Below are 56,181 nucleotides of genomic sequence, written 5' to 3'. Positions count from 1 at the left end.
AGAAGGTTGATGAACGCGGTGACGACGTCGACCTGTTCGCGCAGGCCAAGGCGGCGCAGCATCAACGTGAACACCGGCCGCTGCACCACTGCCCAGATGCGGGCGACGCGCAGGAAGGCGAAATTGAACAGCCACTGCGGAAACAGCAGCGTCCCGAGAACGAAGATATCGACCCAGGTCATCGGCTTGCTCGCAAAGCGCCGCGTGCTGGAAGAGGCCGACCATTGGGCGGCAAGTTCCAGGGCAATCCAGATGGCGATGCCGTAGTCGAGAATCAGATAGGTCGGCCGATCGCGCAGATAGGGGCCGGCGAGAAAAAAGCCGATGATCGCGAGATCGATGACCATCAGCGCCACCTGGAAGCGGATCGCTGCGGTATGATGGCCGAAATAGAGGCTGGCAAGGCGCTGGCGGAGATTGGTGAAGGTTTTCGAACTCAGATCAGCGGTCATCAAGCTCTTCTCAATAGTGATAGCGACATTGCGCAATGACGACCATCTGGTCGTCGCCGTTTCCGATTATCTGATAGACCAGCCGGTGTTCCTGCGTAACGCGGCGCGACCAAAAGCCCTTCAGTATCCCTTTCAGCGGCTCTGGCTTTCCTTTGCCGTCAAAAGGCTGGCGAAGGGTGTCGCGAATGAGATCGTTGATCCGCTCCAGCGTTTTCCGATCCGTCTGCTGCCAATAGAGATAGTCCCGCCAGCCATCACCGGTAAAGGCGAGCCGCATCGTCAGGCTCCCAGCAGCGTCTTCATTTCGATCGGTTCATAGCGGCCTTGGCGGATCTCCTCACCGGCGCGTAGGAGGCGTTCCGCATTCGCAGGGGATGATAGAAGATGGATCGTCTCCATCAGGCTGTCATATTCATCTTTGCCCATCAATACGGCCGATGGTTTGTCGCGGCGCAGGATTTCTATTGCTGCAGCGTCATCGTTGACCTTGTCGAGAAGGCCTGCCAGTTCCGCGCGTGCTTTTGAAAAGAAGATCGTGTCCATGGCCGCCTCCAGACTTGTCCCCAATATGGTACAAGTTGGACCTTTTGCCAATGCTCATCCAATCAGGCAGAACTTGTCGACATCGACCATGCCCTTGTCGGAGATCTTCAGGTGCGGGATGACCGGCAGCGGCAGGAAGGCGACCTGGAGGAAAGGCTCCTGCAGGGTCGTGCCGAGCGCATAAGCCGCCTTGCGCAGTTCGTGCAGCGTGTCGCGGACGCTTTCATAAGGCTCGAGGCTCATCAGGCCGGCGACGGGTAGCGGGATTTCGCCGGTCACCTTGCCCTCCTCGACTACGACGAAGCCGCCCTTGATTTCGCCCAGTCGATTGGCAGCAATGGCCATGTCGTCTTCCGAGACGCCAACGACGCAGATGTTGTGGCTGTCATGGCCGACGGTTGAGGCGATCGCGCCTTTCTTCAGACCAAAACCCTGGACGAAGCCGTTGGCGTGGTTGCCGTTCTTGCCGTGGCGTTCGATGACGGCGACCTTGATGATATCGTTTGCGAGATCGACGGTCGTCTGGTTACCGGAGGAGGGCAGGCGGTAGCGGCGGTATTCGGTGATGATCTTGCCGGGAAGCACACCCATGACTGGGGTCTCGCCTTCCGTAACCGGCACACCGAAATCGGCCGATTTGACAATGCGCGCCCTGACGCTGTCGAGGCCGACGGGCACGACGGGCTTTCGGGTGGCAAAGAGTTCTGCGGTAACACGTCGGCCGCCGGCAAAGACGATCTCGGCCTTGCAGTTTTCCAGGCTGTCGACCACGACCAGATCGGCACGCCAGCCGGGCGCAACAAGGCCACGGTCACGGAGCCCGAAGGCACGGGCGGCCGAGATCGAGGCGGCGCGGTAGATGGCGAGCGGATCGACGCCATGGGCGATTGCCGTGCGGATCATGTAGTCGAGATGGCCTTCCTCGGCGATGTCGAGCGGGTTGCGGTCGTCGGTGCACAACGCGAGAAACGGTGAGAGGCGCTCGGTGATGATCGGCATCAGCGCATGCAGATCCTTAGATACGGAGCCCTCGCGCACAAGGATGTGCATGCCCTTGCGGATCTTCTCCATCGCCTCTTCGGCTGTGGTGCATTCGTGCTCGGTGCGGATGCCGGCTGCGAGATAACCGTTCAGGTCGAGCCCACGCAACAGTGGGGCATGACCGTCGATATGGCCGCCCTGGAAGGCTTCGAGCTTGGCCATGCAGATCGGATCCTTGTGGATCACGCCGGGGAAATTCATGAATTCGGCAAGGCCGATGACTTTCTGATGATCACGGAACGGCAGCAGGCGCTCGATCGGCAAGTCGGCGCCTGCAGTCTCCAGATGTGTGGCCGGCACGCAGGACGAGAGCTGGACGCGGATGTCCATGATCGTCTGTTCGGCACTGTCGAGGAAGAACTGGATGCCTTCGGTGCCAAGAACATTGGCAATCTCGTGCGGGTCGCAGATCACGGTGGTGACCCCATAGGGCAGGACACAGCGGTCGAACTCGTGCGGCGTCACCAGCGAGCTTTCGATGTGCAGGTGGGTGTCGATGAAACCGGGGACGACGATGCGGCCGGTGATGTCGACTTCCTCGCGCCCGACATAGGTGCCACAGGTGCCGACGACGGTATCGCCGCAGATGGCGATGTCGGAAGAAACGAGTTCGCCGGTGACCAGATCGAAGAAGCGTCCGCCTTTCAGGACGATGTCGGCGGGTTCGCGGCCGACACCCTGGTCAATGCGGTGTTCGAGATTGCTCATGGGCGTTCACTCCGATTCCTGGCGTTTGGCCGACTGTAGCGGCTCGCGAAACCGAGGGGAATGGTGCGCAGGCGTCAGTCGATGATCTCGACGGTGAATGCAAAGCGCATGCTGTCACCGGCGGCAAGGGCCACCGTGAACGGGCGCTCGACCAGTTCGGCCGTGCCGCCGGCATGGGCTGCCATGCCATGCCATGGCTCGACGCAAAGGAAGGGCGCGCCGGGTTTCTGCCAGAGCGCGATATTGGGCAGGTTGTCGAAGGTGAAATGCAGGGAGGGACCACCTTCCGCCGCAAAGGTCAGGCCGGTGCCGGCGCCTTCGGGGAAGATCAGGGCGTCGTTGTCGAACAGCGCATGTTCCAGTGCCAGCCTGCCGCCTTTGAAGGGCGATGTGTCGAGCGTCTTGCCGATCAGGCCGTCTTCCAGCTGGATGACCGGCGGTTCCGCACCATTGTCGAGGATGACTGTATGCGGCCGTCCGTCCGCTCCGGGCAAGGGCCAGAGAAAGGCGGGATGGAAGCCGATGGCAAAGGGAAGTGGCGCGTCCCCCATGTTGTGCACCGTCGCGGTGACACAGAGGCTGCGGGCCTCCAGCCGATGCTCAAGCATCAGGCGGAAATCGAAGGGATAGACTTTGCGTGTCGCCGTCGAGGAGACGAGTTCGTGCGTGCAGGCGGCTGGGCCTTTGGAAACCAACGAAAATTCCAGCCGCCGCGCTATGCCGTGCTGGGCCATCGGGTAGGGGGTGCCGTTGACTGCCAGGATGTCTCCCGGTGCCTTGCCGACGATCGGGAAGAGGATCGGCGAGCGTCCGGTCCACCAAGCCGCATCGCCATTCCACAGCCAGTCGCGCCCGTCCACCGTCTTCAGCGACTGCATTTCCGCGCCGAGCGATGATACTTCGACGGCGAGGTCGTCATTGCTGATGCGAATCGTCTCGGACATGGCGGCTCCTTTGGTCTTTGCACATATCCTAGGCGGATTGACCGGCGAGCGCGATGGGAAAAGGCGACCATCTCCGGCCGCCTTTTCCATCTCTTCGGTCTGTATTCCGGTTGCGGGCTTATTCAGCCGCGACCGTCTTGCCGCCTTCCCACTTGTAGACGGCGAAGCTCTGCGAGCTGAGATCGCCGGTTTCGCCATAGGTCAGCTTGCCGATGGCGGTCGGGATTTCCGAACCGTCCTTCAGGGCTGCAGAAACGGCTTCAGCATCGTCGGCACTGCCCGCCTTGGTGATGCCGGCGGCGATCACTTCAACCGCGGCATAGGCGTTCAGCGTGAAGGCTTCCGCCGGAATGTTCTTGGCCGTCAGCGCGTCGGCCGCTGCCTTGCTGTCGGCATTCTTGAGGGCATCGGCGGCATTGGTGTAGATCGTGCCTTCCGCTGCCGGACCACCGACATTGATATATTCATTGTTCGACAGGCCATCACCGGCAATCATCTGGGCCTTGAGCCCGACATCCTGCATCTGGCGGACCAGCAGGCCGGCTTCCGGATGATAACCGCCGAAATAGATGACTTCCACGCCTTCGGCCTTCAGGCGCGAGATAAGGGCGCTGAAATCCTTATCACCCGCTGTCAGCGCGTCGTTGAAGACTTCCGTGACGCCACCGGCGTTCAACGCGGTCTTGAAGGCATCCGCGAGACCCTTGCCGTATTGTCCCTTGTCATTGAGGATGGCGATCTTCTTGTCCTTGAAATTGGCAAGGACAAAGCGGGCGGCGACTTCTGCCTGCTGGTCGTCGCGGCCGCAGGTACGCAAGACCGTCGTCAGGCCGCGGGCGGTGAGGTCCGGCGCCGTTGCGGTCGGGGTGACCATGAGGGTGCCGTTTTCGGCAAAGACGCTGGAGGCAGGAACAGCCACGCCTGACGTAACCGGGCCGACGACAAAACGGATATCTTCGCCGATCAGCTGGTTTGCCGCCGAAACGCCCTGCTTGGGTTCGCCGGCGTCGTCAGCAATCTTCAGGACGAGCTGTTCGCCGTTGACGCCGCCCTTCTTGTTGATTTCCTCGATCGCGGTTTCGGCGCCATTTTTGATCTGCGCTCCAATCGCCGCCAGCGGACCGGTGAGCGGTGCCATCAGGCCGATGGTGATGTCGGCGCGAGCGGCGGGTGCGGCTGCGAGAAGGGCGGCAAGGGCCGCTCCGGCGAGAAGTTGAAACTTCATGTCTGTCTCCTTGGGGCGGCGCGCCGATCTGCGTCGGTTTTCACGCCATTCGGGTTATTTTGTTTCGTCCCAGCGCTCTGCGGCTTAGCGAAAAATAGCGCCGGATAAAAGCCCGGATGCGATCACTTCCATCCTTGGCGAGCGTGGGCAGATGCTGTATTTTTTGCAGATGTGTTGGCTCCACTTGACTGACCGCTGCCAGCGAAGAGGCCAAAAAAAGGTGACGCTTCCGACCAGCGCTTAACCGGCGAGCGTTTGACCGGGGCGAACTCGCCTGAAAAGCACCAGTCGGTCAGAGGATGGCGACGCGCTCTCCGAACGGAGTGTCGTCGTCGAAGTTCTGGGTGCCGATCCGGTCGCTTTCGCCGGACAATTTCGGCGGCTGCTCGCTTTGCTCCGTCTCTTCGGACGGGTCGACAGGTTCGAACCATTGGCGGCTGTGCGGATGCTGCTCGTCGGGATCGACTGTCGCCTCCTGCTCCTTGCGGCGGGCAAGCTCTGCAATTGCAATTTTCTGCAGTTCGAGCAGGTCGTCGTTGATCTGCGACTGTCGTGCGGCAATCCAGGCGTTGTTGGCATCCGATCGCACGTTCAACGTGTGGTCGATCTGGCTCGGCATGGAAGCTTCTGATCTGGATATGCGATTGACCGGGTCGACCATGGACTTCTCCTAATGGGACCTGTGTCCGCTGGCATGCTGCCGATGACCTGATGTCAACGGCGAAGCGGCCTTGGACTGCTGCGCTTCAACGACCGAACTGCGACACGTCCATCCGCATCAAGAGCGGCCGTGCGGCTCTTGTCATGAAAGATAAGGCGCATGGCGGTGTTGTGCAAGGCTGGGCCGCTCCTGTCCGCACTTCTCCTGCGCAAACGTGCTGTCGGCAACAAAAAAAGAGCGGCCAGTGGTGGCCGCTCTTTCGGATCCGATGAGTGAATGGGTCAGATGTTCTTCATCAGCACCTTGCGCAGCTTGTCGAACAATTCGTCGATTTCCGCCTTGGAAATGATCAGCGGCGGCGAGAGTGCGATGATGTCGCCGGTGGTGCGGATCAGCAGGCCATCATTGTAGGCCTGCAGGAAGGCGTTGAAGGCGCGCTTGGTCGGTTCGCCATCGATGGGCTTCAGCTCGATCGCGCCGATGAGGCCAATATTGCGGATGTCGATGACATTCGGGCAATCACGCAGTGCGTGCAACTGCTCTTCCCAATAAGGCGCCAGCTCATTGGCGCGGGTGAGCAGGCCTTCTTCCTTGTAGGTGTCGAGCGTGCCGAGGGCGGCTGCCGATGCGATCGGGTTGCCGGAATAGGTGTAGCCGTGGAAAAATTCGATCAGGTGTTCCGGGCCGTTCATGAAGGCGTCGTGAATTTCGCCGGTGACAAAGACGGCACCCATCGGGATGACGCCATTGGTCAGGCCCTTGGCGGTGGTGATGATGTCCGGCTTGACGTCGAAATACTGGGCGGCAAACGGTGCGCCGAGGCGGCCGAACCCGGTGATGACTTCATCGAAGATCAACAGGATGCCATGCTTGGTGCAGATCTCGCGCAGGCGCTGCAGGTAACCCTTCGGCGGGATCAGAACGCCGGTGGAGCCTGCAACCGGCTCGACGATGACGGCGGCGATGGTCGAGGCGTCATGCAGGGTGACAATGCGCTCCAGTTCGTCGGCGAGGTCGCCGCCATGCTCGGGCATTCCCTTGGAGAAGGCGTTCTTGGCCGGCAGATGGGTATGCGGCATATGGTCGACGCCGGTCAGAAGCGTGCCGAACATCTTGCGGTTGGTGACGATGCCGCCGACCGAGATGCCGCCGAAATTGACACCGTGATAACCGCGCTCGCGGCCAATCAGGCGGGTGCGCGATCCGTGGCCTTTGACGCGCTGGTAGGCGAGCGCCACCTTCAATGCCGTCTCGACGGATTCGGAGCCGGAATTGGTGTAGAGAACGTGATCCATGCCTTCCGGCGCCAGATCAACCAGGCGGTTGGCGAGCTCGAAGGCCTTGGGGTGGCCGAGCTGGAAAGCGGGGGCGTAGTCAAGTTCGCCAGCCTGTTCGCGGATCGCCTCGGTAATCTTCGGACGGCAGTGACCGGCATTGACGCACCATAGGCCGGCTGTGCCGTCGAGAACCTGGCGACCGTCATGGGTGGTGTAGTACATATCCTTGGCGCCGACGAACATGCGCGGCTCTTTCTTGAACTGGCGGTTCGCGGTGAACGGCATCCAGAAGGCGCGCATGTCGTTGGGCGTTGCGTTGAGGCGGTTGGACATTCTGATCTCCGAGGCGAAGTGTCTGTGGGGCCATATCCCAGCGGGCGAAGCAAGCGCTCTGATAAATTGATCGCGCGGTCAAATTATCAGGGCGCCAAGAGGCGTCAAGGCGCCATCACGAAAGGTCATCAGTCCTGCTGGTTTTGGTGATGAATGCGGGCTTGGGGCCGCTTTCATCCAGATGCTGCCGTCCGCAAACTGCCCAAGAGGCGATTGGCACCAAACAAAAGAATACCCCGGCCAGGGCTGAGCCTTGACCGGGGTTTCTGGACGCTGCGCTGGCATGGTGCGGCAAGGGATTTGTCGCTCCGTGTCTGATTTCAGGTGCCTTAGACGCTTTTCATGCCTCAGCAATTCCTCCCCAGGTGCCAAGGCATGGCGTTCATGGCAGCGCTGTCATCAAGCGGCGGATTTGCTTGCGGCGGGCGCGCAGTAGATGCTTTCGAGCGTCGACAGGATCTTGATGACCGATTCCGACGTGCTCGAATAGTAGATGGTCTGCGCGTCACGACGGGTCTTGACGAGTTTCTGGGCGCGCAGCTTCGAGAGATGCTGCGACAATGCGGACTGGCTCAGGCCAACCTGCGATGCCAGAACACCGACCGGAACCTCACCTTCGACAAGGCTGCAGAGGATCATCAGACGCTTCGGATTGGCCATAGCGGACAGCAAACCGGCGGCAACAGTCGATTGTTCGGACAATGCTTTCGTTTTCATATGTTTAACTTTCCTTTTCGAGCGCCTGGGGGAAGGGCAGTCGTTGAAAATCCGTCATTTGGCTTATCCGCGAACTTTATCAGTACCGATCAAATTGTATATGCCTAAATTTAAGGTACGGCGTATGCTGAATTAGGTAACTCTAAAAACAGTTGTTCTTGTGTTCGGATCGGTGCGGAGAATTCGTGACGAACTAGCAAGTCTTTGTAAATTATATCAATTCCCTGCGAATCAAAGCCGCAAAACGCCCATTTTCCTGAGGGAGCCTTGTGCAATTCCATGGCAATACGAGAGGCGAGATTTGGGAAGCGCTCCCCTAAATCTAGTAGTGTCTTTTGCTCATTTTTGAACAAGTTTCCGCTGGGGTTGCCAATGATAAAATCATCTTCGCTCAGAAGATAGGCACGCCCGAAGCCGCCATTCAGACTGGCGCTGCGCGGTACAAGGCGAAAGAAACGAAAATCCGGAAAATCGATATACAGCGCCGATTTCGGATGGCGGGCGAGGAATCGCGTGCGCAGGCGAAGATGGGTTTCGCTGTCGCGTTCGACCGGTTCGGCCGTGCATTGAACGCTCAGCCGCGGATAGGCGAGCGGGTCGCCCTTGCCGGGTTCTCCGGCCAGAAGCGACGTGCGGCCGTCTGCGGTCAGGGCCTTGGTATGGGCGGAAAGTCCCGAGACCAGAATGACGGCTGCGCCGTCGATGTCGCTGCCGAGCAGCACCCGGCTGACGGACGGAAATCGGGTTTCGGGGTCGATCACGCCGATGGCGGCAAAACGCGCACCGCGCAGCAAAATGCGCGCCTGGCGGCGCGCATCATTGTCGGTTTCCCGAATCACCGATGGTTTGTCTGGCATCTCGTCCTCTTGCGCGCCGAATGTCCTGACGGCGTGGCGCGCAAGGGGTCAGGTTCTTCGGCGATGTTTGGTCAGTCCGCTCACCACATCCTGGGCGCTGATCGTGCCGATCACTGTGCCGTTGTCAACCACGCCGATCGTGCCGGGTTGACGTGCCAGCGCGTCGAGGATCTCGACGAGAGGTGTCTGTGGCTTGGCTGTTGCGGTGACGGCATCCGCGCCGTCAGCGATGCCGGTATGCATCACGTCGGCGGCGGTCAGCATGTTGATCGGGTTCATGTTCTGCACGAAATCGGCAACATACTGGTCGGCGGGGTTTTGAACGATCTGCTGTGGCGTGCCACACTGGATGATCCGGCCGCTCTCCATGATGGCGATGCGGTTGCCGATGCGGAAGGCTTCGTCGAGATCGTGGCTGACGAAGAGGATGGTCTTCTTCAGGCGGGACTGGAACTCCAGCAACTCGTCCTGCAGTCGGGTCCGGATCAGCGGGTCGAGTGCCGAGAATGGCTCGTCCATCAACAGGATCGGGGCGCCGGTGGCAAAGGCGCGGGCAAGACCGACGCGCTGCTGCATGCCGCCCGACAACTCGTTGACCTTGCGATCGGCCCATTTGGTCAGGTTGACCAGTTCCAGCTGCTCGGCGACCATCGCCTTGCGCTCGGCATCGGGAACACCGGCGAGTTCGAGGCCGAAGCCGACATTGTCGGCGACGGTGCGCCAGGGCAGCAATGCGAACTGCTGGAAGACCATCGAGACCGTGTGCATGCGCAGATCGCGCAGCGATTTGGCCGAGGCCTTGTAGGGATCGACCTGTCCGGTCTCAGTGCGGACGCTGACATTGCCGCGCACGACCGGCGCAAGGCCGTTGACGGCACGCAGAAGCGTTGATTTGCCGGACCCGGAAAGACCCATCAGGACGAGGATCTCGCCCTCTTTGACGGCCAGGGATGCGCCGGCGACGCCGAGCACCAGGCCGGTTTCCGCACCGATTTCATCGCGGGTCTTGCCCTGATCCACCAAGGCGAGCGCCTTGTGCGGCTGGTCGCCGAAGACAATATCGACATTGCCGAAGATCACTGCGTCGGTCATGCGCCATCCTCTGCGTTTTCAGTTCGGAACATCCGGTCGAGGATGATGGCGAGGATGACGATGCACAGGCCGGCCTCGAAACCTCTGGCGATGTTGACGGTATTCAGCGCACGAACGACCGGGACGCCGAGGCCGCTGGCGCCAACCAGGGCCGCGATGACGACCATAGATAGGGACAGCATGATGGTCTGGGTTAGGCCTGCCATGATCTGCGGCATGGCAAACGGCAGTTCGACCTTGCGCAATACCTGGGTCGGCGTGGCACCGAAGGCTTGTGCTGCCTCGACCAGCGAGGGGGGCGTGGAGATCACGCCAAGGCGCGTCAGGCGGATCGGGGCGGGGATGGCGAAGATCACCGTTGCAATCAGGCCCGGCACCATGCCGAGGCCGAACAGGATCAGCGCCGGGATCAGGTAAACGAAGGTCGGGATCGTCTGCATCAGGTCGAGAACGGGCCGCATGAAGGCATAGATCCACGGGCGGCGGGCGGCCGTGATGCCGAGAGGAACCCCGATCAGCATGCTGACGCCGGCAGAGGCGAGCACAAGCGCTAGCGTTTCCGTCGTCTCTTTCCAGTAGCCCTGGTTGTAGATCAGCAGCAGCCCAAGACAGGTGAACGCGGCAATGCCGATTGAACGCCTGAGAAACCAGGAAAACGCCGTGAACAGGAAGATGAGCACAAAGGCGTTCGGCCATTGCAGCACAAACAGAAGCGCGTCGATCGCTGAGGACAAGACGGTGGAAAGCCAGTCGAAAAACCAGTCGGCATTTGCCGTCAGCCAGTCGACGAAGTCTTTCGCCCAGTTGCCCAGCCGCAACTTGCCGCTGGAATCAATAAGCCATTCGGGGAGCCAATTCACGTTCTGACACCTGCCTGATCACACAGAAATAGGGGCGGAAATGAAAGCGGGCCGGAGTGACCGGCCCGCAGTTTCATTAGAGGCCGAGGGCGGCCTTGACAGCCGGCAGCGCTTCGCCACCGTCCCGGGTGGTGACACCGGCGAGCCAAGGTTCGATCGCAGCACCGTTGGCCTTGAGCCAGGTGGTTGCGGCAACCTGCGGATCCTCACCATCGTTGAGGATCTTGCCCATGATCTGGTTTTCCATGTCGAGCGAGAATTTCAGGTTCGAGACGAACTTGCCGACATTCGGGCACTCGGCAACAAAGCCGGCGCGCGTGTTGGTGTAGACGGTCGCGCCACCGAAGTTCGGGCCGAAGGTCGAGTCACCACCGGTGAGGTAGGTGAGTTCGAACGACGAGTTCATCGGATGCGGAGCCCAGCCGAGGAAGACGACCGGTTCGCCGGCCTTTTCGGCGCGGGCAACCTGCGCCAGCATGCCCTGCTCGGACGATTCGACGACTTCCAGGCCGCCCATGCCCATTTCATTCTTTTCGATCAGGGTCATGACCAGGCGATTGCCGTCATTGCCCGGCTCGATGCCGTAGATCTTGCCGTCCAGGGCATCCTTGTGCTTGCCGATGTCGGAGAAATCCTTGATGCCGAGTTCGGCGCCCTTGGCATTGGTGGCGAGCGTGTATTTCGCGCCTTCCAGGTTTGCGCCGAGCGATTCAACGGACTTGTCGTCGAGATAGGGCTTCACGTCCTTTTCCTGGGCCGGCATCCAGTTGCCGAGGAAGACGTCGATGTCCTTGTTCTTCAGCGATTGATAGGTGACCGGAACGGACAGAACGGTGATTTCGGGCTCGTAGCCAATGGCTTTCAGCACGACGGCTGCGGTTGCTGTGGTCGCCGTGATATCGGTCCAGCCGACATCCGAGAAGCGGACCTTTGTACAGCTATCCGGATCGGCGGCATTGGCGGGCGTCAGGCCGAAGGCCATGACCGACACGGTCGCGGCAAGAGCGGTGCGGTAGAAATTGAGTTTGGTCATGATCAGGCTCCCGTTTTTTATTAAGTTCCCAAGTCAACAGTTATTAAACCACAATTGCAAGCGGGCCCGTTGCATTTGCGCCGCAGTGCCCTCCCTGTTTGCGACGCAAGAGGTTTTTCTGGATGGTTGCATGCCAAGGGGACTTTGGGATCGGTAAAATTCGGCAGTCTGATTGATTGCAATCAGCGTGCTTTCGGCATTTCAATGCAGCTTCATGTGGGTCGGCCAGACGGTGGCCATGTCGATGACGAAGGGGATGAATTCTTATGAAGATGGCTTTCAATCTGCTGCTGGGTTTCGGGCTCGTGATGCCTTTTTCGGCCTTGGCGGATGGCGACCCCGTTGCCGGCGCCACTGCGTTCAAGGCCTGTCAGGCCTGTCACACCGCGACGGAGGCAAAAAACAAGGTTGGTCCGAGCCTTCAAGGCATTGTCGGACATCCGGTAGCCACCGTCGCGGGCTACAAATATTCGAAGGCGATGACCGATTTCGGCGCCGGCAAGGTCTGGGACGAGGCTTTGCTGGCCGAATATCTGAAAGCACCGAAGGTGTTGATCAAAGGCACGAAAATGGCGTTTGCCGGCGTCAAGGCAGACGCTGATGTCGCCAACATCATCGCTTATCTGAAGGATCCGGCCGCAGCTGGACAATAGCGCCTATCACGAGGTCTCAGGCCCGGCCGATCAAATTCCCGCACTGTCAGGGGTTCGCCCCTTGTTCGGTGCGGGCCGCCATCCATATCCAGTTGGAAACTTAGCGCCGATGTGCAGTGCGATACTTCCGCAACCTGTGAATTGCGTTATGGTCGCGACACATTGGGACGGCATAAGCCGTCGGGGTCGAAATGGGAGATGACATGGCTACGTTGCAATCGTTTGATAGCGAGATCGAGAAAACCCGCACGATTGTCGCGGATATGCGCGGCAAGATCGACCAGTCGGGGGCTCTGCTCGACAGCTTCGCCAAAAGCGATGCCAAGATCTCCGACCAGAATTTCGATATCGAAAATGCCCGGATCGAAGACGTGATCAAGCAGCAGAAGACCATGGAGGCGAATATCGCCGACCTGATCATCGGCCTTGAAGATGCAACCAATGTCTTCGGCAGCGAATTCGAGAGCATGAAGAGCTTTACCGGCTTCGAGAAGTTCGTCGGAATCTTTTCCCGCCAGCGTTCGCAGCGGATGCGCACCGAACGGGTGCGCAACATGTCGCTGGCCGGCAACCTGCAGGACCTGTTGTCGAAGTCGGACAGCATTGTCGGCATCCTGAAGGAGCAGCGCGCGGTGCTTGATACGCGCTACAAGAGTTCCGAGACGAGCCTGATCGAGGTGATCGAACGCCGCAAGGTAACGATCGACAATCTGGAACAGACCCAGAAGCGCATCGAGACGCTCAACCCGATGTTGCTCGACATTGAAAACAAGATCGCCGCCTCGACCGAGCAGTCGCAGCGGACCGATCTGGAGGCGGAACGCTCGAAGCTTGCGACCGAATACAATCAGGCGCAGGCGCGCGAGCAGGAGCTGCTCGCCGAAAGCCAGACGCTGGAGCGTTACACCTCGATGTTCCAGACCTTCGTCGATTCACTCAACAATCAGATCGCGGCACAGAACACGCTGATCAACAAGCTGACCATCGATACCGAGCAGCGCATCGTGCTTTACAAGGCGCTGGAGGATTCGCTGAAAACGGCAGCCCAGCAGGAGGTCGCCCACCGGATCAACACGCTCGGCAGCCAGGTGGACACGGCGGCGGAAGAGACCATGGCCGGGATTGGCGCCGCCGCCCAGCGCCATATCGGCGACCTTCTGGAACTGCACGAAAAGAACATGCTGTCGACGCAGGACATCCAGCGCCGCAAGAAGCTGGCCGACGAGGCTTTTGCCCGGCGTTTCCAGAGCGTGCTCGACAAGCACAATTCGGCCAACTACGTGAAGCCGTGATGCCTGCGGTTTGGGTCTATTGTACCTGCGGGCGGGCGTGCTTCGGAGCAATGCCTGAGGCGCGTGGATGAACGACGTGGCGAACAACACGGCGGTTGCGCAGTATTTCTCCACCATGGCGGCAGCGCTTGGCGGCCTGGATATCCATTTTGGCAATCCGGACGCCCGGCTGGCCGACAACGGCCCTTCAGCGTCGGTCCTGCTGCCTTACATTGACCGCCTGCGCAATTCGTTTGCCTGCTGGCAGAACCGCATCGGTTTTACCGAACAATTCCGTGTGTCACGAGCCGAAAGCGGCTTTCCGGTTTTCCAGAATGTGCTGGAACTGGAAAACGACCGGGCCGGCGCCGCCAAGCGACTTGCGACCATTCCGGCTGCGCGCTCGCTGCGCGAAGAGATGGTCGATTTCATTCTGCGCCAGAAGGAATTTCCCTCGGCTCTCCAGACGCAGATTGCCGAGCGTCTTTATCTGGAGCAGATCGGCAAGGGGGAGATTTTTTCACCCCTGATCCTGCCGGAGACGATCGGCGTGACCGTCAATCCGACAAGTCGCAGGCCGAGCTATCTGGTCACCTGGGCGGCTTTCGATGGCACCAGTACCTTGCCCATGGTCTATGTGGCGACGATCGAGGATTCGTCCGACAATGTCGTCAAGCTGCTGGTGACCGACGAGGGCGGGTTGAACAGCGATATGGACATTCCGCTGCCGGTCGGTGGGTTGCTTAATCCGGAGCTGGCACGGCTGTTCGATGACTTTGTCGCCAGGAATTCCTCCTATTCGCTGACGCCGGCCACCATTGCCACCAATATGGACAGGGATTTCCCGACGCTGCATCCGAAGTCGGTGCGGCGCATCGTGCTGGGTCCATTTTATTCCGCCGGCATCACCGAGAATGCCGGGCGGGTGAACGAGATCCTGTCCAGGGTGCGCAAGCCGGAAAACGCCTGGGTGATGACCTGGACGGTGCAGGAAGTGTTTTCGAAGCGCGAACAACCGGCCCAGAAGGGCTTCTTTTCCTCCACGCCCGCTGTTCAGGAATTCCATATCGAAACCCATGACCTGGAAGCGGCGCGCATGGGGGTTTCGTCCTATGAAAAGCACGTGCTTGTGCCGCATGACGCCTATCAGGCGCTCTATGCGTCTGGCGAGGCGAAGACGATTTTCGGCAATTTCAAGGTGCATGTGATTTCTGGCAACCAGATTGTGAGCGAGGTCTGACCGATGAGCGAATTGAACGCTGGACTGACGACGCTGCATGAAGCCGATATCGCCAAATATCAGGTGGTGGCGCAGGGTCTGATCACCCGCATCATCGTTCTGGATGCCGGCGAAGGCGGGTCCGGTGCGCCCATTGCCGGCACGGGTCGGCGTTTCGTCTCGACCGTTTCAACCGGTTCGGTCCGCAAGACCCGAGAGATCGAACTGATCAAGACAATCCAGGCAAGCGGGGGGAATGATCCGCTCCTGACGCCGGCCCGGCACACCGTGCTCTACCGAGTGCGGCGCGGCGCGCAGATCGCGCTGGCGATTGCCGATGTCTTTGCCCGGCAGACGGAGCTGGAAGGCCTGCAGGCCCGCAATCTGACGTCGCCGCTGCAGGGCGAGGAAGCCGCGCGTTTCAAGGCGCTGCTCGGTTCTTCTGCCTATGTTGCGGCCTTTGCCTTCGCAGCCTATCTCTTGTCGACCGTGGTCGGTGAGGGGGAACAGCTGGAGGGGATCCGCGAACCGGAATTTCTCTTCGATACGGCGCAAGATGGCCTGAAAAGCATGGTCGCCGGTCTCGATGTCGCGCTGACCGGTGCGGGTGACGATGCGACCGTCATCGGGCGATGCCGCGCTTTTGCCGAAGTGGCGCTCGCCGGCCTCCTGTCGCGCAAGGCGCGCTTCGCCCATCTCGGCGTGTTCGAAAACAGCCATATCCGAGTCGATCAGGACGATTTCACGCTCGATGGCTTCGATGCCACGCCGAGCGCCAAATCCAAGCCCCTGTCGATGACCTTCAAGAAGCCAGACGAGATCATCGGCAACCACATCGCGAAATACCAGGCGCTGAAGCTGGCCAAGATGCTGATGGCCTATGATTTCGACCGGCAGATGAACCCGTTCGTCGAGCTCGGTGGCTTCCTCTTCACCTTCATTGGCGACGGCATGCCGGGCACCGGCAAGACGATCCTGATCCAGATGCTGGCGGGGCTCCTGAACGACTATTGCCAGGTGGCGGGTTACGCCTTTCACTACGAGAATTTCGGCGTCGACCAGATCTCGTCCTATCAGGGCAAGTCCGGTCAGAATGCCAAGAGCTTCGTCAACAATGTGCTCAACCCGCGCGTCATCGGCTTCGGCACCGTCGATGATGTCGACCAGGTGACCGCCAAGCGCTCGGATGACCGGGCATCGTCTGGCCAGCACGAGGTCACGGCGGTGTTGATGGAGAGCTTCGCCGGTGCCTCGACGGTGGTGCGCGGAAATTCCACCTTCGGCATGTTCTCCAACTATCCGGAAAATGTCGATGACGCGCTACGCCAGCGAGCCGGCGCCCGCTGGCTGGTCGATGGGCCGCAGTCGCGCGAAGACTATATCGACATCTTCTCCCTGCTGATCGGCAAGAACCATGACATCGCGCTTGGCGAGCACGCGCTGTTCGCCGGCCAGGAAATCACCAAGGCGGTGTCGCGTTCGTATGGCGAACACGACCGGCCGAAGGAAGACGGGCTGGTCGCCGTTTGGGAGCGTTACGAGAAGGCGCATGGCCGGATCACGACGCTTGCCGATGTCGGCGCCTATCTGCACGAGATCAAGCTGGCCGAACCGCGTTTCACCGGCCGGGCGATCAAGAACATTACCGATGCAGTGAAGATGCGGGCGATGGATGTCGACCTGCCGGACGACTGGTTCGCCACGCCGGAGGTGTTCATGCACAAGCCCTATGACGAGAAGAAAGCGATGATCGCCGAACTGCGCGGTCCCGTCACCATGGAAATGATCCTGCAGGAGATCAACCGCTACGCCGACAGCGAGTTCCGCTACGCCGACAAGTCGGACGAGGCCGCGGTCAGCGAGATCGTGCGGCGGGAGCGGCAGCGCGAGCGGGCGATCGGGGAGATCGAGCGGATGAAGCGGGAAGGGCGCTGGGATACATGAACCGCCTTCTCGAAGCTGAACTGATCTATGGTCGCCTGCTGCCGATTGCCGAGCCGCATCTGATTGCGCGCTACAACAAGGCGCTTTCCGGCTTCGGGTTGCCGGAAACCAAACTCAGCGAATTCGATATCGACATCACCGGGTTTTCGCCGCAGGTCGCCGCCGAACTCAATGATTCCGACTATCTCGATCCGGGCAAGGTCAATCGGCGGTTCATCATCATGACGCCGGAGCAGGACAGCCTGCCGGTGGTGCATACCAGCTTTTCCAATACCGCCGGCCTGATGCACGAGTTCTATGCGGCCAATGCCAAGGCGATCAATGCGGTGACGATCCGCGATGCGATCTATGGCGAGATCGAGGACAGCGTTGCCGAGGTGCGCACGCTCGAAGACCTGCTGTCGATCAACGAGGTGCGCTTTCGAGTTATGTCGGCGGAAGATCTGCTCGGCAAGGCCGGCGAGTTGCGTCAACTGTGCGACCAGCTGACCACGAGCAACGATGCCTGGCGTGATGACGCGATGCTCAGCCGCATGGTGGATCTTGCCAAGCAGACCGGTGATATCCGGCAGAACGTGCTGGTGCCGGACAAGGTGATCTTTCGCCACGATGCCTTCTGGGCCAATCATTTCGGCGGTGTCTTCGTCTTTGTCGACGACAAGATCACAACCGTGATCTGTGATCCTTCGGCGCCTGGCTTTCGCCGGTCGCGGCCGTGGCAGGTGAGCTATATCCCGACCAGCGACACGGCGCAGATTTTCGATTTTCTGGCCAAGACCGGACGTATCGAGCTGCCGCGGGCAAGCTGGGTGGAGACATCCGGGCTTCTGGCACATCGGGCCGAGATGGCGGTGCTTGCCGTTGCCGCACGTCAATCACCGGTGCCGGATCTTGCCCGTGTCGATGCCGTATGGTTGCAGACGTTCCTGCACCGCAATGCCCGTGCGGTTGCTGAAGACGGGGTTTATCCGTTCCTGCAGGAGGCCTTGAGAAATCTGGCCAAGAGCGGCAATCTGCGCATGGCCGATGTCGCACCCGAGCATCGGCTCTGGCTGGTGCGTGCCGATCCCACCCATGCCGACCAATGGCTGACCAATCGGCTGATTTCCCGCCTGACCCCGGCTGATTTCGTGTCGCGGTTTGTCTTTGACAAGCAGGGCTTCTACGAGGCCTATGATGGTTTTTCCGAGAGCTTGCGCGATTACGTTGTATCCCGGCTGACGGAAACCTATCTGCGGGACAAGGCCGCCTTTCGAAAACGCCTTTATGGCATAGGAGACGACAACAATGCTTGATCCGATCATCGCGTTTTTCCAGCGCGTCTTTGCCGCCATCGGTCGCGGTATCGGCATCGGGGTTGCCGGTATCCTGTGGCCGTTTATGGCAGCACATGGCTGGTACCAACGTCGTAGCTGGCTGATCCGGGGGCCGGTACTTCTGGTCGTTCTGTTGTTTGTCGTGTTCTACGGACTTCTGATCTGGCGCACGCAGGTCTGGTACGGCTTCGATCCCGGTTTCGTTCAGGCCTACAAGCTCGAAGAGCGCACCGTTGCCGCGGGTGTGGCGCTGCCCGACCAGCCGAACCGTTGCCAGAATTCGTCGCTTGTGACGATCGCGGCCGATCTGACCGACATGAACGTCAACCAGAATGTCTGGATCTCCTCGACGCTGCTCTACAAGACCGGTCTGTTCGGGGTCGACTGGGACAATACCCCGTTCTTCGACAACAAGGCGTCGTTCCAGCGCGGCGTCAACCAGGTGGTCCGTCGCACTGCTATCCAACTTGCCGACAATCTCGGTCGCGTGCGCGGGACGTCGGGCATCAACAGCGATCTGCAGGATGCACGCGGCAACATCCAGTTCGACGAAAGCACCTGGTATTTCGGCACCGATCCGTTCGGCTTCAAGACGCCAACGCCGAGCTATTACCGTGCGGCCGTGCAAAGCTTCCGCCGGTTCAATGCGTCGCTGGAGAACTGCGAAGCGGTGTTCGACGCCCGCGCCGACAATCTGTTGCAGCTGCTCGACGGAATGGCGAGCGATCTCGGCAACACGTCCGACATCCTGCGCCGTCGTTCGGAAGAGTTCAATGCGGGCTGGTTCGATACCCGCGCCGATGACCGCTTCTGGTTCTCCTTCGGCCAGCTCTACGCGCAAAATGCGCTTCTGCAGGCTGCGCGTGCCGATTTCGGCAATGTCATCCGCGAGCGCAATCTGGGCACCGTATGGGCCGAGATGGAGCGCCAGCTTCAGGCATCGCTCAGGATCCAGCCGGCGATCATTTCCAATGGCCGCGAGGACGGCTGGATCATGCCGACCCATCTGGCAACCATGGGCTTCTACATCCTGCGGGTACGCTCGAACATGGTCGAGATTCGCGCCATTCTCGACCGGTAAACGGTCGAGCGTTCAGCAAAAAGACGAAAGGCCCGGTCGCAATGCCGGGCCTTTTCCGTTTTCGGTGGTTTTGCTGCGTGTTAGCTGATGATCTTCATGCGAATTGCCTTGGCGACCAATTGAGTACGGTTGACACAGTCGAGCTTGCGGATGGCATTCGTCATGTAGGCATTGACCGTATGATCCGACAGCGACAGGATCTGGCCAATCTCCAGCGACGTCTTTCCCTGGGCGGTCCAGCGGACCACTTCCAGCTCGCGGGCGGAGAGAACATTGGTGGTGCTGGCGGTGCGGCGCAGGCGGTCGAAGACATCGAATGCCTGGATGCTGATCATCGACAGTTCGTTCAGTTCCGACTGCGTGAGCGGCCCGCGGCGTCCGTCGTAACGAACCATCTGGCGGCTGCCATCGATCGAGGTGGTCTGGAACATCACACCCATCAACAGGCCGTAGCGATACATCAGTTCGGCCATGTCCGGCGGACAGTCGAAATCCGGCGACTTGCCGTCCGATCCGATCGTCCAGGTCTTGTGCATGATGGTCCGCGAGACATGCGACGTCAGCGGACAAAACTTGAGATAGCCCTTCCGGTCGAATTCGCGGACAAACTCCGACGGGATGGTGCTTTCGTGGACGAGATTGCCGAGGAGCTTGTCCTGGAACGTCGGGGCATTGGTGATCGTGACATGGTCAAGTTCGTACTCGCCGGCGGCCCGGATCCAACGCTGCATGAGCTCGGCACGGCTCTGACAGCTCCCGATTTCGTCACCCAAGAGCATCTGTCGTTCTGGCAGCATTTTGATATTTTCGAAAGTTGATATCTATTCGTAAGTTATCCCACAAATATATCAGTCTTGCCGAAAAGCTAGCACTTTTTGGGGTGGTATTGCCATTAATATGACTAATTCCTCACCGCTGCCGGTTGAATTGGCAGAACTCTGTTTCCTTAGGTTTTACACGGGCAGAGCTGATCCGGCTTTCACTTCTTCCATGACCGCATAGGTATGGGTCTCGCGGACCCCGGGCAGCGGGAGAATCACCTCCGAGAGGAATTGCCGATAGGCTTCCATGCCGGCAACGCGGGCTTTGACGAGGTAGTCGAAGCCGCCGGCAACCATGTGGCATTCCATGACATCATCGGAGCGTTTGACGGCGGCAGCAAACGTATCGAAGACGTCCGCCGTCGTGCGGTCCAGTTTCACCTCGATGAATACCAGCAGGTTGCGCCCCAGTTTTTGCGGCGACAGCACGGCCATGTATCCGATAATGTAGCCGTCGCGGGTGAGGCGGCGCACGCGTTCGGCACAGATCACCACCGACATCGTTCATGTCATCGACGAGAAGCAGAAAGCGATGCTGGAAGACCATATCGGCGAGATGAAGCGAAGCCAGAAGGTTCGCTATGCCGGCACCATTCCGTTGAGCGGCAATGTCTACATCAACCGCAACATGATCGGTGCGGTCGTCGGCACTCAGCCGTTCGGTGGTTCCGACATGTCGGGGACTGGCTTCAAGGCAGGCGGCCCCGCCTATCTGCTGCGCTTTGCCGTCGAGCAGGTGATTTCGGTCAATACTGCCGCTGCTGGCGGCAATGCCAGCCTGATCGCAATCGGCGAAGGCTAAAAATCGGCCTCCGGAGGATCTGAACAAGCAGACTTGTCCAGATCCTCCGGATTTGCTGTCATGGCCGATGAGAAGGGCGCGCCCAGCCCAGAAATCCTTTTGTCAATTTGAGCAAACCGCCGCCCGCGTGCCTCGCCTCATGCGGTCGCCTTGGTCTGTCGCCGCACCGTCTCGGCGTCACGTGCCGGCGGCATTCCGAACATGCGGCTGTATTCCCGATTGAACTGCGACACGCTCTCGTAACCGACAGCAAATGCGGCACTGCTCGCGGTCACGCCTTCCGACATCATCAGGCGACGCGCCTCGATCAGGCGCATTTGCTTCTGGAACTGCAGAGGCGACAGCGAGGTGACCGCGCGAAAGTGATGGTGGAAGGATGACGGGCTCATGCCCGCCGTTGCCGCCAACTGTTGGACGCGCAAGGGCCTGGCATATTCGGCCCGCAACAGGGCCACCGTACGTGCCACCCTCTGACTGTGGCTGTCGGGCCAGCCGAGACGGCGGATCTCGGCGCCATGGCGCCCGGACAGGAGCCAATAATGGAACTCGCGCACCATTTGCGGCAGGAGCACGGGCATGGACGTGGGACGGTCGAGCAGGCGCATCAGCCGTAGCGCGGCATCGGCCACATCGGTTTCGGTCGGATCGACGCGGACGGGCGGCGCGGAGACGGGCACCTGGCGCATCTCTACCGATAGCTCGGCAATTACTGCAGGATCGAGCTCTACGACGATGGAGACATACGGTTCTTCGGCACTGGCTCCGGTGATCTGGCTCACTGTCGGCACGTCCGCGGTGATCAGCAACGAGTCGCCGGCGCCGAAGGCGAAGATTTGGGTTCCCATCGTCACTTGCTTGCGGCCCTGCAAAACGAGGCAGACGAGCGGTCGCGAAACGGCGCAGTCGAGACCGCTCGGCGCAGTCGCACGCACGATGGACAAGCCAGGGACGGTGGTTTCCGTTTGATCGGAAAAGTCTGGGCCAGGGCGGTTCGCGACCTGACGCAGGGCGGCGTCGAGCAGGGCTTGGTAAAGCAGCGTGTCAGTCATTGCCTCATGCTAGCCGAGATCCGGCTGCGGTGGAACTGCCTTGGAGGAATAGGCAAAGATCGCGCCGGTTTCGGCAACGACGTCCTGCGGCTCTGGCGGCTATCAACGGCACATGCAGACAACAGGAGTATCCGCATGACCAAAATCGCCCTCGTCACCGGAGGCAGCCGTGGCCTCGGCCGCAACACCGCACTTCACATCGCCCGCCGCGGTGGCGATGTCGTCATTACCTATCACAGCCGCAGCGATGCCGCGGACGCTGTCGTCGCCGAGATCGCGGCACTCGGTCACAAGGCTATCGCCTTGCGGCTTGATACCTCTGATGTTGGCAGCTTCGCCGGTTTTACCGATCGGCTGCGGGAGGGACTGCAGACGACGTGGAAGCGCGACAGTTTCGACCATCTGGTCAACAATGCCGGCCATGGCGACTGCGCCCCAATCGCCGAGACCACCGAGGCGCAGTTCGATGCGCTGGTCAACGTGCATTTCAAGGGCGTTTTCTTCCTCACCCAGGCACTCTTGCCGCTGATCACCGATGGCGGACGGATCGTCAACCTGTCTTCAGGTCTGACACGCGTGTCCGCTCCTGGCTGGGGCGCTTATGCGGCGGTGAAGGGCGCGGTCGAAGTGCTGACGCTCTATATGGCCAAGGAATTGGGCGCGCGCGGCATTGCCGTGAACACTGTCGCGCCGGGCGCGGTCGAGACGGATTTCTTCGGCGGTGCCGTGCGGGACACGCCGGACTTCAACGCCTTCTTTGCAGCCATCACCGCGCTCGGCCGGGTCGGCCTTCCGGACGACATCGGTCCGATGATCGCCAGCCTGCTGTCTGAAGACAATCGCTGGGTGAACGCTCAGAGGATCGAAGTGTCCGGCGGCCAGGGTATTTAGGCCGAGTTACAAGGTGTTTCGGGCGGCGGGCGGCTTCGCCCGGAGCACGTATTTCCAGTGAAGCGGGATGGCAACATGACCGGGTTTCAAGTCCTGTCGAGATCGCTGCCCTTCTTCTTGCCATTCATCAGCACTTCCAGAAAGCCCAGCATCAGCGCGGAGACGACGAAGGTCAGGTGGATAATGGTGAACCACATCAACTGGCCGTCGGTATATTTCGTCGCATTGAGGAAGATCTGCAGCAGGTGGATCGACGAGATCGCGACGATCGAGGAGGCGACCTTGATCTTCAGACTGCCGGCATCGAGCTTGCCGAGGAAGGACACTTCGTCATCGGCATTGTCGAACCGGCTGACGAAGTTCTCGTAACCCGAGATCATCACCATGACGATCAGGCTGGCGACAAGGGCAGCATCGATCAGGCTCAGCATGGCGAGGATCATCTCGAACTCTTCGTAGGCGAAGACGTTCTTGGCTATCTTGAGGAACTTGTAGCCGAAGGACAGCGCGTAGACGGCCAGCGCCGCAACGAGGCCCAGATAAAACACGACCAGAATCCAGCGGCTCGAGAGAATGATTTTTTCGATGATCAGTTCCAGCGATTTCATTGCAACCTCGGTCAAGCTTCGATTTCATTCGACATAACCGATGCAAAGCTTGGCGGGCAAGGGTGATTGTCAAACCCGGGCGTTCGGGCAATCAATCTTGCTGCCCTTTCGGTGATGATGCGTGCCGAGCGCGCTGTCGTGTATCCGGCTGGCTGCGCCAAAATAGTCTGTGCGCGGGCTTGCAACTGTTGCGTGGCCAGCCGATCTTCGGCCGCAAAACAGATGTGAGGAGACGGAAACGTGACGATCTTGTCCGATATCGAAATTGCCCGTGCGGCTAAGAAACTTCCGATCCAGTCTATCGGTGCGAAGATCGGCATCTCGCCCGATGACCTCATTCCCTATGGCCATGACAAGGCGAAGATCTCGGCCACGTTCATCGATGGACTTGCGGGTCGGCCCGACGGCAAGCTGATCCTGGTGACAGCGATCAATCCGACACCGGCAGGCGAGGGCAAGACGACAACGACGGTCGGGCTTGGCGACGGACTGAACAGGATCGGCAAGCGCGCGATCACCTGCATTCGCGAGGCCTCGCTCGGCCCCTGCTTCGGCGTCAAGGGTGGGGCGGCGGGCGGCGGCTATGCGCAGGTTGTGCCGATGGAAGAGATCAATCTGCATTTCACCGGCGATTTCCATGCGATCACCTCGGCCCACAATCTGCTGTCGGCATTGATCGACAACCACATCTACTGGGGCAATGACCTCGGGATCGACACACGGCGCATCACCTGGCGGCGGGTGATGGACATGAACGACCGGGCGCTGCGCCAGATCGTGTCCTCGCTGGGCGGTGCGGCCAACGGCTATCCGCGCGAGACCGGCTTCGACATCACGGTGGCGTCGGAAGTGATGGCCATACTCTGCCTTGCCACCGATCTCGACGATCTGGAACAGCGGCTCGGCAATATCATCATCGGTTATCGCCGTGACAGGACGCCGGTCTTTGCCCGCGACCTGAAGGCGGATGGGGCGATGACGGTTCTGCTCAAGGAGGCGATGCAGCCCAATCTGGTGCAGACGCTGGAAAACAATCCGGCCTTCGTGCATGGCGGACCGTTTGCCAATATCGCGCATGGCTGCAATTCGGTGATTGCCACGAAGACGGCGCTGAAGCTGGCCGACTATGTGGTGACCGAGGCGGGTTTCGGGGCCGATCTCGGGGCGGAAAAGTTTTTCGACATCAAATGTCGCAAGGCGGGCCTGGAGCCGGCCGCAGCCGTGATCGTGGCGACCGTTCGCGCGCTTAAGATGAACGGCGGTGTTGCGAAAGACGATCTCGGTCGCGAAGACGTGCATTCCGTGACCCGCGGCTGTGCCAATCTGGGTCGGCATGTGGCAAACGTGCGCAAATTCGGCGTGCCGGTCGTGGTTGCGATCAACCATTTCGTCTCGGATACCGATGCCGAGATCGAGGCAGTGAAGGACTATGTCTCGCATCTCGGCGCCGATGCGATCGTCTGCCGCCATTGGGCCGACGGATCGGCCGGCATCGAGGCGCTGGCGCGGCGCGTGGCGGAAATGGCCGATAGCGGACAATCGCAGTTCAAGCCGCTTTATCCGGATGCGCTTTCGCTGATGGAAAAGATCGAGACGGTGGCGTCGAAGATCTACCATGCAGGGGAGGTGACGAGCGACAAGGCGGTGCGCGATCAGCTGAAAAGCTGGGAAGACCAGGGCTATGGACATTTGCCGGTGTGCATGGCGAAGACGCAATATTCCTTCTCGACGGATCCGACACTGCGTGGTGCTCCCGAAGGGCATGTCGTGCACGTACGTGAAGTAAGGCTATCGGCCGGCGCCGGCTTCGTCGTGGCGATCACCGGCGAGATCATGACCATGCCGGGCCTGCCGCGTGTGCCGTCCTCGGAGCGGATCTTCCTCAATGACCAGGGCTATATCGAAGGCCTGTTCTGAGCAGATGGCGCGGGATAAACTGTGGCATTTTTGCCATGGGCTGCGCCGGCTAAATACATGAGTCAAAGAATCATGTATTATTTGTTGACATAAACAATCATGTTTTATACGGCGTAAATGAGGCGACCGGTTCTGGTCGTCACGTTTTTGACGCAATCCCATTTGGCCAGCCTGCGCATGTGTCTTGCGCGGGAACGATCCGTCTCGGCCGCTGAAAGGAATATCGCATGGGCTCCCGGTCCTTCCGACCCACTTTGCTCGCTTGCACCGCACTCGCGCTGATCGCCATTTCCAATTCTGCCTTTTCCCAGGAGGTTGCAGATAGCGCTGCCGCAAACGGTGATACGCAGCTGAACACGATCGTCGTCAAAGGGAAGCGTGTCGCGACTGGGACCGTTATTTCCAACAGTCCGCAGGTCAGCCAGAGAACCGCGGAGGATCTGCGACGGAACCAGATCAACAGCTTCAGGGATCTCGGCCGCTCGCTCGAGCCGGGCGTCGATTTCGTCAAGTCCGAAGGTGGCGTGACAATCCGTGGCCTGGGCGGGCCACGTGTCCTGACAACAATCGACGGTATCCCGTTGCCCTACCTCGACAATTTTGCGCGCCGCGGTGGCCCCGCGACTACCACCAACGTTGCCGGCGGCAGCGACAGTTTCGATTTTTCGTCGATCTCGACCCTTGACGTTCTACGTGGCTCCGACTCGAGCCGCCTGGGTTCCGGGGCGCTCGCGGGCGGTATCGCGCTTCGCACGCTCGAGCCGGAAGACCTGATCGGCGAGGGCCGGGACTGGGGCGGCATGGCCAAGGCGTCCTTCGACAGCGAGGACATGAGCTTTGGCGGGTCGGCTGCGGTCGCAAAGCGTATCGACGATACCTCCGTTCTGTTCCAGGGCACCTACAGGCGGGGGCAGGAGCGCCAGAACCAGGGATCGGTGGATACGATCGGTGCCACGCGGACCGAGGCAAATCCTGGCGACTTCAATCAGAACAACCTGCTGTTCAAGCTGCGGCAGGAACTGGAAGGCGGCCATACGGTCGGTCTGACGGCGGAGCGATATCGCTACAATTCCGATACAGAATTGAAAACATTGACGGGTGCGACGACAGGTTCAAGCCGTATCTGGGCTGTCGGCGAATATGATGGGTTCGATGACACTGCGCGTGATCGCGTCTCCCTGGACTACAGCTTCCTCAATCCCGCGGAAGATGCTGTCATCCAGTCGGCGCGCCTGTCGGTTTATTGGCAGGACACAACGAAGAATGCCGGCGCGACCGGACGTCGCGTCGGGGCTGTTGCCGGGCCATGGCTGCGTGACAATGAGCTGCAGGAAAGCGCGATCGGTTTCACCGGCAATGTGGTCAGCGAATTCGACACGGGCAATCTGACGCACGAATTGACCATCGGCGCCGACGGCGCACTGCTGGATACAAGCCAGTTCGTGGCGGGTATCGACGCCTGCACGCTCGGTACCGTCACAGCAGGTTGCACCAGCCTGAAGTCGAACCAGTCGGATATGCCGGACATCGACGGCAAGAAATTCGGCATCTACATCGATGACAAGATCTCGATGGAAAACAGCGCCTTTTCGATCACGCCTGGCATTCGTTTCGACTGGTACGACTATGACCCGAAGCTGACGGATGCCTATGCCATCAACAATGGGTATCTCAAGGCGGGTCTTCCGGACAGCAGCGATGGCAGCCGACTGAGCCCGAAACTGCTCGCCAGCTATGATCTGACCGATGAGGTGCAGGTTTATGCGCAGTGGTCGATGGCCTATCGTGCCCCGACGGTGAACGAACTCTATCTCGACTTCGTCAACACCGGCTATGCGGTCGTTGGAAATCCCGAGCTTGAGGCAGAGACGTCGAACTCATTTGAAATCGGCAGCAAAGTCGAATTCACCGATTTCGTTGCCCGTTTTGCCGCGTATCACAGCCGCTACAAGAACTTCATCGAGCAGACGACTACATTCGGCGATCCGACCTACGGCATGCTGACTCAGTACAACAACCTGAAGCATGTGGATATTTCCGGCTTCGAATTCAGCCTGCGCAAGGACTTCGAAAATGGTCTTTTCGTTCATGCCGGCGGCGCCTATGCCTATGGCAAGGACAAGGATGCCGACAAGTATCTTCGCTCGGTCGCGCCGTTCAAGGGCGTGGTGGGCGTCGGCTTCGAACAGGACAGCTGGGGAACGGACCTGAGCCTGATTGCGGCTGCAGGCATGCGTGACGATGGCCTGGCATCCACTTTCGATGCTCCGGGATACGGCGTTGTCGATCTGACCGCATGGTGGGAGCCCGAGCAGACCAAGGGCCTACGCATTCAGGCCGGCATCTACAACATGCTCGACAAGACCTATTACAATGCGGTCAGTATGAAGGATTTCAATGCGACCACCGTCCCCGGCACCGGCAACACCAACCAGCCGATTGAATATTACTCCGAACCGGGCCGGACGTTTAAAATCTCGCTTACGCAGAAATTCTGATTTCGGACCATCGTCTGTTGGTCAGGAAAGGCGGCGTCCTTGGGGCGCCGCTTTTTCGTTGTTCACCTGCAATAACGAAAGCCGCTCTTGCGCTTGATGACGTCAAGATGGAGGTGGTCCTGATGGGCCGCGTCGCTTCCGGGGGACAGCACGGTGGTAAAGTAGAGGCAGGCAAAGGCATTCAGGCTGCGCTGGAAGGCGGCGGGAAGTGTGCCGTCATCCTGCTTGGCAATCACCATCGGCACGGCGCCACCTTCGAAGGTGAGAGCGGCGATATCGACGGCATTGCCGCGAGCATGTTCGGACATCTTGCCGGTCTCGGCGCTGTTGCGGTTGCGGCAGACATAGCCGGAGGCGTGGTTGACCGCTTTCAGCACGCCCATATCGGGCAGGCTGAGGTTTGCGGTGGGGACGATCATGTCGCGGGTCATGCGTGCCAGCTGCAGAGCCGTCTCGCAGCGGAATGTACCTTCTGGCTGCAAGGCAACGGATGGTGAAAGGCGGGTGACGGTAATCGGGCGGTCCATGCCGCAGCCACTGCCATCGTCGACCCGCCTGTCCTCCTGGAATGTCGCGCCCATCGCCGTCAGGGCTGCCGTACAGGCCTTGTAGGTTGCGTCATCCTCGTTCTCGATGGGGATGACTGGAGGGGGAACGGGCTTAGGCGGCACAGCATCTTCGGCAGGTGTCTGCGGGGGTGCCGGCGTTGGCTTCTCTAGCGGTTTGGGGGCCCCTGTCTCCGGCGTGCCGACCGGCGATTCCGCTGGGGACGGCTTGTCGTCGGGCTTTGGGATCTCTGTCGCCGGCGGTGTCTCTGCTTCAGGCTCCACGTCAGGCTTGTCCGCAGGCGTTGGCACAGGCTCTGCAGCCGGCGCTTCGCCAGGTTCTTCCGCAGGTGCCTCGATGGCAGCCTCTGATTGCGGTTTTTCCTCAGGGAGGGGGCCTTGTGCCGGCAGGGCTGCGCCAAGAAGCCAGAAGATGGCCAGACATGCACCAGATATGTTCCGCATTCCGCTCGTCGTCTCCCGTTTCAGCGGGTCAACGGTTTCGCGCGGCATAAGTTCAGTTTGCGTGCGCTTATCCGTGCCGAATCCGGCTTGCGCAGGCGCAAAGAGCAGGTTATCAAAATCGCCATGAAGATCGTTTCGAACAACAATGTTTGGTGGTGGGCACGCTAACGCGGCCTTGACCAATCATGTCTTGAGACGATTGAACCCAAAGCCGCCCGGAGAACCTGAGGCGGCTTTTTTGTATTCAGGCGCCTTCCAACCGGGCCATGAAAGACGGAGAGAGACTGGAATGTCGACGATCATGCGGGAAGACGGGAGCGAGGCCTATGTGACGCGCGGCGGTGTGACCGTGACGCGGCGGCGGCGGCCGACACCTTATGCCGACGCGGTCAGCACCTATGTCGACAAGCTCGATGAGCGGCGCGGCGCGGTGTTTTCGTCGAACTACGAATATCCGGGCCGCTATACCCGCTGGGACACCGCCATCGTCGATCCGCCACTCGGCGTCTCCTGCTTCGGGCGCAAGGTCTGGATCGAGGCCTATAATGGCCGCGGCGAAGCGCTTTTGTCGCTGATCGCCGGCAAGCTGGCAACGGTCTCGGATCTCGATCTCGGCGCCCGCACGGATCGCCGCCTCGACCTTGAGGTCAGGGTACCGGACCGCGTGTTCACCGAGGAAGAGCGTTCGAAGATCCCGACGGTCTTCACCGTTCTCAGAGCGATCACCGATCTCTTCCATTCCGAGGAAGATGCCGCCATCGGCCTTTTCGGCGCTTTCGGCTACGATCTCGCCTTCCAGTTCGATGCCATCGACCTCAAATTGATCCGTCCGGAAGACCAGCGCGACATGGTGCTGTTCCTGCCGGATGAAATCCTGGTCGTCGATCACTATTCTGCCAAGGCGTGGATCGATCGCTATGACTTCACCAAGGGTGAGGTGACGACGGAGGGCAAGTCGGAGGAGATTGCGCCGGAGCCGTTCCAGCACACCGACACCATTCCGCCGCGTGGCGACCATCGTCCGGGCGAATATGCCGAACTGGTCACCAAGGCGAAGGAAAGCTTCCGTCGCGGCGACCTGTTCGAGGTCGTGCCGGGGCAGAAATTCATGGAACGCTGCGACAGCAAGCCGTCGCAGATCTCCAAGCGGCTGAAGGAAATCAATCCGTCGCCCTATTCCTTCTTCATCAATCTCGGCAACCAGGAATATCTGGTCGGGGCCTCGCCTGAAATGTTCGTGCGGGTCAATGGTCGGCGCATCGAGACCTGCCCGATCTCGGGTACGATCAAGCGTGGCGACGATCCGATCGCCGATTCGGAGCAGATCCTCAAGCTGCTCAACTCGAAGAAGGACGAGAGCGAGCTTACGATGTGCTCGGACGTCGACCGCAACGACAAGTCTCGCGTCTGCGAGCCGGGTTCGGTCAAGGTCATCGGCCGTCGGCAGATCGAGATGTATTCGCGCCTGATCCACACGGTCGACCATATCGAGGGTCGGTTGCGCGACGACATGGACGCCTTCGACGGCTTCCTCTCCCACGCCTGGGCCGTGACCGTGACCGGTGCACCGAAGCTCTGGGCGATGCGGTTCATCGAGGCGCATGAAAAGAGCCCGCGCGCCTGGTATGGTGGCGCAATCGGCATGGTCGGCTTCAATGGCGACATGAATACCGGACTGACGCTGCGCACCGTGCGCATCAAGGACGGTATTGCCGAAGTGCGCGCCGGGGCGACGCTCTTGAATGACAGCATTCCGGAAGAGGAAGAGGCCGAAACCGAACTGAAGGCATCCGCCATGATCGCAGCCATTCGTGACGCCAAGACCGGCAATGACGGCAAGAATAAGCGCGGCGTGGCCGCTGTCGGGCAAGGGGTCAATATCCTGCTCGTCGATCACGAAGATTCCTTCGTGCATACGCTGGCGAATTATTTCCGCCAGACCGGTGCGACGGTGAACACCGTGCGTTCGCCGGTGGCCGACGAGGTTTTCGACAGGCTCAATCCTGATCTGGTCGTCCTGTCGCCGGGTCCTGGTTCCCCGAAGGATTTCGACTGCAAGGCGACAATCAAGAAGGCGCGGGCTCGGCAATTGCCGATTTTCGGCGTCTGCCTCGGCCTGCAGGCTTTGGCCGAAGCCTATGGCGGGGAATTGCGCCAGCTGGCGGTTCCGATGCACGGCAAGCCGTCACGCATCCGCATCCTCGAGCCAGGCCTGGTGTTTTCCGGTCTTGCCAAGGAAGTGACCGTTGGTCGCTATCATTCGATCTTTGCCGATCCGGCGACGCTGCCGCGGGAGTTCATGATCACGGCCGAAAGCGAAGACGGCACGATCATGGGCATCGAACACACCAAGGAGCCGGTGGCTGCCGTGCAGTTCCATCCGGAATCGATCATGACGCTCGGCCAGGATGCCGGCATGCGGATGATCGAGAACGTGGTGGAGAAACTGGCGAAACGGGCGAAGGTGAAAGCCGCGTGATATCGGTTTCAGCGGGTTGACCCGCCGTTAAACTCTGTGCTTTAGACTGCGCCAACTGAAAACCGCCTGCGCTTCGTCGCGGGCGGTTTTGCATTTGGGGATTGCGCATTGCAATTCGCTCGCATCTGCACGGATAGAGATGATGGTCGAACAACGAGACAATCTGGTTCAGCGGCTCGCCTTCTGGGGCATTCCGCTGGCATTCGGCGTCATGGGGCTGAAGCTCTTGGCCTGGTGGCTGACCGGTTCCGTGGCGCTGCTGTCGGATGGTCTGGAATCGACTGTCAATGTGATCGCGGCCTTCATTGCCTATTTCGTCATTCGTTATGCGCAGAAGCCGGCGGACGACGACCATCCCTACGGCCATCACAAGGCGGAATATCTGTCGGCGGTCGTCGAGGGCGTGCTGATCGTCGTCGCGGCGCTGCTGATCATCAACGAGGCCGTGGCGGCGCTTGGCGACCCGCAGGTGCTCAATGCGCCAGCGCTTGGCCTTGCGATCAATTTCGTCGCCGGCCTGATCAATCTAGTCTGGGCACGCACGCTGATCCGGGTCGGCAAGTCGCACCGCTCGCCGGCGCTTGCGGCCGACGGTCATCACATCATGTCGGACGTGGTGACCTCGATCGGCGTTCTGGTCGGTCTCGTTCTGGTGGTCGTGACCGGCTATGCGATCCTTGATCCTCTTCTCGCCATCCTGGTTGCCTGCAACATCATCTTCCAGGGTTGGAAGGTGATCAGCACGTCTGTCGACGGATTGATGGACAAGGCTGTCGATGTGAGCGATGTCGAGGCGCTGAAGAGGGCGATTGCCGAGAATGCGGACGGCTCGCTGGGGGTGCATTACCTGCGCACCCGGCGCGGCGGTTCGGTGACCTTCGTCGCCTTCGATCTCGTCGTGCCGGCCGATATGAAGGTGGTTGATGCGCACAGGATCTGCGATCGGCTTGAGGCGGCGGTTCAGGCGGTTCTGCCCGGTGGTCGCGTGACCATTCATGTCGAACCGGAAAGTGAAGAGGCCCACGGTGTGGGTGTAGCGGTAAAAGGATAAGACGATGAGCATGACCGATGTATCGGGACTGTCGCAGCTCGGCCAGGCGGTCGAGGCGCCGACCAGCCCGGAGACTGCCATGATGGAACGGGTGCCGAACGGCAATGCCGGAACGGATTACGTGGTGCGGTTTACCGCGCCGGAATTCACCTCGCTCTGCCCGATGACCGGCCAGCCGGATTTCGCCCATATCGTCATCGACTACATTCCGGGCGACTGGCTGGTTGAATCGAAGTCGCTGAAGCTGTTCCTGTTTTCCTTCCGCAATCACGGCGCTTTCCATGAGGACTGCTCGATCTATATCGCCAAGCGCATCGTCGAGCTGCTGGATCCGAAGTGGCTGCGGATCGGGGCCTATTGGTATCCGCGTGGCGGCATCCCGATCGACGTCTTCTGGCAGACCGGAGAAGCGCCAAAGGGCGTCTGGTTGCCGGAACAGGGGGTAGCGACCTATCGCGGCCGCGGCTGACCGCGTCTTCAAGCACAGTCTGAACCGGACTGGAAACATGAGTCCGGACAGTCGCTTGGCGGCTTCTTTGATGACCTTGATTCAAATAAAAAACGGCGGCCTTTGGGCCGCCGTTTGCATTTCGACAGTGTGGCTTCGATCAGCCGAACGCGATCGCTGCGCCGCCGAACACGGTTGCGACACCCACCAGGCGGGCGACAACAGGGCCGAAGCGGTTGAGCGCAAGGCCGAGGCCGAGGCCGGCCAGATGCAGACCCGCGGTGGCCAAGACAAAGCCGAGGCCGAACTGCAGGGCACCGGCCGTGCCGAGTTCGCCGCCATGGGCATGGCCGTGGAACAGGGCGAAGGCGGCAACGACGGCAGCCGATGCTGCAACCGGCAGACGGACGGCAGCGGCGACCAGCAGGCCGAGACCGATGACGGAAGCCAGGATTGCCGGCTCGACGAAGGGCAGGTCAATGCCGGACACAGCGAGCGCAAAGCCGATCGCCATCATGCCGACGAATGCGGCCGGAACGGCCCAGAGCGCGCGGCCGCCAATCTGCGAAGCCCAGATGCCGACGGCAACCATCGCCAGAATATGGTCGGCGCCGAACAGCGGGTGCGACAGGCCGGCCATCATCGAGCCGTGCTCTTCCTGATTCAGGTGGGCGAAAGCAGGCGCGGCGGCTGCGGCGAAGATGGCTGCGGTCAAGGAAATGCGTTTCAACATAATTGGTCCCTCTATTTGGTCGACTCAAGGCGGCCGTATTCGGTCCCGCCACCTCGTCTCTCTATGTCATCTGCGACAGTAACGTAAGCCGTTCGGCAGTGTCCATGGCAAAGTCTGCTGTGAAACTACGTCGAATGCCGGGGAAGGGCGAGGCATGATGCGGCGAGCCATGGCGCAGATTGGATGGGATGTTTCGAATGGTGGGCCTCGGGTTATTGGCATGAGCGACCTGAAGGGTCTGTGCTACCCGATCGGCGCAAGCTCCGCCCGCATTGCATCCGGACTCGACGGTTTTCACTTTAAAGATGACTTCGTTGCGAGAAATTCATCCGGGCGGCCACTTGCCAAGGGTAATGTGGCTTGATCGGATCCAGACCATTCGCTAACGGCGGGTTAAATTTCGGTTCTGGTTCGCGGCGCCAGAGACCTGCTGTCCGGCAGGCGATGCGCCCTACTACAGTGAGGGTACATGCCCTATATAGACTACGGTGCAACCGTATCGGCGAATGGGAATAAGGCTATGCGGCCAATGATTGTGACGTGCGGAAAATCCTATCTTGTGTATTTGCTGATGCTTGCGGGCAGCGTCGGGCTTTTTGCGCCAAACGCCGAGGCCGCCGATGATTGCCGCGCGTCGCCCGCTCCCGGGATCAATTGGGAGGATTGCGACAAGAAGCTGATCATGCTGGATAGCAGCGACCTCAGCGGCGCAAACCTCGCGCGCACCGACTTTACGTCGACCGATCTCAGAGGCAGCAATCTGACAAAGGCCAACTTCGAGAAGGCGGTCCTTGTGCGCGCTTCCTTTGCCGGCTCGACGGCCACAGGCACGCGCTTTGAACGGATCGAAGCCTACAGAACGGATTTCAGCCAGCTCGATGCCCTCGGCGCCGTTTTCAGTGGTGCCGAATTGCAGCGATCCATCTTCACCCAGGCGAAGCTTGGCGATGCGGACTTTACCAAGGCTGACCTGGGGCGCTCGCAATTCGATGGGGCCGATGTCGGCGGCAGCCGTTTTTCGCTGGCGAACCTCGCGCGGGCGGATTTTCGTGGGGCGGCATTCGGAAAGCCGGTCGATTTCGACCGCGCCTTCTTCTTCCTCACGCGGATCGAAGGTGTCGATCTGACGGGTGCGACGGGGCTCACCCAGTGGCAGGTGGACATGGCTTGCGGCGATGCGCAGACAATGCTGCCGGCCGGCTTGAACAAACCGGCCAGCTGGCCCTGCCAGTTTCAGCAGGAATAGCGGAGGCAAAGATCGGGCATTTGGCGCATTTTCCGCCCCCCTGCTTCGATCAGGCCTGCTCGGCTACCGTGGCCTGGGCCTGCCCAACCACCATAGCCTCTATCGACCGGGCCTCGATCACAGCCAGATCCGCCATGGCGAGTGCCGCCTCGCGCGTCTTCGCCGCAGCGACGAAGCGCCCGTTGTGACAGAAGCTCGCGCCCGCGATGCCGCAGACAGCTTCCAGATCGCCATTGGTCAGCCCGGCCCAGGCAGCAGGCAGATCGGCGCGGACCTCGAAGCCTTCGTCGGCCCGGCGGATGGTTGTGAGGCACCAGTCCTTGTCGCGCGGGTGCACGACAAACAGCAGGTGATCGGCGCCGGCTTTCAAGATGGCCGGGCGGAACGGCATGCCCATCGGCAGTTCCAGCACGCGGTTCGCGCCGGCATCGACGATCGCCTGATGCACAAGCGCCTCGGCGCGCAGTTTTGCGGCACTTGCGGCAATTCGGGCCTCGACAAAGCTGCGGGCAATCGCCAGCGCCACATGGAAACAGCGATCGATGGCCTCAGGGTCGGTTTCATCAAAGACCGGTTTCAAGGTTTCCAGCAGGGTGGGTAGGGTCAGTCCTGCCAGCGGCCCCGCGATCGACGGGCTGAGGGCGCCGTTGTCGACCAGGTCGATTGGCAGCACGAAGCCTGCGTCGAAGGAGGCATGGATCTTCTCGACATGCGCCTCGGGGACGCCCGAAGCGATGAGATAGTCCTCGCCATAGTGCTTCCAGATCAATCCGAACGAGCTGTAGGGCTGGCCGTCGTCGCGCAGCGGTGCGCCGCGCTGATGGTGATCGAAGATCTGCGTTTGCGCATCATAGGCGCCACCGACGTCGTAGATGATCCGGTCTGTGCTCGGCGTGATCCATTCCGGCGCCCGGCTGCGGACGATCCGAGCCTGCGGGAAAAGGCGGGTGAGGATGACGCTGGACATCAACTCGTCGGCATGGAAGCCACCGGAATGGGTGACGAGGAAGTCTGGGGTCATGCCGGGAGGTGCCTTGTCGTTTGTGGAGGGTCTGCGAGTGGTTGGCACCAGATAGCCTTTGCCTGATGCCATCTCAACCCGTCTTTTGATGTCTTGTGTCGCCTTGGCGCAACAAGTGGCCCTATTCTCTAATGCCGCAATCAGTCGTTGGGGGAGGCGTAAGGCGTGCGCGCTAGGAAATTGCGGTGATCTCAAGTTCGTGGCCACCGGCCTCGACGACGTCTCCGACAGCCTTGCCGATCAGCATCGTCGCCACTGGCGATACGAAGGAAATCGATCCGGCCTTCGGATCCGCCTCATCTTCACCGACAATTCGATACGTCTGCACACGGCCATCGTCGCGGCTGAAGGTCACGGTGCTGCCGAAGGCAACGGTGTCCGTCGATGTTGGCTGGGGGATCAGCTGTGCGCTGTGAAGCCGGGCTGCAAAGTAGCGGGTATCACGCAAAGGGGTCGCCGCCTGCCGGCGTCGCTCATTGACGTCTTCGATCGTGCTCGTTGCCTCATAGGCGTCACGCGCCTGGCGCAGTTGCAGTTCGAGCGCCTTCAAGCCCGCTTCCGTCACAAGGTTGGGATGGGGTGAGATCGGCCGATCGGGCAACAGGGTTTCCGCGGCCGTTTCGGAACTCTCTTCCTTGGTGAAGGCAACGCTCAATTTTAAACTCCGGCTAAATGCAGCGCTTTTGCGGCGCTTGGGGTACGTGGGTTTGGCAGAGATGGGTGCGGTACCGTGATTGACCTGCCTCACACTTGCTCTGAGCTGGCCGTGTGTTACGTCTGCGGATGGGCATCCAGAACTTCGGCACATCGCGACAGGCTCAGACCTTCGCCATCGGTGTCGTTGGAGGCGCGGATTGTCATGATAGTTCGCGACTTGCCGGCAGTAATCTGCAACTCGCAGAAAAGTTCCTGATACTGCGGCGGCGAGATCATTTCTGGGCCCCAACCCGGATCGCGGGCAATGACGCGGGTTTCGGTCACGGTTTGCCCTGAGCCGGTCTGTCGCGTTTCGGTTCGCACCACGGTGCGGGCCGGTTCCGCCATGGTGTAGGTTGGCGGGATATAGCGGGTCTTGTCGCCGCCGCGCCAGGTGTAGATGACCGTACCATTCGGCAGAGGGTATTCGCTGATCGGTGGACCATATTGCGTGAAGAAGGCGTCGATAGGCTGCCCGACCCAGCGAGACTGGATCACCTGCTGGGCTTCTTCGGTCGTGGTGCAGCCGGCGAGCGCCAAGACTGCGGCGAAGATGGCGTGGCGAAACTTCATGAACCTGTCCCCCGGAAGGCATGTGGACGCATTTTCCTGGCAGGCTACTGGATGGCAGCCATGCCGATTTTAGCGGGCGGCCAGGCAACCCGCGTCGCCGTGATGTTTGCGCCGGGTTTTTGTGCCAGACAAGATGCGACGTCGGCCTTGCCCCCTATTTGGCCCGATCCATCCCCCATTAATATGCCCCGTTTTTTGCTTGTCTGCTCAGGTGCGATCCCCATATTGCCGATAGAACAAACAGCCCCGGCTCCTTGCCGGGCAAGGAGTTGCCTTTGATCGCGTTTGACAACAGCTACAGCCGCCTGCCGGAACGCTTCTATCGGCCAGCCAAGCCCGCTGCCGCCGCACAGCCACAGCTGATCCGCTACAATGAGGCGCTGGCCGATCAGCTTGGCATTGCACTCGATGCCGGCGGTGAAGCGCGTCTGGCGCAGATCTTTTCCGGCCAGATCCTGCCGGTTGGTGCCGAGCCGATCGCCATGGCCTATTCCGGCCATCAGTTCGGTCATTTCAATCCGCAACTCGGCGATGGCCGGGCGCTTTTGCTCGGCGAGGTCATCGATCGCGAGGGTCGCCGGCGCGACATCCAGCTGAAGGGGGCCGGTCCTACGGCCTTTTCCCGCAATGGCGACGGCCTGGCCGCGCTTGGCCCGGTGCTGCGCGAATATATTGTCTCCGAGGCGATGGCAGCCCTTGGTATTCCGACGACACGGGCGCTGGCGGCCGTCCTGACCGGCGAACCGGTTATCCGCGAGACCGTGCTGCCGGGGGCCGTGTTCACCCGGGTGGCGGCCAGCCATATCCGCGTCGGGACGTTCCAGTATTTTGCCGCGCGCGGCGATACCGATGGCGTAAAGACGCTCGCGGATCATGTCATCGCGCGGCATTATCCGGAGGTCGCCATCGCTGAGAACCCGTATGCGGCGCTGCTATCCGCCATTTCGACGCGCCAGGCCGAACTGATTGCCCGATGGTTGTCGATTGGCTTCATCCACGGGGTGATGAACACCGACAATATGGCGGTCTCCGGCGAGACGATCGATTTCGGACCTTGCGCCTTTCTCGACGAATATGATCCGAAGAAGGTGTTTTCCTCGATCGACCAGCGTGGCCGCTATGCCTATGCCAACCAGCCGGGCATCGGCCAGTGGAACATCGCGCGACTGGCGGAATGCCTGCTGCCGTTGCTGGATGAGGACGAGGAGAAGGCCGTCGCGGTGGCGAATGGCGTTTTGTCCGGCTTTGGCGACATTTTCCAGGCGGCGTGGCTTGCTGCCTTCCGGGCCAAGCTTGGTCTCGCCGGTGAAGACGATAGTGACCGGGCCCTGATCAGCGATTTCCTCGATCTGATGCATCAGGGAGAGGCAGATTTCACCTTGGCATTCCGGGCGCTCGGCAAGGTCGCCGGTGGCGCGGAGGAAGCGTTGCTGGCAACGCAGTTTGCCAATGCGAATGGGCTGACCGATTGGCTGGTTCGTTGGCGCGGGCGTCTGGATGACGGTCGTTCAGCGGCTGCTATCCAGGCCCGGATGGATGCGGTCAATCCGGCATTGATCGCGCGCAATCATCGGATCGAGGAAGCGATACAGGCCGCCAACTATGGCGACCATTCTTTCTTCCACCGACTGACAGAGGCACTGCAGAGCCCGTTTGCGGAGGCTTTTGATGTGGCGGATCTGTGCCAGCCACCGAAGGCGGAAGAACGGGTGACACGCACATTCTGCGGCACGTAAGGAAACGGCGGGGTCGCTGATTGTGCCCCCGCCGTCTGGCTGGTGATCAGAATTCCTGCCAGTCATCCTGCTTCAACGCGGTGTTGCCAACTGTTGCTGGCATGCGGCTCGGCATTGTCCCGTTGGCGGGACGCGCGACCGGGCGGGCTGCGGTGGCCTGCGGCTTCGTCGCGTTCACGGCCTGGCGCATGGGGGCAGAAGCTGTGGCACGGTCCTGTGCGCTTCTTGCTGCCGCTTCAGAGCCGGGTTCACGGCGCTGCCTGCGGCGATCGAGCTTGAAGCTCTGCACCAGCGTCACCAGATGGCTGGCACCGCTCGACAGAATTTCGCTGACGCTGCTGATGCCGGAGACCATCGCGGCATTCTGCTGGGTCATCTGATCGAGCGAGGAGACCGTCGAATTGATCTCCTGCAGGCTGGTCGCCTGGTCCGATGCGGCCGTGGCGATCGCCTCGACATTGCCGTTGATCGATTCGACAAAATTCTCGATCCGGGTCAGCGCCGCGCCGGTTTCACCGACCAGTCGCACCCCTTCCTGGACCTCGGTTGTCGATTTGGCGATCAGGCCGGAGATTTCCTTGGCGGCCTTGGCCGAACGTTGCGCCAGTTCGCGCACTTCCTGGGCAACCACGGCAAAACCCTTGCCGCTTTCGCCAGCGCGCGCGGCCTCGACGCCGGCATTGAGGGCGAGGAGGTTGGTCTGGAAGGCAATCTCATCGATGACACTGATGATGTTGGTGATTTCCCTCGATGCGCCTTCGATGCGGCCCATGGCATTTACCGTTGCCTTGACCACGTCGACCGATTCGGTCGCAGCCTGGCGGGCATTGCTGACCAGCTTGCGGGTGTCGATCGCGCGGGCACTCGAGACTTTCACCGTTTCGGTGATCTGCTGCAGGGCTGCCGACGTCTGTTCCAGTGCTGTTGCCTGCTGCTCCGAACGCTGCGCGAGACCTGCGGCGTTATCATGCATTTCCAGGCTTTTCGTGGATACCATCGTGGTTTCCGACAGCACATCTTCCAGCGTTTCCTGGAATTTGCCCAGTGCGACATTGAAATGCGTGCGCAGGTGTTCGAATTCCGGCGTGAACGGCTCGTCGATGGTCATGCGGATATTGCAATCGGCCAGACGGCCAAGGCCGGCGCCGACCTGCTTCAGCGCGGTCACGCGCCCAGTGATGTCGGTGGCGAACTTGACGACCTTGAACACCTTGCCGTCGTCGTCGAGGATCGGATTATAGGTGGCCTGGATATAGATCGGCTGGCCACCCTTGCGAATTCGGGTGAACTCGTCTGTGACGAACTGGCCGGCTGCCAGACGTGGCCAGAACGTTGCATAGTCGCTCGATGCGGCATAGCCGGGTTCGCAGAACATGCGGTGATGCTGGCCTGCGATCTCGGCCAGGGAATAGCCGAGCGCCGAGAGGAAATTCGCGTTCGCGGTAAGGATCTGGCCATCCGGTGCGAATTCGATCACGGCCTGTGCCCGTGACAGGGCCTCAAGCTTGCCGTTGCTGTCGAGCGACCGCATCTTGCTTTCGGTGATGTCGCTGGCGATCTTGACGATCTTGTAGGCCTTGCCGCGGCGCATGACCGGGTTGTAGGAGGCCTCGATCCAGATCGGCTTGCCACTCTTGCCAAAACGCTTGTACTGGCCGCGCTCGAACTTGCCCGAGGCCAGGCGTTGCCAGAATGCGGCGTAGTCAGGCGAGGTGACATCCGTCGGATCGACGAAAATACGGTGGTGCTTGCCGACGATGTCTTCGAGGCGGTAGCCGAGCGCCTTGCAGAAGTTCTCATTGGCGGTCAGGATCGTTCCGTCCGTGTTGAATTCGATGATTGCCTGGGAACGGCTGAAAGCATCCAGAACGGATTTTGTGTCTTGGAAATCGATAGAAGGAAAAGGCATGGGAGGCTCCAAATGAACTCCCTGAATTGTAGTAGTTTAAAATTAAATCTTACTTAAAACTTGCATACAAAGTGTATTAGTGAATCGCGATATCATGGTATTGCGGAGGTGCAGTGAATCCGTCGATGCGTGGCTGCGCCTTTCCGGTTGCGACCGTGCGTCTCTGTCGATGCGTCTGTCGTGCGGGCGACATCGGCTGTTGTCATTTTGCCGCTGGCTGGCAGATTGTCTGCGGATAAGTGGTCGTGCAACACTTGGAGAATGTCGCAGACAGGCTGCAATTGTGCGACTGCTCCCCCTAAAATCGAACGCAACATCAATCATTCTCGCAGGCAGGATTGCAGGCTATGGCAGAGTTTCCGTCCAAGGCAAAAGTCGTCATCATCGGTCTCGGAGGGATCGTCGGCGCCTCCATCGCCCATCATCTCATCGAGCGCGGCTGGGATGACATCGTCGGTATCGACAAGTCGGGCATCCCCACCGACATCGGCTCGACGGCACATGCCTCGGACTTCTGTTACACCACCAGCCATGACTACCTGTCGGTCTGGACGACCCAGTATTCCATCGATTTCTTCGAGAAGATGGGCCACTACGCCCGCATCGGCGGCCTGGAAGTGGCGCGCACCGGCGACGACACCTGGATGGAAGAGATCAAGCGCAAGCTGTCGTCCGCCAAGGCCTTCGGCACCCGGGCGCATTATGTCTCGCCAGCCGAAATCAAAAAACTCTTCCCGCTGATCGAGGAAGACCAGGTGATGGGCGGCATGTTCGATCCCGACGCCGGCCTTGTCGTTCCCCGCAGCCAGACCGTTGCCGGCAAGCTGGTCGATGCGGCTGAAAAGTCCGGCAAGCTCACCGCGTTTGCCAATACCCCGGCCAAATCGCTGATCGTCGAGGGCGGCCGCATCAAGGGTGTCGTCACCCATCGCGGCACGATCATGGCGGACCACGTCATCGTCTGCGCCGGCCTTTGGGGCCGCCTGATCGCCGAAATGGTCGGCGAAGACCTGCCGGTCATGCCGGTCGATCATCCGCTGACCTTCTTCGGCCCGTATAACGAGTTCGAAGGCACCGGCAAGGATATCGGTTTTCCGCTTTTGCGCGACCAGGGCAATTCGGCCTATATGCGCGACACCGGCGACCCGAAGACATCCGAGGGCGGCCAGATCGAATGGGGCTATTACGAGCAGCACAATCCGCGCATGTGCCATCCGCGCGAACTCCTGGAAAAGCACGAGGCACGGCTCTCGCCCTCGCAGCGCGATCTCGACATGGAGCAGATCCTCGAGCCGCTCGAACGCGCCATGGAGCTCACCCCGATCCTCGGCGAGCTCGGCTATAACGAAGGCCATTCGTTCAACGGCCTTCTCCAGGTCTCCGCTGCCGGCGGACCTTCGTGTGGTGAAAGCCAGAAGGTACGTGGCCTCTGGTACTGCGTCGCGATCTGGGTCAAGGACGGTCCCGGCTATGGCAAGCTGATCGCCGACTGGATGACGGACGGCCGCACCGAAATCGACCACAACTCGATCGACTATGCCCGTTTCTATCCGCACCAGCTGACCGAAGAGTTCATCGCCAATCGCTGCTTCGAGGCGGCGCAGAAGATCTATTTCCCGGCCGTGCACACACGCGAGCCTTACGCCTCGAGCCGTGGCGCCAAGCGTTCGCCGATGTATGAGCGCGAAGTCGAGCTTGGCGGCCACTTCATGGAACTGGGCGGCTGGGAGCGGGCGCATGGCTACAAGGCCAACGAGCACCTTCTGGAAAAATACGGCGCCCGCGTGCCGGTGCGCGAAAACGAGTGGGATAACAGACACTTCTGGCGGGTCTCGAATGCCGAACATCTGGCGATGAGCGAGGATTGCGGCATCGTCAACCTTTCCCACTTCCACATGGTCGACATCGAAGGTCCCGACCATGTCGAGCTTCTGGAATGGCTGTGCGCTGCCAAGATCGGCGGCGACGGCAACATCGGCAAGGGCATCTACACCCACTTCCTCGACGACGAGGGCATGGTGCGGGCCGACTTCACCGTCATCCGCATGGCCGACCGCTGCCGGTTGATCAACGGGGCGGATGCCGGCCCGCGCGACTTCCACTATATGAAGCGGGTGGCGCAGGATCGCGGCCTCGACGTCACGATCACCGATGTGTCGGAAAAGTTCATCACCATCGGCATCTGGGGCCCGAATGCCCGCGACACGCTGAAAAAGGTGGTTTCCGAGCCGGCGGGCCTTGATCCGGAAAATTTCGCCTTCGCCCAGATCAAGCAGATCGAGATCGGCGGCAAGCCGGTCACCGCCTTCCGCATCTCCTATGTCGGCGAGCAGGGCTGGGAACTGCATATGAAATACGAGGACGGCCTTGCCGTCTGGGATGCCCTGCGCGCCACCGGCGTCATGGCGTTTGGCGTCGAGACCTATGCCAATTCGCGCCGCATGGAAAAGAGCCTGCGCCTGCAGAATGCCGATCTCCTGACCCAGTACAACCTGATCGAAGCCGATCTGGCGCGTCCGAAGGTCAAGGAAGCCGATTTCCGCGGCAAGGCCAAACATCTCGAATACAAGGCACGGGAACACCAGCCGGCCATGCTCTGCACGCTTGTGATGACCGAAAACACCGATGCCAAGGGCGTCAAGCGTTACCCGGTCGGCTCCATGCCGGTCATGGACCCGGCGACCGGCGAGGTGCTCATCGACGCACTCGGCCGCCGCTCCTACACCACTTCGGTGGCTTATGGTCCGACGGTGGGCAAGAACATCGCGCTCGCCTATCTGCCCTGGGACTATTGCCAGGTCGGGCGCAGGCTGAATGTCGAGTATTTCGGCGAGACCTATCCGGTGGAGGTTGCCGGCGTTGGTTACAAGCCGCTGTATGATGCGGAGAACTTGAAGCCGCGGAGCTGAGGCGAGGGGGCGGGGATTAAAAGGGCATTGCCATTAATATGAGGGCGGGCGGGCAAGAAATGGTCCCCGCCCTCAAGCGGCTCGCGCCGTATCACGAGAACATCGTTATTATAGTCGCGATACCTGCTCCCAATGTGCTGATGATTTTTTGCACGTCTTCGCCGGTCTCCCAAACTTCGCAGACTCCTTTGACTTTTGCCCAAGCGTTTCGAATCTTTGTTTTTTCGGGATTATTGCTCCGCAATATTTGTACCAGGTTTTTCAGCTCACCCTCTAGGTCGGTATTCCTGCTCGCTTCGGCGGCCTTTCCAAGTTCCCTTAGGGTGTTGTTGAATTCTCCATTCAAAAATTGCAATTGCTCGTCCGATATTCCTTCGTTCTTTGTAAATCGTATCGAGTAATCATAGATGTTTGTGGTTGATTTTTCCGTTATGTTTAATGAATTGTCAAATATCTTCTTGTTGTCTATGTTGACATTGTAGTGCAGTGTTGTGCTGCTCGTTGTTAAAGCTTTGAATATAACGTCTCTCACCTGTGTCATGAATTCCAGGTCGCGGGACCAAAACAGCGTCATGGTGCCAGAGTTACTTAATAGTTCTATCCCATATTGTTTGGCATCAAAAAACTTTCTCTTCCAAGTGAAAAATATAAAATACGCGCCACAAATCAATCCCACTAGGGATATGGCTTGATTGTCCTCATGATCTTTGTTTGCGATGCCTACCAGCATTAATATCACGCCGATAGCGAGGTTTCTGACCATTCGTTTTGTGTAATCTTTGTCGCTTTCAGGAACCTTGATGTCTTTTTCGACCATGCGTGCTGATGAGATGTTCTTTGTAGGAAAAATCTGATTGTCGAGTCTGATCGCTTCGCCAGTGATCTCCATAAAAAATCCCCCTGATCTAAGGCGAGTATAAGTAAATTATATCCAGTTTATTAAATCAACTACAGCAAGAATGTGTAACGCATGCCGCAACGCTACCGAGGCTGTGATGTTGTATCTTGCTGTGGCCAATATGTCGGAAAAGTCATCTCGATGTTAAGCGCAGTCGTCGATTACTTCGGCATGTTGATGCTGGCCTGGGCCGCCTCGTTTACCAAAGCCGCTAGAAGGCACCGGGCTGGCCCGCGAAGATTTGTCTCAAAGGATCCAAGGGAAACCTTCCACGTTTGCTGACAAAATCCGGCCTCGAATGGCGGGCACGCGCGGGTCCTTCCCATGCCTATGTGTTTCGTAAGGCTGTTTCAGGATGAGGGGGCGGCGGTGCGATCGGATCGTAGGGAATTTATCTCCCGTAACGTGGCACCTAGCCCGCGTGTACCCTGGGCGACGGGGCTTGATCCCCTGACTTCGACCGAGGTGGACGGGGCGGTCCTTCGTTTTTGTTTTATACCGCCCCGTCCGGGGACCTTGCGGTCCGCTCCTCCCCCCGGAGGCGTTTAGCCGGCCTTGGCGACGCGCATGACTTCGGGATCGTAGACGCGACCGAAGCGGTTGGCGAGGAAGGCGGGCAGGGCGATTTCTTCCTGGCGGACGAAGCCCTTTTGCGGCAGCGTGCCGTCGGCGAGCAGGTCGAGAACGGTGCAGATTCCGGCCGCCGTGGTGATCTGGATGGCGCTCATCTTCTTGCCCGCGACGACGCCGGCATAGACCTTGTTGGCATAGGTTTCCTGCAGGTAGCGGCCGTCCTTCCAGCCGCAGACGGTGACGAAGATGACGACGACATCCTGCATGGTGGCGGGAAGTGCGTTTTCGAACAGATCCTTCAGCACATCGCGGCGGTTCTTCAGGTTGAAGTCGTTGAGCAGCGCCTTGATGATCGCCTGGTGGCCGGGATAGCGGATGGTGCGGTAGTTCATCGTGCGCACACGACCTTCGAGCGTCTTGGCCAGCGTGCCGAGACCGCCCGAGGTGTTGAAGGCCTCGTAGGTGACGCCGTCAAGCGAGAATTCCTCGCGCTCTTCCATGGCCGGCACCACGGTCAGCTTGCCTTCGACCACCGCCTCGCAGGGCTCGATATATTCGTTGATCAACCCGTCGGTCGACCAGGTCAGATTGTAGTTCAGCGCGTTGGACGGATATTGCGGCAGCGCGCCGACGCGCATGCGCACGCTGTCGAGCGTGTCGAAGTGTTTGGTCAGGTCCTGGGCGACGATCGAGATGAAGCCGGGGGCAAGACCGCATTGTGGGATGAAGGCGGAGCGGGCATTCGTCGCCAGTTGCTCGACCTTTCGGGTGGTGGCGACGTCTTCGGTGAGGTCGAGATAGTGGGTGCCGGTGCGGGCGGCGCTCTCGGCGATGGCACCGGTCAGGTGGAAAGGGGCGGCCGAAAGAACGGCAAATTTTCCGGCGAGCAGGGCATCGAGTGCGGCACTGTCGGCGATGTCGACCACGGTGGTCGAGACCGAGGCATGGGCGTCAAGCTTGGCCAATTGCTCGGCGCTGCGGTCGGCCACGGTCACCTGATAGTCGCCGGTTTCAGCCAGCATGCGGGCAATTGCGCCGCCGATCTTGCCGGCTCCGATGATGACGATGTTTTTCATGGCTGTGCCCCTCGATACTGAATTCGGCCGGGGCTGATCCTCCGGCCCACTGCGTTAGCGTGGGCAAAGTGTGATCGCGTGTGCTGTCGATTCCAAGTGACGGAATGTCAGTTATGCCGTAGCATATTAGGCAATCAGACGAAGAGATTGAGCAATATGCAAATCAACGAGAAAGATCGCGAGCTTCTGGCACTGTTGTCGGAGAATGCCCGCATGCCGGTGGTGGAACTCGCGCGCCGGCTCGGGCTGTCACGCACCACGGTGCAGGCGCGGCTCGAACGGCTGGAAGGGCAGGGCGTGATCGCCGGTTACGCCGTACGGCTGTCTGATGCCTATGAACGCGGGCTGGTCCGGGCGCATGTGATGATCACCATCGCACCGAAGGCATTGAGTCAGGTTACCGCGGAGCTCAATGCGATCCGCGAGGTGACGGCGCTCTATTCGGTCAACGGCCCTTATGACCTGATCGCCATCATTGCCGCTCCGTCGATTGCCGAACTCGACCGGCTGATCGACCGGATCGGAGAGTTGTCCGGCGTCGAGCGCACGCTGTCGTCGATCATCCTGTCGACGCGCATTGCGCGGTAGGCCTGCCTGTTGATACGGGGGCTGGTGTCGTTGGCGGTTGGCCAGCGGCCAGCGCCAGCGCCAAGAGGAAACCGTTGCCGTGTCAGGCGGCTGCCAGTTCCGCTCGTGTGAGTGCCCGTTCCAGCGCTTCGATACAGGCCGGGTCGTGGCTTTTGCCGGCGCCCTCCCAGAGGATGGCCAGCGCCTTGGCGACCGGCATGGCTGCGCGGTAGGGGCGGTCTGCGGTCAGGGCGTCGAAGACGTCGGCGGTCGAGACGATGCGGGTTTCGAAGCTGATCTGGTCGCCCTTCAGGCCACGCGGATAGCCGGTGCCGTCAAGCTTTTCATGATGGGCGCCACCGATCAGGGCAAGATCGGAAAAGACCGCAATGCGCGACAGGATCACTTCCGAAAACTCGGCATGGCGCTTCATCTGCTCCCATTCCTCACCTTCCAGCCGACCCGGTTTGTCGAGCACGCTGTTGGAGACACCGAGCTTGCCGATGTCATGCAAAAGGGCGGCGCGTTTCAGCCGTCGGCGCTCAGGCGCTGCCATACCCATCTCTTCGGCGATCAGGTCGGTGAACAGGGCGACGCGGTCGCTGTGACCGGACGTATAGGGGCTCTTGGCATCGATGACCCGGGCGAAACCGGCGGCGATGTCGTCGAGATAGTCCTCGTCGGCCATGATCGCCTTGCGGCCGGGTTCACGGGCGAGAACGAAGCGTTCCAGGTTGTCCGCGCCGAGTTCGGCCCAAAAGACCGGCGTCGCCACGGTTTTGAATGTATCGACGAGATGCGGATCGAACCAGCCGCCGGCGCGCTTGCTGACTTCGGCAAGGGCAGCCACCGGGCCTTCGTTGATGAAGAATACGTCGGCGACCTGGGCAAGGAGCGCTATGCGGGCGAAGAGATGGATCTCATCTCCCTTGAGGCCGGCGGGCTGGCCGCCGCCATCGAAATGTTCGTCGAGATCGAGAATGCCCTGCGCGACTTCCTCGGAAAACCGCATCTGCCGGGCGATTTCGGCGCCGCGCTGGCAGCGGGTGCGGATCAGGCTCTGGGAGATTTCCGCGCCGTTCTTGACTATATTGAGCAAGCCGCGAAACCGCTCGGCAAGGCCCGCCTGCATGCCGGTATGAGAGAGCACGAAACGCAGGATCTGCGGGAACGAGCCATCCACCAGCTTGAAGTCATGTTTGAACTTCAGGTCATCGGCGAGATAGAGTTCGCAGATCCGGGCCGCGTTCGACGAGCAGCCGAGATCCTTGAGCATCAGCGTATAATAAAGGTCACGCAGCCGCTCGTCGTTCAGACCGAGTTTCTGCCCGATCGCCGTTCCGATATAACAGCAGCGGATGCAATGGCCGGGCGGCTGACCTTCGGTGAGGTCCAGCGCATGGCTGAGTGCTTCAATGATTTCTGCAAGACGTATCTGCTTGGCCACGACCCGTTCCTCGTTGTCCGCTTATAAAGCGAGGACCGTTAATAGCCGGTGTCTCAGACGCCGGCCGGCTGTCGCATTTTCAAGGCGGCGGTGTTTCTCCCTGGGGCTAACCTCCTGTTCACCGCTTCCATGCTTGTCTTTTTCCCGCATTGTCTTACGACATGAGACGCATTATGTGCGGGTGAGCTAAACGCAAGTGGAGAATTGCCGGATGAACGAAGAAGACGACGACAAGAGCAAGGAACTGCCGATCGGCAAGGAAACGGAAGCGAACCTTTTCAAGTCGCGGTCGATCTTCATCTACGGCGGCATTACCATGGAGCTGGCGCAGAAGGTCTGCACGCAGCTGGTCGCATTGGCTGCAGCCTCCGACGAAGACATTCGCGTGTTCGTATGCTCGCCGGGCGGCCATGTCGAAGCCGGCGACGCCATCCATGACATGATCCGGTTCATCAAGCCGAAGGTGTGGATCATCGCCACCGGCTGGGCGGCCTCTGCCGGCTCGCTGATCTTCGTGGCAGTCCCGAAGGAACGTCGCCTGGCTCTGCCGAACACACGCTTCCTGATGCATCAGCCGTCGGGCGGCACGCGCGGCATGGCGTCCGATATCGAGATCCAGGCCCGCGAAATCATCAAGATGAACCAGCGGCTGATCAAGATCTATTCCAAGGCCACCGGCCAGACGGAAGAGAAGATCGCCAAGGACATCGACCGCGATTACTGGCTCGCTGCGGAAGATGCCGTGCAATATGGCTTGGTCGGAAAGATTATCGAAAGCCACGCCGACATCGGCTGAGCGCATTCGAAACGCTGAATTGGAGAAGCCCCTGCCGTTTACCGGTGGGGGCTTTTTTGTGCGGCGATGTCGATGTGAGACCGAGCGTCGATCTGGCATCCGGTTGGTTCGCGTGAACGTACCCGTTTTCGCCATTCCTGCCTTGCCAAGCGTCGTGGATTTTGATGTTCGATAGGCAATGTTCCGTCGTCCAAGCGAGTCTTGCGCCATGCTGAAAGACCTCTCACTTCAGAGCACCTTCATGGGTGTGCTGATTGCCTTTGTCGGCTTCGCCAGCTCCTTTGCCGTGGTCCTGCAGGGCCTGAAGGGCGTCGGCGCGACCGACTACGAGGCGGCGTCAGGCCTGATGGCGCTATCGGTCTCCATGGGCATTTGCGGCATCGTGCTCAGCGTCTGGACCAGGCTTCCGGTTTCCGTCGCCTGGTCGACGCCGGGTGCGGCGCTCATGGCGACGGCGGGTATCCCGCTAGGTGGGTTCCCGGCGGCTGTCGGGGCGTTTGTCGTTTGCGCCGGGCTCATCGTGCTGGCCGGCCTGTTCCGCCCCTTCGGTAGGGCGGTCGCCGCAATCCCCGCGCCTCTGGCCAATGCCATGCTGGCCGGCGTTATCATCAATCTCTGCTTTGCGCCGTTCAGGGCGGTTGCCTTCGATGCCTGGCTCGGCCTGCCGATCCTGGTGGTCTGGGCGGTTGTTGCGGCGTTCAAGCGGCTTTATGCGGTACCGGCGGCCCTGCTCACCTTCGTTGTTGTGATCGTATTGGGTGTCGAATTGCCGGAAGGAGCGATGGCCAGTTGGACGCAATCCCTGGCGCCGCCGATCGAGTTCGTCATGCCGGTCTTCACCGTGTCGGCGCTGGTTTCGATCGCGCTGCCACTGTTTATCGTGACCATGGCCTCGCAGAACATCCCGGGGATCGCCATCCTCAAGGTCAATCGCTATGAGCCGAGGCCCGGTGCGATGTTCGCCGTGACCGGTCTTTTCTCATTGCTGTCGGCGCCCTTCGGTGGCCATGCGGTCAATCTGGCAGCAATCACGGCGGCGATGGCTGCCGGCGAGGACGCGCATCCAGACCCGAAGCGACGCTACTGGGCGGCGATCATCGGCGGTATCGGCTATGTGCTCCTGGGACTGGCCGCCGGTGCCGTCACCTCGTTCGTGGCCCTCGCTCCACCGATCCTCATCCAATCGGTGGCGGGTCTCGCCCTGATCAGCGCTTTTTCAGGCTCGGCCGTGGCGGCGTTCAATGCCGTTGAAACGCGGGAGGCGGCGGCGGTCACGTTCCTGATCACTGCATCCGGGATCTCCATCCTCGGGATATCGGGGGCGTTCTGGGGGCTGATCGCGGGCGTCGCGATGCTGGCATTGGTGAAGCTGGCCAAGGCCCGAGCATGAGGCGGGTTCGCATGCGGGCGATTATCCTTGCTCTTCTTGCGGCTCTTTTCAGCTTTATCTTCTACACACGCTACTGGATCTGGCGGGATTGTATCGCTGCATCGCAGTCGAGCTGTTTGACGCCGGATGGAAGCAACGTGACCGGTGGCGGCATGGTCTGGGCTGCCATCGCGTTCGGCTTCCTGGCGGCGGCGTTCATTGCGCAATTCGGACGTCGCTGAGCAGCGTGTGTCGGATCTGGTGCAATCGCAAGGGTTGCGCTAGGTATTGCGGATGGAGTTCGAATTCGATCCGGCCAAGAGCGATGCGAACAAAGCGAAGCACGGAATCGATTTCGTGGCAGCGCAGGAGGTGGCGCGCAGGAAATGGTTTGACCATCGACGCGCGCTCGCACGATGAAGTCAGGCATGGTATCGTGGGGCTGATCGAAGGCAAGTTCTGGGTGGGGTACTTTACTCTCCGGCAAAACAAGATCCGTATAATTTCCGTTCGCAGGGCCAGAAAGGCGGAGAGCCAATATCATGAAAACCATCACCGCAACTGAATTCGACAAGAAATTCGACGATGGCGAGGATGTCAGCGAGTATTTCGATTGGGCCAACGCTCGTCGTATCAATTGGGAACACGAATTGGTCGAGCTCGAATTACCTAAGGAAGAACTGGCTGAACTTGATGCGGAAGCCGCTCGCTTGAACACATCGCGGCATCGGCTGGTTTCTCTCTGGATTCGCGAACGCCTGCAACAGGCCCCGAAGCCCGCCGCTTAATAACACCCTTGCGCGATTCATTTCTCCAGGTTATTCCTCGTCCCATGAAGATCAACGGCACCACCATTGCTGCGACTGATATGCAGGCCGCCTACGCTGCGGTCGGCTTTGTCGCGTCGGTGCCAAACTCGCTTCTTCTTCTCGGCCTTATCCGCGGTTGCCGGGTCCATTGAGGAGCGCCCGGCGGCCGGGTTAGCCGTTTGGCGATTGCTCCTCGAAAATCCCAACTTGTACCGAGATTTGCCCGCACAGGGGCCGCTCACCCGTCGCCAAGCGCCTGCAGTTGCGCTATGAGCCGGGATGAGTGCGAAGAGCAGAGATGAAGACGATGATCATGAAATCCCAGACCGTGAAAAATGGCATGCCGGATGCCGGTCAGAAGTACCGCGCCTATCCGCAGATCCAGATCCCCGACCGTACGTGGCCGTCGAAGGTGATAGACAAGGCGCCGATCTGGTGCTCGGTCGACCTGCGCGACGGCAACCAGTCGCTGGTCAATCCGATGGGCCATGACCGCAAGGCACGGATGTTCCAGCTGTTGCTCGACATGGGCTTCAAGGAAATCGAGATCGGCTTCCCTTCGGCCTCGCAGACGGACTTCGACTTTGCCCGCTGGTGCGTCGAAGAGGGTGGGGTGCCGGCCGATGTGTCGCTGCAGGTCTTGGTCCAGTGCCGGCCGGAGCTGATCACCCGGACCTTCGAAGCCCTGGAAGGTGCCAACAAGCCGATCATCCACTTCTACAATTCGACCTCCGAATTGCAACGCCGCGTGGTGTTCGGCAAGGATGTGCAGGGGATCAAGCAGATCGCCGTCGATGCGGCCAAGATGATCACCGACATGGCCGCCAAAGCCGGTGGCGGCTTCCGCTTCGAATATTCGCCGGAGAGCTTTACCGGCACCGAGCTGGAGGTGGCGCTGGAAATCTGCAATGCCGTGGTCGAGATCATCAAGCCGACGCCGGACAACAAGCTGATCCTCAACCTGCCGTCGACCGTCGAGATGGCGACGCCGAACATCTATGCCGACCAGATCGAATGGATGTGCCGCAATATCGACAATCGCGAGAACTGCATCATCTCGCTGCATCCGCACAACGACCGGGGCACGGGTATTGCCGCAACGGAACTGGGCCTGATGGCCGGCGCCGACCGTGTCGAAGGCACGTTGTTCGGCAATGGCGAGCGCACCGGCAATGTCGATGTCGTGACGCTGGCCTTGAATATGTTCACCCAGGGCGTCGATCCGAAGCTCGATTGCTCGGATATCGAGCGGATCAAGGCGGTCTACGAATATTCCAACGAGATGAGCATTCCCGAGCGCCATCCTTACGTCGGCGAATTGGTCTATACCGCGTTTTCCGGCTCGCACCAGGATGCGATCAACAAGGGCATGAAGGCGATCAAGACCGCCAATCATCCGGTTTGGGAAGTGCCGTATCTGCCGATCGACCCGCAGGATGTCGGCCGTTCCTACGAGGCGATCATCCGGATCAACTCGCAGTCGGGCAAGGGCGGCATCGCCTATATCCTGCAGGAAGACTACGGCATCAACCTGCCGCGCAACCTGCAGGTGGAATTCCGCGAGGATATCCAGCGCATCACCGATGAAGAGGGCGTCGAACTGCCGTCGAAGCGCATCTATTCACGCTTCATCGAGCGCTATGTCGATCAGCCCGAGGCTCGGATCAAGTTCGTTGATCACCACACCTATCCGGCGGGAACCGACCAGAAGGGTATCCGGGTCGTGGCCGCAGAGATCACCGATGGCGGCGAGACCCGGCGCATCGAGGGCAAGGGGACCGGGCCGATCGATGGTTTCGTCAATGCCTTGTCGACTTATCTGGGCATCGAGCTTTCGGTTGAAGACTATTCCGAGCATTCGCTGCAGCATGGGTCGAATGCCGCCGCGATTGCCTATGTCGAGACGGCGCATGCCGGCGGCAAGCTGTTCGGCGTCGGTATCAACACCAACATCGTCACCGCTTCGCTGGAGGCGATCGTCTCTGCGGCCAATCGAGTTCTGGCCGAGCAGAACAAGGCCTGATTTGTGTCATCGCGGGGCCACGGACGTGGTCCCGCGATCGCATCGCAAGCGGCGGTCAGCCGCCGATCAGCATCTGCCGGTGATCGAGTGCAAGCGGCGCATTGTCGCTTTCGATCCTGAAACGCTGCCATTCCACCTGCCAGTTATCGACCGTTCCATCGATGGAAAAGAGATTGTAACCAGCGGCCGGTTTCTTGCCGCCTGGCCCCTGGCTGGCCGATGCGATGCCGACGACCGGCACTCTCTTGCCGTGATTGTCGAGCCAGTAGAGCGTGTTGAGATGGGTATGCCCATGCAGCACCAGTTCGGCACCGCCGGTGCGGATCGCTGCGGCAAAACGGCGTATGCCAATCAGGCGCTTGTGTTGCGCAGCCGCGCCGCGGATCGGCGGGTGATGGATCATCACCACGCGAAACAGGCCTTCCTCACCGGCCGCTTTCAGCAATTGCGCGGTTTCACGCGCCTGCCGGCCGCTGAAATAGCCTTGGGCGGAAAAGGGAGGCGTGGCGATCGAGGTGGAGCAACCGATCAGGGCCACCGGACCACGTCTGCGAATATAGGGAAAGATCTTGTGGTCGTCCTGCCAGATCAGCGGGTCGTCGTCACCGCGGATATAATCATACCAGGCATGAACCGAGCGATCATGGGCGCCGGGAACATAGGCATCGTGATTTCCGGGCACGACGGACGTGTCGAGCGGCGCTCCAGCCTGTTGCAGCCATTCGGCGACGAGGCGGATCTCGAGGCGGGACGCCAGGTTCACCAGGTCGCCGGTGATTGCCAGATGATCGGGCTGTTGCTGGCGCAGGCCGTCCAGCACCATCTGCAAAGCATTGGGGAAAAGGTGCTTGCGCCGGTTGCGATGCCAGTTCACATAGCCCGTAATCCGCTTCGATGCGAGTTCCCGGATCGTCAGGTTCGGCAAAGGGCCAAGATGGACGTCGGAAATATGCGCGAGCTTGAACATGGCGTCTCTCTTAAAGGCGCGGGCATTGGGGGGCAAGGAAAATGACGCCAGCGGATGATAGTGCGGAAATCCCCGGCCGGGCCAAGAAGTTCCTTGTCAGGTTGCTGCATGTCTATTTTGCCCTCAGCCGCGGCATGACGCTCGGCGTGCGGGCTGCCTGTTACGACGAGAAGGGGCGGGTGTTTCTGGTGCGTCATTCCTATGTGCCGGGCTGGCATTTACCGGGGGGTGGCGTTGAGCGTGGCGAAACGGTGATGCAGGCGCTGGCGAAGGAGTTGCGGGAAGAGGGTAATCTTGAGATTGCCGGCGCTGCGAGCCTCTTCCACGTCTATTTCAACCGCAATATCAGCCGGCGCGACCATGTCGTTCTTTACCGTGTCAGCGTTCGCCAGACGGCACCGCGCCTTGCCGACCGCGAGATCGTCGAGGCTGGTTTCTTTGACCTCGGCGAACTGCCGCAGGGCACCACCGCCGCAACCTTGCGGCGGCTAAGCGAGCTTGGCGGCGAGGTGCCGCTGTCGCACCATTGGTAGCCTCAAGCAGCCAGCTTTTCCCGGTCGTGCGACTTTTCCAGATCAAGCTCCGGGCCAACCGGCACAACGCCTGTCGGGTTTATCATCAGGTGACTGCGATAATAGTGATGCTTGATGTGGCGCATCTCGACGGTCTCGGCGACGCCCGGGGTTTGGTAGAGGTCACGCAGATATCCGTATAGAGCCGGATAGTCGGCGATGCGGCGGATATTGCACTTGAAATGGCCGACATAGACCGGATCGAAACGCACCAGCGTGGTGAACAGGCGCCAATCGGCTTCAGTCATGCGGTTGCCGAACAGATAACGTTGGCCGGTCAGGCGCTGTTCCAGCCAGTCCAGCGTTTCAAACAGCGGATGCACGGCGCTTTCGTAGGCTTCCTGGGTGGTGGCGAAGCCTGACTTGTAGACCCCGTTGTTGACGTTGTCGTAGACGCGGGCATTGACCGTATCGATCTCGACATGGAGGTCGGACGGATGCAGGTCGAGTGTCGAGCCGGTCAGGTGATCGAAAGCTGAATTGAACATGCGGATGATGTCGGCGGATTCGTTCGAGACGATGGTGTTGGTCTGCTTGTCCCAGAGGACCGGAACCGTCACGCGACCGCTGAACTTGGTGTCGGCGCGGGTATAGACCTGCCAGAGAAAATCCGAGCCGAAGAGATGGTCGACGGTCGCGCCGTCACGATCGTGGAATTCCCAGCCGTTGGACAGCATCAGCGGATCGACCACCGAAACCGTGATCAGGTCTTCGAGCTTTTTCAGCTTGCGGAAGATCAGGGTGCGGTGCGCCCAGGGACAGGCATAGGAGACATAGAGGTGGTAACGGCCGGCTTCGGCCTTGAAGCCGCCATCCCCGGTTGGTCCTGCCGATCCGTCGGCGGTCACCCAATTGCGAAACGTGGAGGCTCCGCGCTTGAAATGGCCGGAGGTCGCTTTCGTGTCATACCAGACATCATTCCAGACGCCGTCTACGAGCATGCCCATGGATTTCATCCTTGTTCGTTCTTAACTTGTCCTGAAAATACGGCGTCCCGGCCAGATTGCGAGGGGCAGATGGTTGAACACTGCGTTTTTCCATTGGACGCAAAATAATTTTGCTGCTACGGGATTCCGCAACAAACGAGAAAGCCTCCCGATGACCGTAGTACGGACCCTGCGACGACGCTGATGCTCACGAACGCCACGAGGCGTCATCGCGAACATTATTGCTGTCTATCTGCGGGTTTCGGTCATCCATGAATAATTCCGGGCTTATCTACCTCACCGAGGATGCGTCGCACGACGCTGTCATCGAACTCATCAACGAAGAAGCTTTCGGCCCCGGCCGGCATACACGTGCCGCTGCGCGCATTCGCGAGCAGGGACCGCATGACCGGTCGCTGTCGTTCATTTGCGCCGACAATGGCGAGACGATCGCTTCCGTGCGCATGACCCCTGTCATGGCCGGATCCGTCCAGGGGCATCTGCTCGGGCCGCTTGCGGTCAGGCCGTCGCACA

Annotated in this window: 55 protein-coding genes and 1 pseudogene (2 of these 56 cut by a window edge); 28 read left to right on the top strand and 28 right to left on the bottom strand. The window is 60.2% G+C overall.

Annotated elements, in window-relative coordinates:
• The 13 genes from LQ231_RS15860 to LQ231_RS15800 form a co-directional block, all read right to left on the bottom strand.
• Positions 1 to 452, bottom strand: the 5' portion of a protein-coding gene (locus tag LQ231_RS15860; protein WP_230172113.1) for a potassium channel family protein. 337 nt of this gene lie to the left of the window's left edge; the window shows 452 of its 789 coding nt (coding positions 1–452); it begins with the start codon at positions 450 to 452; its stop codon lies off the left edge, out of view.
• Positions 453 to 462: 10 nt separating this feature from the next.
• Entirely contained in the window at positions 463 to 729 is a 267-nt protein-coding gene (locus tag LQ231_RS15855) for a Txe/YoeB family addiction module toxin (protein WP_230172112.1), read from the bottom strand.
• A gap of 2 nt (positions 730 to 731) precedes the next feature.
• Positions 732 to 995 carry a type II toxin-antitoxin system prevent-host-death family antitoxin gene (locus LQ231_RS15850; protein ID WP_230172111.1) on the bottom strand — a complete coding sequence of 88 codons (264 nt, stop codon included), beginning with the start codon at positions 993 to 995 and terminating at the stop codon, positions 732 to 734.
• A 54-nt stretch (positions 996 to 1,049) separates the two neighbouring features.
• Complete coding sequence (gene ade / locus LQ231_RS15845) at positions 1,050 to 2,744, bottom strand: adenine deaminase (RefSeq protein WP_230172109.1); 1,695 nt, start codon at positions 2,742 to 2,744, stop codon at positions 1,050 to 1,052.
• 74 nt (positions 2,745 to 2,818) lie between these two features.
• Positions 2,819 to 3,688, bottom strand: a complete 870-nt coding sequence (locus LQ231_RS15840) for an aldose 1-epimerase family protein (RefSeq protein ID WP_230172106.1) — start codon at positions 3,686 to 3,688, stop codon at positions 2,819 to 2,821.
• A 118-nt stretch (positions 3,689 to 3,806) separates the two neighbouring features.
• Positions 3,807 to 4,913: a branched-chain amino acid ABC transporter substrate-binding protein gene (locus tag LQ231_RS15835; protein WP_230172104.1), complete on the bottom strand. Its 1,107-nt coding sequence runs from the start codon at positions 4,911 to 4,913 to the stop codon at positions 3,807 to 3,809.
• 292 nt (positions 4,914 to 5,205) lie between these two features.
• A complete protein-coding gene (locus LQ231_RS15830; RefSeq protein WP_230172103.1) occupies positions 5,206 to 5,574 on the bottom strand; it encodes a hypothetical protein in 369 nt (122 codons plus the stop codon).
• Between the two features lie 281 nt (positions 5,575 to 5,855).
• Complete coding sequence (locus LQ231_RS15825) at positions 5,856 to 7,184, bottom strand: aspartate aminotransferase family protein (protein ID WP_230172102.1); 1,329 nt, start codon at positions 7,182 to 7,184, stop codon at positions 5,856 to 5,858.
• Between the two features lie 399 nt (positions 7,185 to 7,583).
• Positions 7,584 to 7,901 (bottom strand): metalloregulator ArsR/SmtB family transcription factor, encoded by a 318-nt coding sequence (locus tag LQ231_RS15820; RefSeq protein ID WP_230172101.1) that lies wholly within the window; start codon positions 7,899 to 7,901, stop codon positions 7,584 to 7,586.
• A gap of 110 nt (positions 7,902 to 8,011) precedes the next feature.
• Positions 8,012 to 8,758, bottom strand: a complete 747-nt coding sequence (locus tag LQ231_RS15815) for a HugZ family protein (protein WP_230172100.1) — start codon at positions 8,756 to 8,758, stop codon at positions 8,012 to 8,014.
• A 48-nt stretch (positions 8,759 to 8,806) separates the two neighbouring features.
• Positions 8,807 to 9,850 carry a choline ABC transporter ATP-binding protein gene (choV, locus tag LQ231_RS15810; protein WP_230172099.1) on the bottom strand — a complete coding sequence of 348 codons (1,044 nt, stop codon included), beginning with the start codon at positions 9,848 to 9,850 and terminating at the stop codon, positions 8,807 to 8,809.
• Entirely contained in the window at positions 9,847 to 10,710 is an 864-nt protein-coding gene (gene choW, locus LQ231_RS15805; protein WP_230172098.1) for a choline ABC transporter permease subunit, read from the bottom strand. Before choW ends, choV begins: the two co-directional genes overlap by 4 nt.
• A 76-nt stretch (positions 10,711 to 10,786) precedes the next feature.
• On the bottom strand, positions 10,787 to 11,692 hold the full coding sequence (locus LQ231_RS15800) for a choline ABC transporter substrate-binding protein (protein WP_230173387.1): 906 nt from the start codon (positions 11,690 to 11,692) through the stop codon (positions 10,787 to 10,789).
• 323 nt (positions 11,693 to 12,015) lie between these two features.
• Between LQ231_RS15800 and LQ231_RS15795 the strand changes: the two genes are divergently transcribed.
• The 6 genes from LQ231_RS15795 (at position 12,016) to LQ231_RS15770 (ending at position 19,227) form a co-directional block, all read left to right on the top strand.
• On the top strand, positions 12,016 to 12,396 hold the full coding sequence (locus LQ231_RS15795) for a cytochrome c family protein (protein WP_113142508.1): 381 nt from the start codon (positions 12,016 to 12,018) through the stop codon (positions 12,394 to 12,396).
• A gap of 203 nt (positions 12,397 to 12,599) precedes the next feature.
• The gene (locus LQ231_RS15790) at positions 12,600 to 13,688 is read left to right on the top strand and encodes a hypothetical protein (protein WP_230172096.1); all 1,089 of its coding nucleotides are present in this window, start codon (positions 12,600 to 12,602) and stop codon (positions 13,686 to 13,688) included.
• A gap of 67 nt (positions 13,689 to 13,755) precedes the next feature.
• Complete coding sequence (locus tag LQ231_RS15785) at positions 13,756 to 14,907, top strand: hypothetical protein (RefSeq protein ID WP_230172094.1); 1,152 nt, start codon at positions 13,756 to 13,758, stop codon at positions 14,905 to 14,907.
• 3 nt (positions 14,908 to 14,910) lie between these two features.
• The gene (locus LQ231_RS15780; RefSeq protein ID WP_230172093.1) at positions 14,911 to 16,830 is read left to right on the top strand and encodes an AAA family ATPase; all 1,920 of its coding nucleotides are present in this window, start codon (positions 14,911 to 14,913) and stop codon (positions 16,828 to 16,830) included.
• A complete protein-coding gene (locus tag LQ231_RS15775) occupies positions 16,827 to 18,125 on the top strand; it encodes a DUF6638 family protein (protein ID WP_230172092.1) in 1,299 nt (432 codons plus the stop codon). Before LQ231_RS15780 ends, LQ231_RS15775 begins: the two co-directional genes overlap by 4 nt.
• Positions 18,118 to 19,227 (top strand): DUF2333 family protein, encoded by a 1,110-nt coding sequence (locus LQ231_RS15770; RefSeq protein WP_230172091.1) that lies wholly within the window; start codon positions 18,118 to 18,120, stop codon positions 19,225 to 19,227. Before LQ231_RS15775 ends, LQ231_RS15770 begins: the two co-directional genes overlap by 8 nt.
• Positions 19,228 to 19,307: 80 nt before the next feature.
• Here LQ231_RS15770 and LQ231_RS15765 read toward each other — a convergent pair whose 3' ends face one another.
• Together LQ231_RS15765 and LQ231_RS15760 are read right to left on the bottom strand one after the other, a co-directional pair.
• Positions 19,308 to 20,024: a helix-turn-helix transcriptional regulator gene (locus LQ231_RS15765; protein WP_230172090.1), complete on the bottom strand. Its 717-nt coding sequence runs from the start codon at positions 20,022 to 20,024 to the stop codon at positions 19,308 to 19,310.
• A gap of 156 nt (positions 20,025 to 20,180) precedes the next feature.
• Positions 20,181 to 20,549, bottom strand: coding sequence for an Lrp/AsnC ligand binding domain-containing protein (locus LQ231_RS15760; RefSeq protein ID WP_230172089.1), 369 nt, complete (start codon positions 20,547 to 20,549; stop codon positions 20,181 to 20,183).
• Between LQ231_RS15760 and LQ231_RS15755 the strand changes: the two are divergent.
• Positions 20,539 to 20,850: pseudogene (locus tag LQ231_RS15755) on the top strand (hypothetical protein); the annotation flags it as partial. The gene LQ231_RS15760 and the pseudogene LQ231_RS15755 overlap by 11 nt on opposite strands.
• A gap of 137 nt (positions 20,851 to 20,987) precedes the next feature.
• Here LQ231_RS15755 and LQ231_RS15750 read toward each other — a convergent pair.
• The gene (locus LQ231_RS15750) at positions 20,988 to 21,899 is read right to left on the bottom strand and encodes an AraC family transcriptional regulator (protein WP_230172085.1); all 912 of its coding nucleotides are present in this window, start codon (positions 21,897 to 21,899) and stop codon (positions 20,988 to 20,990) included.
• A gap of 135 nt (positions 21,900 to 22,034) precedes the next feature.
• Here LQ231_RS15750 and LQ231_RS15745 point away from each other — a divergent pair, with 135 nt between their 5' ends.
• Positions 22,035 to 22,790, top strand: coding sequence for an SDR family oxidoreductase (locus LQ231_RS15745; protein WP_230172084.1), 756 nt, complete (start codon positions 22,035 to 22,037; stop codon positions 22,788 to 22,790).
• Between the two features lie 86 nt (positions 22,791 to 22,876).
• On the opposite strand, the gene LQ231_RS15740 is transcribed toward LQ231_RS15745, so the two are convergent.
• Positions 22,877 to 23,398 carry a TIGR00645 family protein gene (locus LQ231_RS15740; RefSeq protein WP_113142506.1) on the bottom strand — a complete coding sequence of 174 codons (522 nt, stop codon included), beginning with the start codon at positions 23,396 to 23,398 and terminating at the stop codon, positions 22,877 to 22,879.
• A gap of 240 nt (positions 23,399 to 23,638) precedes the next feature.
• Between LQ231_RS15740 and LQ231_RS15735 the strand changes: the two genes are divergently transcribed.
• Together LQ231_RS15735 and LQ231_RS15730 are read left to right on the top strand one after the other, a co-directional pair.
• Positions 23,639 to 25,315, top strand: coding sequence for a formate--tetrahydrofolate ligase (locus LQ231_RS15735; protein ID WP_230172083.1), 1,677 nt, complete (start codon positions 23,639 to 23,641; stop codon positions 25,313 to 25,315).
• Between the two features lie 227 nt (positions 25,316 to 25,542).
• Positions 25,543 to 27,813, top strand: a complete 2,271-nt coding sequence (locus tag LQ231_RS15730; protein WP_230172081.1) for a TonB-dependent hemoglobin/transferrin/lactoferrin family receptor — start codon at positions 25,543 to 25,545, stop codon at positions 27,811 to 27,813.
• A 62-nt stretch (positions 27,814 to 27,875) separates the two neighbouring features.
• Here LQ231_RS15730 and LQ231_RS15725 read toward each other — a convergent pair whose 3' ends face one another.
• Complete coding sequence (locus LQ231_RS15725; protein ID WP_230172079.1) at positions 27,876 to 28,823, bottom strand: extensin family protein; 948 nt, start codon at positions 28,821 to 28,823, stop codon at positions 27,876 to 27,878.
• Positions 28,824 to 29,112: 289 nt separating this feature from the next.
• Between LQ231_RS15725 and LQ231_RS15720 the strand changes: the two genes are divergently transcribed.
• From LQ231_RS15720 to queF, 3 genes are all read left to right on the top strand, one after another.
• Complete coding sequence (locus LQ231_RS15720; RefSeq protein ID WP_230172077.1) at positions 29,113 to 31,302, top strand: anthranilate synthase; 2,190 nt, start codon at positions 29,113 to 29,115, stop codon at positions 31,300 to 31,302.
• A 142-nt stretch (positions 31,303 to 31,444) separates the two neighbouring features.
• Positions 31,445 to 32,353, top strand: a complete 909-nt coding sequence (locus tag LQ231_RS15715; RefSeq protein WP_230172070.1) for a cation diffusion facilitator family transporter — start codon at positions 31,445 to 31,447, stop codon at positions 32,351 to 32,353.
• A 4-nt stretch (positions 32,354 to 32,357) separates the two neighbouring features.
• Entirely contained in the window at positions 32,358 to 32,822 is a 465-nt protein-coding gene (gene queF, locus LQ231_RS15710) for a preQ(1) synthase (protein ID WP_230172068.1), read from the top strand.
• Positions 32,823 to 32,961: 139 nt separating this feature from the next.
• Here queF and LQ231_RS15705 read toward each other — a convergent pair whose 3' ends face one another.
• Positions 32,962 to 33,534: a HupE/UreJ family protein gene (locus tag LQ231_RS15705; RefSeq protein WP_230172065.1), complete on the bottom strand. Its 573-nt coding sequence runs from the start codon at positions 33,532 to 33,534 to the stop codon at positions 32,962 to 32,964.
• A gap of 220 nt (positions 33,535 to 33,754) precedes the next feature.
• Between LQ231_RS15705 and LQ231_RS15700 the strand changes: the two genes are divergently transcribed.
• Entirely contained in the window at positions 33,755 to 33,898 is a 144-nt protein-coding gene (locus LQ231_RS15700) for a hypothetical protein (protein WP_230172064.1), read from the top strand.
• A gap of 156 nt (positions 33,899 to 34,054) precedes the next feature.
• Positions 34,055 to 34,780 carry a pentapeptide repeat-containing protein gene (locus tag LQ231_RS15695; protein WP_230172063.1) on the top strand — a complete coding sequence of 242 codons (726 nt, stop codon included), beginning with the start codon at positions 34,055 to 34,057 and terminating at the stop codon, positions 34,778 to 34,780.
• Between the two features lie 49 nt (positions 34,781 to 34,829).
• On the opposite strand, the gene LQ231_RS15690 is transcribed toward LQ231_RS15695, so the two are convergent.
• From LQ231_RS15690 to LQ231_RS15680, 3 genes are all read right to left on the bottom strand, one after another.
• A complete protein-coding gene (locus LQ231_RS15690; RefSeq protein WP_230173386.1) occupies positions 34,830 to 35,801 on the bottom strand; it encodes an MYG1 family protein in 972 nt (323 codons plus the stop codon).
• Between the two features lie 172 nt (positions 35,802 to 35,973).
• Positions 35,974 to 36,456: a transcription elongation factor GreA gene (greA, locus tag LQ231_RS15685; RefSeq protein WP_230172062.1), complete on the bottom strand. Its 483-nt coding sequence runs from the start codon at positions 36,454 to 36,456 to the stop codon at positions 35,974 to 35,976.
• 116 nt (positions 36,457 to 36,572) lie between these two features.
• A complete protein-coding gene (locus tag LQ231_RS15680; RefSeq protein ID WP_230172059.1) occupies positions 36,573 to 37,070 on the bottom strand; it encodes a hypothetical protein in 498 nt (165 codons plus the stop codon).
• Positions 37,071 to 37,345: 275 nt separating this feature from the next.
• Between LQ231_RS15680 and LQ231_RS15675 the strand changes: the two genes are divergently transcribed.
• Positions 37,346 to 38,806: a protein adenylyltransferase SelO gene (locus tag LQ231_RS15675; protein ID WP_230172058.1), complete on the top strand. Its 1,461-nt coding sequence runs from the start codon at positions 37,346 to 37,348 to the stop codon at positions 38,804 to 38,806.
• A 46-nt stretch (positions 38,807 to 38,852) separates the two neighbouring features.
• On the opposite strand, the gene LQ231_RS15670 is transcribed toward LQ231_RS15675, so the two are convergent.
• The gene (locus LQ231_RS15670) at positions 38,853 to 40,715 is read right to left on the bottom strand and encodes a PAS domain-containing methyl-accepting chemotaxis protein (RefSeq protein WP_230172057.1); all 1,863 of its coding nucleotides are present in this window, start codon (positions 40,713 to 40,715) and stop codon (positions 38,853 to 38,855) included.
• Between the two features lie 347 nt (positions 40,716 to 41,062).
• Here LQ231_RS15670 and LQ231_RS15665 point away from each other — a divergent pair, with 347 nt between their 5' ends.
• The gene (locus LQ231_RS15665; protein ID WP_230172055.1) at positions 41,063 to 43,624 is read left to right on the top strand and encodes an FAD-dependent oxidoreductase; all 2,562 of its coding nucleotides are present in this window, start codon (positions 41,063 to 41,065) and stop codon (positions 43,622 to 43,624) included.
• Positions 43,625 to 43,715: 91 nt separating this feature from the next.
• Here LQ231_RS15665 and LQ231_RS15660 read toward each other — a convergent pair whose 3' ends face one another.
• Positions 43,716 to 44,513 (bottom strand): DUF6232 family protein, encoded by a 798-nt coding sequence (locus tag LQ231_RS15660; protein WP_230172053.1) that lies wholly within the window; start codon positions 44,511 to 44,513, stop codon positions 43,716 to 43,718.
• A 554-nt stretch (positions 44,514 to 45,067) separates the two neighbouring features.
• On the bottom strand, positions 45,068 to 46,171 hold the full coding sequence (locus tag LQ231_RS15655) for a saccharopine dehydrogenase family protein (protein ID WP_230172046.1): 1,104 nt from the start codon (positions 46,169 to 46,171) through the stop codon (positions 45,068 to 45,070).
• Between the two features lie 156 nt (positions 46,172 to 46,327).
• Between LQ231_RS15655 and LQ231_RS15650 the strand changes: the two genes are divergently transcribed.
• Positions 46,328 to 46,759 (top strand): Lrp/AsnC family transcriptional regulator, encoded by a 432-nt coding sequence (locus LQ231_RS15650; protein ID WP_230173385.1) that lies wholly within the window; start codon positions 46,328 to 46,330, stop codon positions 46,757 to 46,759.
• 82 nt (positions 46,760 to 46,841) lie between these two features.
• Here the strand turns inward: LQ231_RS15650 and LQ231_RS15645 are convergent, their stop codons facing one another.
• On the bottom strand, positions 46,842 to 48,185 hold the full coding sequence (locus tag LQ231_RS15645; protein ID WP_230172044.1) for an HD-GYP domain-containing protein: 1,344 nt from the start codon (positions 48,183 to 48,185) through the stop codon (positions 46,842 to 46,844).
• 211 nt (positions 48,186 to 48,396) lie between these two features.
• On the opposite strand from LQ231_RS15645, the gene LQ231_RS15640 reads away from it, so the two are divergent.
• The 8 genes from LQ231_RS15640 (at position 48,397) to leuA (ending at position 53,182) form a co-directional block, all read left to right on the top strand.
• Complete coding sequence (locus LQ231_RS15640; RefSeq protein ID WP_113141895.1) at positions 48,397 to 48,981, top strand: ATP-dependent Clp protease proteolytic subunit; 585 nt, start codon at positions 48,397 to 48,399, stop codon at positions 48,979 to 48,981.
• Between the two features lie 208 nt (positions 48,982 to 49,189).
• Entirely contained in the window at positions 49,190 to 50,371 is a 1,182-nt protein-coding gene (locus LQ231_RS15635; protein WP_230172042.1) for a benzoate/H(+) symporter BenE family transporter, read from the top strand.
• Between the two features lie 11 nt (positions 50,372 to 50,382).
• Positions 50,383 to 50,592, top strand: coding sequence for a hypothetical protein (locus LQ231_RS15630; protein ID WP_230172033.1), 210 nt, complete (start codon positions 50,383 to 50,385; stop codon positions 50,590 to 50,592).
• 52 nt (positions 50,593 to 50,644) lie between these two features.
• A complete protein-coding gene (locus tag LQ231_RS15625; protein WP_230173438.1) occupies positions 50,645 to 50,770 on the top strand; it encodes a BrnT family toxin in 126 nt (41 codons plus the stop codon).
• A complete protein-coding gene (locus LQ231_RS15620) occupies positions 50,742 to 50,915 on the top strand; it encodes a BrnT family toxin (RefSeq protein WP_356636299.1) in 174 nt (57 codons plus the stop codon). The genes LQ231_RS15625 and LQ231_RS15620 overlap by 29 nt, the downstream gene beginning before the upstream one ends.
• Complete coding sequence (locus tag LQ231_RS15615) at positions 50,893 to 51,138, top strand: BrnA antitoxin family protein (protein ID WP_230172031.1); 246 nt, start codon at positions 50,893 to 50,895, stop codon at positions 51,136 to 51,138. The genes LQ231_RS15620 and LQ231_RS15615 overlap by 23 nt, the downstream gene beginning before the upstream one ends.
• A gap of 44 nt (positions 51,139 to 51,182) precedes the next feature.
• Positions 51,183 to 51,311, top strand: coding sequence for a hypothetical protein (locus LQ231_RS27225; RefSeq protein ID WP_290371364.1), 129 nt, complete (start codon positions 51,183 to 51,185; stop codon positions 51,309 to 51,311).
• A gap of 155 nt (positions 51,312 to 51,466) precedes the next feature.
• Entirely contained in the window at positions 51,467 to 53,182 is a 1,716-nt protein-coding gene (gene leuA / locus LQ231_RS15610) for a 2-isopropylmalate synthase (protein WP_113142503.1), read from the top strand.
• A gap of 55 nt (positions 53,183 to 53,237) precedes the next feature.
• Here leuA and LQ231_RS15605 read toward each other — a convergent pair whose 3' ends face one another.
• Entirely contained in the window at positions 53,238 to 54,149 is a 912-nt protein-coding gene (locus LQ231_RS15605; protein ID WP_230172029.1) for a metallophosphoesterase, read from the bottom strand.
• Positions 54,150 to 54,190: 41 nt separating this feature from the next.
• On the opposite strand from LQ231_RS15605, the gene LQ231_RS15600 reads away from it, so the two are divergent.
• A complete protein-coding gene (locus LQ231_RS15600) occupies positions 54,191 to 54,682 on the top strand; it encodes an NUDIX domain-containing protein (protein WP_230172028.1) in 492 nt (163 codons plus the stop codon).
• 2 nt (positions 54,683 to 54,684) lie between these two features.
• Here LQ231_RS15600 and LQ231_RS15595 read toward each other — a convergent pair whose 3' ends face one another.
• Entirely contained in the window at positions 54,685 to 55,668 is a 984-nt protein-coding gene (locus LQ231_RS15595) for a glutathione S-transferase family protein (RefSeq protein ID WP_230172021.1), read from the bottom strand.
• A 251-nt stretch (positions 55,669 to 55,919) separates the two neighbouring features.
• Between LQ231_RS15595 and LQ231_RS15590 the strand changes: the two genes are divergently transcribed.
• Positions 55,920 to 56,181: the 5' end (the start) of an N-acetyltransferase gene (locus LQ231_RS15590; RefSeq protein ID WP_230172020.1), read on the top strand. The gene runs 329 nt beyond the window's last position; the window shows 262 of its 591 coding nt (coding positions 1–262); it begins with the start codon at positions 55,920 to 55,922; its stop codon lies beyond the right edge, outside the window.

The sequence above is a fragment of the Rhizobium sp. CECT 9324 genome, from assembly GCF_918741265.1.
In the GTDB taxonomy this organism is placed as follows: Bacteria; Pseudomonadota; Alphaproteobacteria; order Rhizobiales; family Rhizobiaceae; genus Allorhizobium.
This window is presented reverse-complemented; position numbering and strand designations above follow the sequence as displayed.

Coding starts and splice junctions, on each gene's coding strand:
- LQ231_RS15625 (WP_230173438.1), top strand. CDS start 50,645: ATGGAGTTCGAATTCGATCCGGCCAAGAGCGATGCGAACAAAGCGAAG.
- LQ231_RS15680 (WP_230172059.1), bottom strand. CDS start 37,070: ATGAAGTTTCGCCACGCCATCTTCGCCGCAGTCTTGGCGCTCGCCGGC.
- LQ231_RS15850 (WP_230172111.1), bottom strand. CDS start 995: ATGGACACGATCTTCTTTTCAAAAGCACGCGCGGAACTGGCAGGCCTT.
- LQ231_RS15785 (WP_230172094.1), top strand. CDS start 13,756: ATGAACGACGTGGCGAACAACACGGCGGTTGCGCAGTATTTCTCCACC.
- LQ231_RS15745 (WP_230172084.1), top strand. CDS start 22,035: ATGACCAAAATCGCCCTCGTCACCGGAGGCAGCCGTGGCCTCGGCCGC.
- LQ231_RS15765 (WP_230172090.1), bottom strand. CDS start 20,024: ATGCTGCCAGAACGACAGATGCTCTTGGGTGACGAAATCGGGAGCTGT.
- LQ231_RS15615 (WP_230172031.1), top strand. CDS start 50,893: ATGAAAACCATCACCGCAACTGAATTCGACAAGAAATTCGACGATGGC.
- LQ231_RS27225 (WP_290371364.1), top strand. CDS start 51,183: ATGAAGATCAACGGCACCACCATTGCTGCGACTGATATGCAGGCCGCC.
- LQ231_RS15760 (WP_230172089.1), bottom strand. CDS start 20,549: ATGTCGGTGGTGATCTGTGCCGAACGCGTGCGCCGCCTCACCCGCGAC.
- LQ231_RS15670 (WP_230172057.1), bottom strand. CDS start 40,715: ATGCCTTTTCCTTCTATCGATTTCCAAGACACAAAATCCGTTCTGGAT.
- LQ231_RS15855 (WP_230172112.1), bottom strand. CDS start 729: ATGCGGCTCGCCTTTACCGGTGATGGCTGGCGGGACTATCTCTATTGG.
- LQ231_RS15695 (WP_230172063.1), top strand. CDS start 34,055: ATGCGGCCAATGATTGTGACGTGCGGAAAATCCTATCTTGTGTATTTG.
- LQ231_RS15780 (WP_230172093.1), top strand. CDS start 14,911: ATGAGCGAATTGAACGCTGGACTGACGACGCTGCATGAAGCCGATATC.
- LQ231_RS15640 (WP_113141895.1), top strand. CDS start 48,397: ATGAACGAAGAAGACGACGACAAGAGCAAGGAACTGCCGATCGGCAAG.
- LQ231_RS15715 (WP_230172070.1), top strand. CDS start 31,445: ATGGTCGAACAACGAGACAATCTGGTTCAGCGGCTCGCCTTCTGGGGC.
- LQ231_RS15825 (WP_230172102.1), bottom strand. CDS start 7,184: ATGTCCAACCGCCTCAACGCAACGCCCAACGACATGCGCGCCTTCTGG.
- LQ231_RS15665 (WP_230172055.1), top strand. CDS start 41,063: ATGGCAGAGTTTCCGTCCAAGGCAAAAGTCGTCATCATCGGTCTCGGA.
- queF (WP_230172068.1), top strand. CDS start 32,358: ATGAGCATGACCGATGTATCGGGACTGTCGCAGCTCGGCCAGGCGGTC.
- LQ231_RS15705 (WP_230172065.1), bottom strand. CDS start 33,534: ATGTTGAAACGCATTTCCTTGACCGCAGCCATCTTCGCCGCAGCCGCC.
- LQ231_RS15690 (WP_230173386.1), bottom strand. CDS start 35,801: ATGACCCCAGACTTCCTCGTCACCCATTCCGGTGGCTTCCATGCCGAC.
- LQ231_RS15600 (WP_230172028.1), top strand. CDS start 54,191: ATGACGCCAGCGGATGATAGTGCGGAAATCCCCGGCCGGGCCAAGAAG.
- LQ231_RS15815 (WP_230172100.1), bottom strand. CDS start 8,758: ATGCCAGACAAACCATCGGTGATTCGGGAAACCGACAATGATGCGCGC.
- LQ231_RS15840 (WP_230172106.1), bottom strand. CDS start 3,688: ATGTCCGAGACGATTCGCATCAGCAATGACGACCTCGCCGTCGAAGTA.
- LQ231_RS15795 (WP_113142508.1), top strand. CDS start 12,016: ATGGCTTTCAATCTGCTGCTGGGTTTCGGGCTCGTGATGCCTTTTTCG.
- LQ231_RS15750 (WP_230172085.1), bottom strand. CDS start 21,899: ATGACTGACACGCTGCTTTACCAAGCCCTGCTCGACGCCGCCCTGCGT.
- LQ231_RS15770 (WP_230172091.1), top strand. CDS start 18,118: ATGCTTGATCCGATCATCGCGTTTTTCCAGCGCGTCTTTGCCGCCATC.
- LQ231_RS15650 (WP_230173385.1), top strand. CDS start 46,328: ATGCAAATCAACGAGAAAGATCGCGAGCTTCTGGCACTGTTGTCGGAG.
- leuA (WP_113142503.1), top strand. CDS start 51,467: ATGATCATGAAATCCCAGACCGTGAAAAATGGCATGCCGGATGCCGGT.
- LQ231_RS15635 (WP_230172042.1), top strand. CDS start 49,190: ATGCTGAAAGACCTCTCACTTCAGAGCACCTTCATGGGTGTGCTGATT.
- ade (WP_230172109.1), bottom strand. CDS start 2,744: ATGAGCAATCTCGAACACCGCATTGACCAGGGTGTCGGCCGCGAACCC.
- LQ231_RS15595 (WP_230172021.1), bottom strand. CDS start 55,668: ATGGGCATGCTCGTAGACGGCGTCTGGAATGATGTCTGGTATGACACG.
- LQ231_RS15740 (WP_113142506.1), bottom strand. CDS start 23,398: ATGAAATCGCTGGAACTGATCATCGAAAAAATCATTCTCTCGAGCCGC.
- LQ231_RS15700 (WP_230172064.1), top strand. CDS start 33,755: ATGAGCGACCTGAAGGGTCTGTGCTACCCGATCGGCGCAAGCTCCGCC.
- LQ231_RS15725 (WP_230172079.1), bottom strand. CDS start 28,823: ATGCGGAACATATCTGGTGCATGTCTGGCCATCTTCTGGCTTCTTGGC.
- choV (WP_230172099.1), bottom strand. CDS start 9,850: ATGACCGACGCAGTGATCTTCGGCAATGTCGATATTGTCTTCGGCGAC.
- LQ231_RS15720 (WP_230172077.1), top strand. CDS start 29,113: ATGTCGACGATCATGCGGGAAGACGGGAGCGAGGCCTATGTGACGCGC.
- LQ231_RS15835 (WP_230172104.1), bottom strand. CDS start 4,913: ATGAAGTTTCAACTTCTCGCCGGAGCGGCCCTTGCCGCCCTTCTCGCA.
- LQ231_RS15775 (WP_230172092.1), top strand. CDS start 16,827: ATGAACCGCCTTCTCGAAGCTGAACTGATCTATGGTCGCCTGCTGCCG.
- LQ231_RS15830 (WP_230172103.1), bottom strand. CDS start 5,574: ATGGTCGACCCGGTCAATCGCATATCCAGATCAGAAGCTTCCATGCCG.
- LQ231_RS15730 (WP_230172081.1), top strand. CDS start 25,543: ATGGGCTCCCGGTCCTTCCGACCCACTTTGCTCGCTTGCACCGCACTC.
- LQ231_RS15790 (WP_230172096.1), top strand. CDS start 12,600: ATGGCTACGTTGCAATCGTTTGATAGCGAGATCGAGAAAACCCGCACG.
- LQ231_RS15820 (WP_230172101.1), bottom strand. CDS start 7,901: ATGAAAACGAAAGCATTGTCCGAACAATCGACTGTTGCCGCCGGTTTG.
- LQ231_RS15605 (WP_230172029.1), bottom strand. CDS start 54,149: ATGTTCAAGCTCGCGCATATTTCCGACGTCCATCTTGGCCCTTTGCCG.
- LQ231_RS15800 (WP_230173387.1), bottom strand. CDS start 11,692: ATGGCCTTCGGCCTGACGCCCGCCAATGCCGCCGATCCGGATAGCTGT.
- LQ231_RS15630 (WP_230172033.1), top strand. CDS start 50,383: ATGCGGGCGATTATCCTTGCTCTTCTTGCGGCTCTTTTCAGCTTTATC.
- LQ231_RS15660 (WP_230172053.1), bottom strand. CDS start 44,513: ATGGAGATCACTGGCGAAGCGATCAGACTCGACAATCAGATTTTTCCT.
- LQ231_RS15655 (WP_230172046.1), bottom strand. CDS start 46,171: ATGAAAAACATCGTCATCATCGGAGCCGGCAAGATCGGCGGCGCAATT.